The sequence below is a fragment of the Microvirga pudoricolor genome (assembly GCF_016892705.1).
Taxonomy (GTDB): domain Bacteria; phylum Pseudomonadota; class Alphaproteobacteria; order Rhizobiales; family Beijerinckiaceae; genus Microvirga; species Microvirga pudoricolor.
This window is the reverse complement of sequence record NZ_JAFEMB010000011.1, coordinates 1-57,671: the sequence shown is the minus strand read 5'-3', so window position 1 is coordinate 57,671 and position 57,671 is coordinate 1. Positions and strand designations below refer to the sequence as shown.

Annotated in this window: 47 protein-coding genes, 1 tRNA gene and 1 other RNA gene (1 of these 49 running past the window's edge); 32 read left to right on the top strand and 17 right to left on the bottom strand. The window is 65.4% G+C overall.

Features of this window, described 5'->3' with window-relative positions:
* Window positions 1-2,169, bottom strand: partial view of a PAS domain-containing hybrid sensor histidine kinase/response regulator gene (locus tag ILT42_RS22350; RefSeq protein WP_204218225.1) — the 5' portion only. 1,341 nt of this gene lie to the left of the window's left edge; only the first 2,169 of its 3,510 coding nucleotides appear in the window; its start codon is at window positions 2,167-2,169; its stop codon lies beyond the left edge, outside the window.
* 70 nt (window positions 2,170-2,239) lie between these two features.
* Complete coding sequence (locus tag ILT42_RS22345) at window positions 2,240-3,157, bottom strand: LysR family transcriptional regulator (protein ID WP_204218224.1); 918 nt, start codon at window positions 3,155-3,157, stop codon at window positions 2,240-2,242.
* A gap of 104 nt (window positions 3,158-3,261) precedes the next feature.
* Between ILT42_RS22345 and ILT42_RS22340 the strand changes: the two genes are divergently transcribed.
* From ILT42_RS22340 to ILT42_RS22315, 6 genes are all read left to right on the top strand, one after another.
* Complete coding sequence (locus tag ILT42_RS22340) at window positions 3,262-3,693, top strand: DoxX family protein (RefSeq protein ID WP_204218223.1); 432 nt, start codon at window positions 3,262-3,264, stop codon at window positions 3,691-3,693.
* A 2-nt stretch (window positions 3,694-3,695) separates the two neighbouring features.
* Complete coding sequence (locus tag ILT42_RS22335; protein ID WP_204218222.1) at window positions 3,696-4,223, top strand: VOC family protein; 528 nt, start codon at window positions 3,696-3,698, stop codon at window positions 4,221-4,223.
* 145 nt (window positions 4,224-4,368) lie between these two features.
* A complete protein-coding gene (mscL, locus tag ILT42_RS22330) occupies window positions 4,369-4,797 on the top strand; it encodes a large conductance mechanosensitive channel protein MscL (protein WP_204218221.1) in 429 nt (142 codons plus the stop codon).
* 127 nt (window positions 4,798-4,924) lie between these two features.
* Window positions 4,925-6,130: a pyridoxal phosphate-dependent aminotransferase gene (locus tag ILT42_RS22325; RefSeq protein ID WP_204218220.1), complete on the top strand. Its 1,206-nt coding sequence runs from the start codon at window positions 4,925-4,927 to the stop codon at window positions 6,128-6,130.
* A gap of 81 nt (window positions 6,131-6,211) precedes the next feature.
* Window positions 6,212-7,276, top strand: coding sequence for an AbrB family transcriptional regulator (locus ILT42_RS22320; protein ID WP_204218219.1), 1,065 nt, complete (start codon window positions 6,212-6,214; stop codon window positions 7,274-7,276).
* A 127-nt stretch (window positions 7,277-7,403) separates the two neighbouring features.
* Window positions 7,404-8,117: a DUF2268 domain-containing putative Zn-dependent protease gene (locus ILT42_RS22315; protein ID WP_204218218.1), complete on the top strand. Its 714-nt coding sequence runs from the start codon at window positions 7,404-7,406 to the stop codon at window positions 8,115-8,117.
* Here ILT42_RS22315 and ILT42_RS22310 read toward each other — a convergent pair.
* The gene (locus ILT42_RS22310; protein WP_204218217.1) at window positions 8,114-8,989 is read right to left on the bottom strand and encodes a MurR/RpiR family transcriptional regulator; all 876 of its coding nucleotides are present in this window, start codon (window positions 8,987-8,989) and stop codon (window positions 8,114-8,116) included. The genes ILT42_RS22315 and ILT42_RS22310 overlap by 4 nt on opposite strands.
* Window positions 8,990-9,135: 146 nt before the next feature.
* Here ILT42_RS22310 and ILT42_RS22305 point away from each other — a divergent pair, with 146 nt between their 5' ends.
* From ILT42_RS22305 to ILT42_RS22285, 5 genes are all read left to right on the top strand, one after another.
* The gene (locus ILT42_RS22305; RefSeq protein WP_204218216.1) at window positions 9,136-9,912 is read left to right on the top strand and encodes an N-formylglutamate amidohydrolase; all 777 of its coding nucleotides are present in this window, start codon (window positions 9,136-9,138) and stop codon (window positions 9,910-9,912) included.
* A gap of 70 nt (window positions 9,913-9,982) precedes the next feature.
* A complete protein-coding gene (locus ILT42_RS22300) occupies window positions 9,983-11,515 on the top strand; it encodes an amino acid permease (protein ID WP_204218215.1) in 1,533 nt (510 codons plus the stop codon).
* A 59-nt stretch (window positions 11,516-11,574) separates the two neighbouring features.
* On the top strand, window positions 11,575-12,945 hold the full coding sequence (locus tag ILT42_RS22295; RefSeq protein WP_204218214.1) for a glutamine synthetase family protein: 1,371 nt from the start codon (window positions 11,575-11,577) through the stop codon (window positions 12,943-12,945).
* A gap of 10 nt (window positions 12,946-12,955) precedes the next feature.
* Window positions 12,956-14,350, top strand: coding sequence for an aldehyde dehydrogenase family protein (locus ILT42_RS22290; RefSeq protein ID WP_204218213.1), 1,395 nt, complete (start codon window positions 12,956-12,958; stop codon window positions 14,348-14,350).
* An 8-nt stretch (window positions 14,351-14,358) separates the two neighbouring features.
* Window positions 14,359-15,522 carry an iron-containing alcohol dehydrogenase gene (locus ILT42_RS22285; protein ID WP_204218212.1) on the top strand — a complete coding sequence of 388 codons (1,164 nt, stop codon included), beginning with the start codon at window positions 14,359-14,361 and terminating at the stop codon, window positions 15,520-15,522.
* Between the two features lie 118 nt (window positions 15,523-15,640).
* Here the strand turns inward: ILT42_RS22285 and ILT42_RS22280 are convergent, their stop codons facing one another.
* Both ILT42_RS22280 and ILT42_RS22275 read right to left on the bottom strand, forming a co-directional pair.
* Window positions 15,641-16,888 (bottom strand): MFS transporter, encoded by a 1,248-nt coding sequence (locus ILT42_RS22280; protein WP_204218211.1) that lies wholly within the window; start codon window positions 16,886-16,888, stop codon window positions 15,641-15,643.
* A gap of 18 nt (window positions 16,889-16,906) precedes the next feature.
* A complete protein-coding gene (locus tag ILT42_RS22275) occupies window positions 16,907-17,569 on the bottom strand; it encodes an HAD family hydrolase (protein ID WP_204218210.1) in 663 nt (220 codons plus the stop codon).
* Between the two features lie 162 nt (window positions 17,570-17,731).
* Between ILT42_RS22275 and ILT42_RS22270 the strand changes: the two genes are divergently transcribed.
* Window positions 17,732-18,517 carry a potassium channel family protein gene (locus tag ILT42_RS22270; RefSeq protein WP_204218209.1) on the top strand — a complete coding sequence of 262 codons (786 nt, stop codon included), beginning with the start codon at window positions 17,732-17,734 and terminating at the stop codon, window positions 18,515-18,517.
* A 42-nt stretch (window positions 18,518-18,559) separates the two neighbouring features.
* Here ILT42_RS22270 and ILT42_RS22265 read toward each other — a convergent pair whose 3' ends face one another.
* From ILT42_RS22265 to ILT42_RS22255, 3 genes are all read right to left on the bottom strand, one after another.
* Window positions 18,560-19,669 (bottom strand): ABC transporter ATP-binding protein, encoded by a 1,110-nt coding sequence (locus ILT42_RS22265; protein WP_204218208.1) that lies wholly within the window; start codon window positions 19,667-19,669, stop codon window positions 18,560-18,562.
* Between the two features lie 18 nt (window positions 19,670-19,687).
* The gene (locus ILT42_RS22260; RefSeq protein WP_204218207.1) at window positions 19,688-21,874 is read right to left on the bottom strand and encodes an ABC transporter permease; all 2,187 of its coding nucleotides are present in this window, start codon (window positions 21,872-21,874) and stop codon (window positions 19,688-19,690) included.
* Between the two features lie 118 nt (window positions 21,875-21,992).
* Complete coding sequence (locus ILT42_RS22255; protein WP_229428869.1) at window positions 21,993-23,039, bottom strand: ABC transporter substrate-binding protein; 1,047 nt, start codon at window positions 23,037-23,039, stop codon at window positions 21,993-21,995.
* Window positions 23,040-23,330: 291 nt separating this feature from the next.
* Here ILT42_RS22255 and ILT42_RS22250 point away from each other — a divergent pair, with 291 nt between their 5' ends.
* The 6 genes from ILT42_RS22250 to ILT42_RS22225 all read left to right on the top strand — a co-directional run bounded on the left by ILT42_RS22250 (window position 23,331) and on the right by ILT42_RS22225 (window position 30,354).
* Window positions 23,331-23,831: an NUDIX hydrolase gene (locus tag ILT42_RS22250; RefSeq protein ID WP_204218206.1), complete on the top strand. Its 501-nt coding sequence runs from the start codon at window positions 23,331-23,333 to the stop codon at window positions 23,829-23,831.
* Between the two features lie 98 nt (window positions 23,832-23,929).
* Window positions 23,930-25,876 (top strand): calcium-binding protein, encoded by a 1,947-nt coding sequence (locus ILT42_RS23135; protein WP_204218205.1) that lies wholly within the window; start codon window positions 23,930-23,932, stop codon window positions 25,874-25,876.
* A gap of 159 nt (window positions 25,877-26,035) precedes the next feature.
* On the top strand, window positions 26,036-27,208 hold the full coding sequence (locus tag ILT42_RS22240; protein ID WP_204218204.1) for a zinc-dependent alcohol dehydrogenase: 1,173 nt from the start codon (window positions 26,036-26,038) through the stop codon (window positions 27,206-27,208).
* An 8-nt stretch (window positions 27,209-27,216) separates the two neighbouring features.
* Window positions 27,217-27,798 (top strand): hypothetical protein, encoded by a 582-nt coding sequence (locus tag ILT42_RS22235; protein ID WP_204218203.1) that lies wholly within the window; start codon window positions 27,217-27,219, stop codon window positions 27,796-27,798.
* The gene (locus ILT42_RS22230; RefSeq protein ID WP_204218202.1) at window positions 27,798-28,247 is read left to right on the top strand and encodes a DUF488 domain-containing protein; all 450 of its coding nucleotides are present in this window, start codon (window positions 27,798-27,800) and stop codon (window positions 28,245-28,247) included. The genes ILT42_RS22235 and ILT42_RS22230 overlap by 1 nt, the downstream gene beginning before the upstream one ends.
* Window positions 28,248-28,533: 286 nt before the next feature.
* Window positions 28,534-30,354: an ABC transporter ATP-binding protein gene (locus ILT42_RS22225; protein WP_229428873.1), complete on the top strand. Its 1,821-nt coding sequence runs from the start codon at window positions 28,534-28,536 to the stop codon at window positions 30,352-30,354.
* Here ILT42_RS22225 and ILT42_RS22220 read toward each other — a convergent pair.
* The gene (locus ILT42_RS22220) at window positions 30,351-31,706 is read right to left on the bottom strand and encodes a peptidoglycan-binding protein (RefSeq protein ID WP_204218200.1); all 1,356 of its coding nucleotides are present in this window, start codon (window positions 31,704-31,706) and stop codon (window positions 30,351-30,353) included. The genes ILT42_RS22225 and ILT42_RS22220 overlap by 4 nt on opposite strands.
* A 212-nt stretch (window positions 31,707-31,918) precedes the next feature.
* Here ILT42_RS22220 and ILT42_RS22215 point away from each other — a divergent pair, with 212 nt between their 5' ends.
* The 6 genes from ILT42_RS22215 to ILT42_RS22190 all read left to right on the top strand — a co-directional run bounded on the left by ILT42_RS22215 (window position 31,919) and on the right by ILT42_RS22190 (window position 44,215).
* Window positions 31,919-37,156: an alpha-2-macroglobulin family protein gene (locus tag ILT42_RS22215; RefSeq protein WP_204218199.1), complete on the top strand. Its 5,238-nt coding sequence runs from the start codon at window positions 31,919-31,921 to the stop codon at window positions 37,154-37,156.
* Window positions 37,153-39,258: a penicillin-binding protein 1C gene (gene pbpC, locus ILT42_RS22210; protein WP_204218198.1), complete on the top strand. Its 2,106-nt coding sequence runs from the start codon at window positions 37,153-37,155 to the stop codon at window positions 39,256-39,258. Before ILT42_RS22215 ends, pbpC begins: the two co-directional genes overlap by 4 nt.
* Before the next feature lie 43 nt (window positions 39,259-39,301).
* Window positions 39,302-39,790, top strand: a complete 489-nt coding sequence (locus ILT42_RS22205) for a GAF domain-containing protein (protein ID WP_204218197.1) — start codon at window positions 39,302-39,304, stop codon at window positions 39,788-39,790.
* A gap of 28 nt (window positions 39,791-39,818) precedes the next feature.
* Entirely contained in the window at window positions 39,819-40,595 is a 777-nt protein-coding gene (locus ILT42_RS22200; RefSeq protein ID WP_204218196.1) for an SDR family oxidoreductase, read from the top strand.
* A 174-nt stretch (window positions 40,596-40,769) separates the two neighbouring features.
* Window positions 40,770-42,908, top strand: a complete 2,139-nt coding sequence (locus ILT42_RS22195; protein WP_204218195.1) for an adenylate/guanylate cyclase domain-containing protein — start codon at window positions 40,770-40,772, stop codon at window positions 42,906-42,908.
* Between the two features lie 8 nt (window positions 42,909-42,916).
* A complete protein-coding gene (locus ILT42_RS22190) occupies window positions 42,917-44,215 on the top strand; it encodes an NAD(P)/FAD-dependent oxidoreductase (protein WP_204218194.1) in 1,299 nt (432 codons plus the stop codon).
* Between the two features lie 83 nt (window positions 44,216-44,298).
* Here the strand turns inward: ILT42_RS22190 and ILT42_RS22185 are convergent, their stop codons facing one another.
* The gene (locus ILT42_RS22185) at window positions 44,299-44,589 is read right to left on the bottom strand and encodes a hypothetical protein (RefSeq protein WP_204218193.1); all 291 of its coding nucleotides are present in this window, start codon (window positions 44,587-44,589) and stop codon (window positions 44,299-44,301) included.
* Between the two features lie 248 nt (window positions 44,590-44,837).
* On the opposite strand from ILT42_RS22185, the gene ILT42_RS22180 reads away from it, so the two are divergent.
* The 3 genes from ILT42_RS22180 to ILT42_RS22170 all read left to right on the top strand — a co-directional run bounded on the left by ILT42_RS22180 (window position 44,838) and on the right by ILT42_RS22170 (window position 47,348).
* The gene (locus ILT42_RS22180) at window positions 44,838-45,683 is read left to right on the top strand and encodes an aldo/keto reductase (protein ID WP_407664652.1); all 846 of its coding nucleotides are present in this window, start codon (window positions 44,838-44,840) and stop codon (window positions 45,681-45,683) included.
* 758 nt (window positions 45,684-46,441) lie between these two features.
* Window positions 46,442-46,763, top strand: a transfer-messenger RNA (tmRNA) gene (gene ssrA / locus ILT42_RS22175).
* A 144-nt stretch (window positions 46,764-46,907) separates the two neighbouring features.
* On the top strand, window positions 46,908-47,348 hold the full coding sequence (locus tag ILT42_RS22170; RefSeq protein ID WP_204218191.1) for a hypothetical protein: 441 nt from the start codon (window positions 46,908-46,910) through the stop codon (window positions 47,346-47,348).
* 121 nt (window positions 47,349-47,469) lie between these two features.
* On the opposite strand, the gene ILT42_RS22165 is transcribed toward ILT42_RS22170, so the two are convergent.
* Window positions 47,470-47,544, bottom strand: a tRNA-Thr gene (locus ILT42_RS22165).
* A 66-nt stretch (window positions 47,545-47,610) separates the two neighbouring features.
* The gene (hemA, locus tag ILT42_RS22160; RefSeq protein ID WP_229428868.1) at window positions 47,611-48,837 is read right to left on the bottom strand and encodes a 5-aminolevulinate synthase; all 1,227 of its coding nucleotides are present in this window, start codon (window positions 48,835-48,837) and stop codon (window positions 47,611-47,613) included.
* A gap of 365 nt (window positions 48,838-49,202) precedes the next feature.
* On the opposite strand from hemA, the gene murA reads away from it, so the two are divergent.
* Window positions 49,203-50,492, top strand: a complete 1,290-nt coding sequence (gene murA, locus ILT42_RS22155) for a UDP-N-acetylglucosamine 1-carboxyvinyltransferase (RefSeq protein ID WP_204218189.1) — start codon at window positions 49,203-49,205, stop codon at window positions 50,490-50,492.
* Window positions 50,493-50,566: 74 nt separating this feature from the next.
* Here murA and ILT42_RS22150 read toward each other — a convergent pair whose 3' ends face one another.
* Window positions 50,567-51,562, bottom strand: a complete 996-nt coding sequence (locus ILT42_RS22150; protein WP_204218188.1) for a calcium-binding protein — start codon at window positions 51,560-51,562, stop codon at window positions 50,567-50,569.
* Window positions 51,563-52,032: 470 nt separating this feature from the next.
* Window positions 52,033-52,410: a hypothetical protein gene (locus ILT42_RS22145; RefSeq protein WP_204218187.1), complete on the bottom strand. Its 378-nt coding sequence runs from the start codon at window positions 52,408-52,410 to the stop codon at window positions 52,033-52,035.
* Window positions 52,411-52,562: 152 nt separating this feature from the next.
* On the opposite strand from ILT42_RS22145, the gene ILT42_RS22140 reads away from it, so the two are divergent.
* Genes ILT42_RS22140 through ILT42_RS22125 form a run of 4 tightly spaced genes read left to right on the top strand, consistent with a single transcriptional unit; the run spans window position 52,563 to window position 55,303 of the window.
* Window positions 52,563-53,006 (top strand): DUF2948 family protein, encoded by a 444-nt coding sequence (locus ILT42_RS22140; RefSeq protein WP_204218186.1) that lies wholly within the window; start codon window positions 52,563-52,565, stop codon window positions 53,004-53,006.
* Window positions 53,006-54,298: a histidinol dehydrogenase gene (hisD, locus tag ILT42_RS22135; RefSeq protein WP_204218185.1), complete on the top strand. Its 1,293-nt coding sequence runs from the start codon at window positions 53,006-53,008 to the stop codon at window positions 54,296-54,298. The genes ILT42_RS22140 and hisD overlap by 1 nt, the downstream gene beginning before the upstream one ends.
* A gap of 15 nt (window positions 54,299-54,313) precedes the next feature.
* A complete protein-coding gene (locus tag ILT42_RS22130; RefSeq protein WP_204218184.1) occupies window positions 54,314-54,799 on the top strand; it encodes a UPF0262 family protein in 486 nt (161 codons plus the stop codon).
* Between the two features lie 3 nt (window positions 54,800-54,802).
* Window positions 54,803-55,303, top strand: coding sequence for an arsenate-mycothiol transferase ArsC (locus ILT42_RS22125; protein WP_204218183.1), 501 nt, complete (start codon window positions 54,803-54,805; stop codon window positions 55,301-55,303).
* Here the strand turns inward: ILT42_RS22125 and ILT42_RS22120 are convergent.
* From ILT42_RS22120 to ILT42_RS22110, 3 genes are all read right to left on the bottom strand, one after another.
* A complete protein-coding gene (locus tag ILT42_RS22120) occupies window positions 55,253-55,579 on the bottom strand; it encodes an AzlD family protein (RefSeq protein WP_204218182.1) in 327 nt (108 codons plus the stop codon). The genes ILT42_RS22125 and ILT42_RS22120 overlap by 51 nt on opposite strands.
* Complete coding sequence (locus ILT42_RS22115) at window positions 55,572-56,276, bottom strand: AzlC family ABC transporter permease (protein WP_204218181.1); 705 nt, start codon at window positions 56,274-56,276, stop codon at window positions 55,572-55,574. The genes ILT42_RS22120 and ILT42_RS22115 overlap by 8 nt, the downstream gene beginning before the upstream one ends.
* A gap of 157 nt (window positions 56,277-56,433) precedes the next feature.
* A complete protein-coding gene (locus ILT42_RS22110) occupies window positions 56,434-57,174 on the bottom strand; it encodes a TerC family protein (RefSeq protein ID WP_204218180.1) in 741 nt (246 codons plus the stop codon).
* Window positions 57,175-57,671: the final 497 nt, after the last annotated feature.

Below are 57,671 nucleotides of genomic sequence, written 5' to 3'. Positions count from 1 at the left end.
CATGTCGTGCAGGAAGGAGTGGATGCGGGCCGAGACGTGGTGATCGAAGGAGCCGGGCCCGTAGGATCCACGCTCCGCGTTGAAGCGGATGATCGCGTCCATGCCGACCCCGACCCGCACGAGGTTCGGGGGCAGCTCGTAGAGGTCCACGAAGGCTTGGTTCCAGGCCAGCAGCCGCAGGTCCCGGTCGAGGACCGTGATGCCCTGCCGGGCGTAGTTGATGGCGTGCTGGAGCAGGTCGCGGCTCTGCTGGATCGCCGCCGAGGCGTCGTCCAGGAGCTTCAGGGCATCCTTGGTCGACACGGTGCGACGGCGCAGGAGCAGCGAGAGCGCCAGCCGTGACGACGATGTGCCGATGGCCGAGGCGAGCAGGTGCTCCGCGTAGCGAAGGGTATGGATGTCCGCCTCGGATTTGCCCTCCAGGGCCTGCCCCCGGCTATGGGCAAAGCCCTCGAAGGAGCGAGCCGTGCGCTCCTCGCCGAGATAGCGCATGACCGTGGCGCGAAGCTCATCCACCGTGACGCTTGCCCGGAACAGGCGGAAGCTCGGTGCCGCGCTGACGTCGGGCTCGCTCACGAAGACGGTCGCCTGCATCCGCTCCATGGCGGTGACGGGCCGCCACAGGGACAGTCCGATATAAGTGAGAATGTTGAGGGTGAGGCTCCAGACCACGCCATGCGTCAGTTGCGGGAGATCGACGCCGAACAGGGCGGTGGGCTTCAAGACCGCGAGCCCGAACGGGCCCGTCACCACCACGTCCGACCAGAACATGCCGTCCCACACGAGGCTCGGCAGCAGGAGCGTGTAGGCCCAGGTCACGAAGCCGACGATGAGGCCCGCGCAGGCTCCGAGCGCGGTTCCGCGCGACCAGATCAGGCCGCCGAGAAAAGCCGGGGCGATCTGCGCGATGGCCGCGAAGGACAGGAGGCCGATGGAGGCGAGGGCCGCGTGGCCCGAGCCCCTGTAATACACGTAGGCCAGCAGGATCACGGCCACGATGGAGATGCGGCGCACCACCAGCACGAAGTTGCCGAGATCGTCGTTGGCGGTATCCCGGCGGCGCAGCACCACCGGCATGACGAGATGGTTCGAGATCATCACCGCGACGGCGACGGAATCCACGATCACCATGGCGGTCGCGGCCGAGAAGCCGCCCAGGAACGCGATGAGCGCCATGGTGCCGGCATCGTTGGAGAGGGGAAGCGCCAGCACGGTCATGTCGCGGTCGACGGCGCCTGCCGGAAACGCCGCCATGCCGCCGAGCGCGATGGGAATGACGAAGATGTTGATCAGGACGAGATAGAGCGGGAACAGCCAGGCGGAGCGCTTGATGTCCCCGATGTCGCGGTTCTCCACCACGGTCATGTGAAACTGCCGCGGCAGGAGGAGCGATGCGCAGCAGGCGAGCAGGATCAGCGTGATGTAGCTGCCGAATCCCGACGTGCGGTCGATGATCGCCGGACCGATGCCGCCGATGGCGGGGCTCGACAGGATCGCGTCGATGCCGCCGAACATGAAGTAGGTCACGTAGATCCCGACCACCAGGAACGCCACGAGCTTGACGAGCGACTCCATGGAGATCGCCATCATCAAGCCGTCCTGATGCTCGGTCGCGTCCGTGTGACGGGTGCCGAAGGCCACGGCGAAGAAGGCGAGCACGAGAGCCACCACCAGGGCCAGATCCCCCAGCACCGGGACCGTGAGCGACGCCGTGCCGGTGGCGGCGGTCAGGAAGACGTCGAGGGAGTTGGAGACGGCCTTGAGCTGCAGGGCGATGTAGGGCACGGAGCCGACGAGGGCGATGATCGTGACGAGAGCCGCCACCCGCTCGCTCTTGCCGTAGCGAGCCGCCACGAAATCGGCGATCGACGAGATATTCTGGGTTTTGGCCACCCGCACCACGCGGGCCACCAGGGCGTGGCCGAAGCCGATCACCAGGATCGGCCCGATATAGATCGCCAGGAAGTCGAGCCCGGACTGGGTGGCGAGGCCGACCGAGCCGTAGAACGTCCACGAGGTGCAATAGACCCCCAGCGACAGGGCCGCGATGGTGGCGCGAGCACTGCCCCGCATGATGCGCCGGCCCGCGTAATCGCCCCAGTGGGCGACCGCGAAGAGCAGGCAGAGGTAGACGAAGGCCGTGAGGACGACCGCCCAGCCGGCGACCATGGCAAGATCCTTGAACGAAACGCTGACGGGACGTTAGCGGCTCGACGCCGCGAACGCCACCGTTGCGGCGCTAGGCGAGGCCCTCGTCCCAGGCTGGCACGGGGGTGAACCGGCGGTGCAGGAAATCCATGAAGGCCCGCACCTTGGCGGGGGCTTGCCGCCCCGAGGGTAGGACCGCGTGGATGCCGAGCTCATAGGTGGGCTGCCGCGCCAGAACCCTGATCAGCGCGCCGCCCCGCAGGGCGTCCCCCACTAAAAAGGTGGGCTGGTAGATCAGTCCCTGCCCAGCGATCGCGGCGCTGAGAAGCGCGTCGCCGTTGTTGGCCCTCAGATTGCCCGAGACCCTGACCATGGTCTCGCCGTCCCGCCCGAAGCCCCAATGGTCGGCCCCGATGGTCGTCCCGAGGGTGTAGCCCAGGCAATTGTGACGTTCCAGATCCTCCAGCTTGCGAGGAATGCCACGCTCCTTCAGATAGTCCCGAGAGGCGCACACGACGGTGCGGCAAGGGGCGATCCGCCGGGCCACGAGGCTCGAGTCCTTGAGCTTGGCGATGCGGATCGCAAGGTCCCAGCCTTCCTCCATCAGGTCCACGATGCGGTCGTTCAGCCCAAGCTCCACCGAGACGGCCGGATAAAGGCGGCTGAACTCCGCGAGCGCGGGAGCGATTTCCCGGAACCCGAAGGTGAGGGGCACGTTCAGGCGCAGGCGGCCGCGCGGCTCGACCCGGTCGAGACCGGCGGAGGCCTCGGCCTCCTCGATCTCGGCCAGGATGCGCTCGCAAGCCTGGAGATAGGTCCGACCCGCCTCGGTGAGGGTGAGCCTGCGGGTCGAGCGGTGCAGCAGCTTGACCCCGAGGCGCTCCTCCAGCGCCCCGATATGCTTCGTCACCATGGTCTGCGACATGTGCAGGGCCCGTCCGGCAGCCGAGAGGGATCCCAACCCGGCGGCGCGGCTGAAGACCTGCATACCCGTCACGCGATCCAACATCGGCTCATCTCCCTCCACGGGTGTGAAGTGATATTCCCACCACGCGCATTATCGCAACAAGAGTTTGAGGTCATAGTGCGGCCACCTCATCTTGGAGTTTCATCATGATCGACCACCGTACGGCCCCTTACGCCGCGTTCATCCTGCGCGTCACCCTCGGCATCCTGTTCCTGGCCCATGCGGGCTTGAAGGTCTTCGTCTTCACGCCTGCCGGCGCCGCGGGCTTCTTCGGCAGCCTCGGCCTGCCTCCCGCCCTGGCCTACCTCGTCATTCTGGCCGAAACCGTCGGCGGGCTGGCTCTCATCGCTGGTTTCCACACCCGGTGGGTCGCCCTGGCGCTGATCCCGATCCTGTTGGGCGCCATCGTGACCGTCCACGGGCCGGCCGGCTTCTTCTTCAACAACCCAAAGGGTGGTTGGGAATATCTCGCCTTCTGGATCGTCGCCCTGGTTGCCCAGGCGCTGCTCGGCAACGGCGCCTTCGCCATCCAGCCGGCCGCTCCCGCCGGAGCCCCCCTGTCGGTTCGCAGGGCCTGATCATGAGCGCACCCGTCCAGAACCAAGCCGCCGGGGTTTCCCCGGCGCGCCCGATCCATCCCGGCGTCCGGATCGGCCATGTCCATCTCAAGGTGGCCGATATCGACCGGTCGCTCGGCTTCTATTGCGGTGTGCTGGGCTTCGAACTCCAGCAGATGTATGGCAACCAGGCGGCCTTCATCTCGGCGGGTGGCTACCACCACCATATCGGTCTCAACACCTGGGAGAGCCAGGGCGGGTCGCCGCCCCCGCCCGGCACCACCGGCCTCTATCATCTGGCGATCCTCTACCCAACCCGGGCGGAGCTGGCCGATGCCTTGGTGCGCGTCACGCAAGCCGGCATTCCGCTCCAGGGCGCCAGCGACCATGGCGTGAGCGAGGCCCTCTATCTGAGCGACCCCGACGGCAACGGCGTCGAACTTTATTGGGACCGCCCCGAGGACCAGTGGCCCCGTACGCCGGAGGGCGGGATCCAAATGGTCACCCGGCGGCTCGACCTTCAGAACCTGCTGGACAGCCGGGAAGCTTGACGTTTGGGCTGACCTGCACAAGTCTTTCGTAGCCGCGCCCGCCGGGCGCGGCTCTGAAACTTTCCGTGCGCCGTGTTTCCCAAGGTGGACAGGGACGACATCACCGGGAGATCCCTCAGGCGTCGGGTCGGGGAAGGGGTCATCCATGCTCGAAGAATTCAAGAAATTCGCCCTGCGCGGCAACGTGGTCGATCTGGCGATCGGCGTCATCATCGGCGCGGCCTTCGGCAAGATCGTCGACTCGATCGTGGGCGACATCTTCATGCCGATCATCGGGGCCATCACCGGCGGGCTCGATTTTTCGAACTACTTCCTTCCCCTGTCGGAGAATGTGAACGCCACCGCTCTGGACCAGGCCAAGGCGCAAGGGGCCGTCATCGCCTGGGGCAGCTTCGTGACGGTGACGATCAACTTCATCATCATCGCCTGGATCCTGTTCCTCGTCGTGAAGGGCATGAACCGGATGCGCCGCAAGGAGGACGCCAAGGCGGGCGCCGACAAGCCCGTCGAGCAGCCGGCCGACGTGAAGCTGCTCGCCGAGATCCGGGACATCCTCAAGCAACGCCCGGTCTGACTCATCACCAAAGCCGATGGGACCGACGGCTTCTTGTCATGTATCGGCGAACAGGGTTGCTTTGAGCGGGCGAACGGGCCATGCCTTCCGCCTGTTCCGACCCCATTCTGACAAGGCTCCGGCTCCCATGAACGCCTCCGTGTCGCTCCCGTCCGTCCTGAACATCCGCCCGGAGGCCGAACGCGCGCCGACGAGCGGCATTGTCGACGTGTTCAACTACGGCCGGAACAAGCCCGGCCTGATCCCGCTTTGGGTCGGGGAGGGGGACCTGCCGACGCCGTCCTTCATCACGGATGCGGCGGCACGCTCCCTGGCGGCGGGCGAGACCTTCTACACCTACCAGCGTGGCATTCCCGAGCTGCGCCAAGCCATTGCGGGCTATCTCGAGCGCCTCTACGGCAACCCGGTCGACCCCGAGCGAATCTTCGTCACCTCGGGCGGGATGCCCGCCATGCAGATCGTCATGCGAATGGTCGCCGGCAACGGGGACGATGTGCTCGTCCCGACGCCGGCCTGGCCGAACTTCATGGGCGCCCTCGTGACGGCCGGTGCCCAGCCGGTCGGCGTTCCCATGAACATCGGCGAGACGGGCTGGACCCTGGATTTCGACCGTCTGGAGAAGGCGGTGACGCCCAAGACCCGGGCCATCGTGCTCAACTCGCCGTCCAACCCCACGGGTTGGACCGCCACCCACGACGACCTGCGTCAAGTCCTGCACCTGGCCCGCAAGCACGGGCTCTGGATCGTGGCGGATGAGATCTACGGCCGCTTTATCTATGAGCCGAGCCTCGCCGTCGGTGCCCGCACCCCATCCTTCCGGGACGTGATGGAGCCCGCCGACAGGGTCATCTTCCTTCAGACCTTTTCCAAGAACTGGGCCATGACCGGTTGGCGGCTGGGCTGGATCGAGGCGCCTCCGGCTCTCGGGCAGGTCATCGAGAACCTTGTCCAGTACCAGACGTCCGGGACCCCCGTCTTCGTCCAGCGAGGAGGGGTCGCGGCCATCGAGGGCGGGGAGGAGTTCGTCGCCCACCAGATCGACCGGGCCCGGAGGGGCCGGGAGATCGTCGGGCGCCTTCGGGACACCGGGCTCGTCGAGATGCCCATGCCGCCCGGCGCGTTCTACGCGTTCTTCAAGGTGAAGGGCGGCAAGACCTCCGCGGAGATCGCAGTCCGTCTCGTGGACGAGGCCGCTGTCGGCCTCGCGCCCGGCTCGGCCTTCAGCCAGCCGAGCGAGGGCTACCTGCGCCTATGCTACGCCCGCAAGCCGGAGGACCTGGAAGAGGCGGTGCACCGCATCAACGCGGCGCTGCCGGCCATCGTCGCAGGGTGACCTGCGCCCCGGGGATTGCATGGCATCCCTGCGCATGAGTCATTTGACCCCTTCCGCCGGGCCGTTCATGAGCGGGGCGCCATGCCACTCGTGACGACCATTCCGGCCCACCTCATCAAGCTCGCCGTCGCGGCCCTGGGCGGGCTCGCGTTCTTCTGGCTCGGGGTCCCCGGCGGGTGGCTGTCGGGCGCCGCCATCGCGACCATCCTGTGGGGGCTGACGCGCCTCAGTCCGACGATGCCGCGCCATCTCGCGGATCTTGCGATGCTCACGTCGGGCGCCACCATGGGGGCGGCAGTCACGCCTGAGGCCATCGCGGCCATGGGGCGCTATCCCCTGAGCCTTCTCGTCCTGGTGATCGGCGTGGCGGGAATCTCGATGGCCTCGTCACTTTGGCTCGTCTTCGTATCCCGCTGGCGCCGGGACGATGCGGTGCTGGCGTCCGTGCCGGGCGCCCTCTCCACGGTCATGGCGGTCGCCATCGACCGGAACGCCTCAGTGGCGCCCATCGCGATCGTGCAGAACCTCCGCCTCATCGTGCTGATAGCCCTTCTGCCGAGCGTGGTGGTGCTGACCGGCGGCGGCACCGTGTCGGGCACTCTCCTGGGCCAGGGACGGGCGACGCTCACGCCGGGCGACATGGCCTTGGTGCTGGGCGGCGGCTATGCGGTCGGACTGGTTCTCGCGCGCCTCGGGATGGCGGCCCCGATCCTTCTCGGCGCGACCCTCGTCAGCACCCTGGGCCATGCCACGGGGTGGATGACCGGCGTCATGCCGCCCATCCTGGCCACGGCGGGGCTGATCCTCATCGGCGTCTTCATCGGCGACCGTTTCCGGGGGCTCGACTACGCGACCCTGCCACGCACGATCCTGGCCGGGCTCGGCTCCTTCACCATGGGCATGGGGGCGGCCGTGGCCTTCGCGGGCGTGGCCGCCTGGGTCGCGGAGGTCAGCTTCGCCAACGCCCTCGTGGCCTTCGCGCCGGGCGGGCTGGAGGCCATGACGATCCTGGCCCTGATCCTGGGCCTCGACCCGATCTATGTGGGCATCCACCACTTCGTCCGCTTCATTGGAATCGGCGTGACGGTCCCGTTCATCGTGGCCTGGCTGCAACGGAACGATCCGCCGAAATCGGAGTCGGTCTGACGACGTCGACCGACTGATCGAACCCTCTCGAGTCTCAATATTGGACTTGCGACCGACGGCTGTTCATCACTACGATATACCGTTCAAAAAACTTTTTTCTCAACCGCCAGCGAAGGTGAAGTCCCCTATGAATTGGACACTGCATTTCTTCGAAGCCGAGGGCAGCCTTGCGGCGTGGCGCGATCGTCTCATTGACGAGGCCCACGAGACGTTTTGGCGAATCGAGCGTTGCCTCGGACACGATATTGAAATGCCACCAGTGGACATCGTCGTGCAACGGATGCACGGACCCGTCATTCCTGAGCTAGGGATCGTGGGCATGACGCTTCGTCGAAGGTGCCTGGCGATCACCCTCGACCCAAACAATCCGAACTTCGAGGCGAGCATGAATGCGGACGCGTTCTCCAGAACGCTCACCCACGAGTTTCACCATTGCCTTAGACACCACGGCGTAGGGTATGGGATGACGCTTCCCGAAGCCATGGTGAGCGAAGGACTTGCCGACCAGTTCGACCGGGAGGTGAACGGCGGCAATGGCCAGATCTGGAATCACGCGCTGTCGAGCGAGCAATGGCCGTCCATGTTACGGAGAGCCCAAGACGCACTCCAGACGAAGCACTACGATCATCGCCTATGGTTTTTCGGAGGGCAAGGCTTCGGGAATGCTGAGCCCATTCCGCGATGGACAGGCTATACGATCGGGTACCATATGGTTGCCGCATATCTGGAAGCTGTGCCGGAAGCGAAGCCGTCCCGTATGGCGGATACGCCAGCGGACGAGGTGATCTCAAAGGCTTGGCGGCTGCTCTGTGAGAAGATGAGCGGTTCCAGAACGTCCTAGTTTCGCTCGCTGTCTCGCAGCCGCTCCACCGCTTCCATCCTGGGCCTCGCCGTCTCCCACAGCCGCTTGGTGGTTGCCGCCACGAGCGCTTCCGTCAAGAGCAGGAGGCCTGCGGACGAATCCCAGTTCGACGGCGCGGCGACATGCGCGGGCAGGACATGCTTGGCCACCCGGGCGATGGGGGAGAGCCAGGGATCGGTGAGCAGGACCACCGTTGCGCCCTGGGCAGCGGCTGTCTCGCTCAGGGCGATCACGTCCTCCTGATAGCGGCGGATGTCGAAGGCCACGACCACGTCGCGGCGCCCGATCTCGATCATGCGGTCGCGCCAGAGCGCCGGCTGGCTTTCCATGAGCGAGACCCCGCCCCGAACGATCCGGAAGTGGCTCTCGGCGTAGCGCGCCACCGCGCCCGTGAACCGGCCGCCCGTGAAGTGGACCGGGCGGCGCAGATCGGACAGGAGCGCCACCACCGCCTCGAACTCGGCGGGCGCGATGTTCTCGACCGTGGCCTGGATGTTGGCGATCACCGCCTCCGCGAAGGAGCGCAGGGCTGGGGCGCCGGAGCCCCTCTCGATAGGATCGGACTTGGCAAGGGGAGAGAGAAGCTGGGCCTCCAGCTCCTCCCGCAGGTGCTTCTGGAAGTCGGGAAAGCCCGCAAAGCCCATCCGGGTCACGAAGCGGAGGACGGATGGAGCCGAGATCCCCGCGCGGGCGGCGAATTCGGCGACGGTGTCCAGTCCGGCGAAAGGGTAGTGGCTCAGAAGGACATGGGCGGCCCGCTTCTCGCTTAGCGTGAAATGAGCCATCTCGTGGCGGATGCGCTCCGCCAGGCTTGGCGGCTCTGGGGCCGCCGTCGGGCTTGAATCGAGCATTCCGTCCCTCGTCGGGCGCCTCTATCCACAGGACGCCTTGACGCAACAATAAAGCTGTACCAAAAATTTCAAAGCGGGAAAAACGACGAGAGACGTATCAAGCGTTCAAAATCCGGGGATCGGGCCTTGGGCCCATTGGAGGACGTATGGCGCAATCGAGCCGGCCCAAGTCCGGTATGGGATCCCAGAGCGGGATCACGCATCCCGTTGCCTGCGTCGAGAACCCGGAGGGGCGCTCGCCGGTCCTGCTCATTTGCGAACATGCATCGAATCATCTGCCGCCCCGTTACGGGACCTTGGGCCTCGGTCCCGCGGAGCTCGAAAGCCACATCGCCTGGGATCCCGGCGCCCTGGAGGTGGCACGGCACCTGTCGCGGCTCCTCGGCGCCCCGCTGATCCATGCGACGGTCTCGCGTCTCGTGCTGGACCTGAACCGGGAGCCGACCGCGCCGGACTCGATCTGGACCCTGAGCGAGAAGACCGCGATTCCCGCCAACGAGAACCTCGATCCGCAGGAGCGGGCCTTTCGGGTGCGGGAGGTCTACGACGCCTTTCACGGCGCCGTGGACGCCTTCGTCGAGGCGCGCATGGCGCGGGGGCTCCTCGCGTCGGTCGTGTCGGTCCACTCGTTCACACCGGTCTATCGCGACGTGCCGCGCCCCTGGCAGATCGGCCTCATCTTCGACGCGGACGCGAGCTTCGCCCAGCGGGTCGAGGCGGGGCTTGCCCGCGACCCCGCGCTCGTGATCGGCATGAACCAGCCCTATTCGCCGGCCGACCGGGTGTTCCACACCCTGGAACGCCACGCCGTTAGGCGCGGCCTAGTGCCTTTAATGATCGAAATCCGCAACGACCTGATCCGCACGGAAGACGGGCAGGCGTCGTGGGCGAACCGTCTCGCACCCTTATTGAGGGAGGGGTAGGCCGCGAGCGGACCCATGGAGCCCGGTTTCCATGGCCATTGATGACGAAGTGACTTCGTGGAGGGATATTATGTCAGTTGGACAAGGCAGCGCGGGCTCGCAGGCCCCCGTCGGAGCCCAGGGCTCCGCCGGCGTCACCTATAACAAAGTCGACGACGCCTATTTCGAGGCACGGCGCCTCAAGCGCTACGCCCGCGTGTGGTCGCTCTGGGCGCTCGGCGTCGGCGCGGTGATCTCGGGCCATTACTCAGGCTGGAATCTCGGACTCAGCAACGGCTTCGGGTCGATGTTCTTCGCCGCGATCATCATCGCGATCATGTATCTGGGCCTCACCTTCTCGTTGGCCGAGATGTCGCCCGCCCTGCCGCATACCGGCGGCGCCTATTCGTTCGCGCGAACCTCCATGGGCCCCTGGGCGGGTTATGTCACCGGCATCGCCGAGAACATCGAGTTCGTGCTGACCCCGGCCGTGATCGTGTTCTTCATCGGCTCGTACCTGTCGGCGATCTTCGGGACGTCCCCCGATTTCCAGCCGGTCTACTGGATTGCGTGCTACATCATCTTCGTGGGGCTCAACGTCATCGGCGTGGAGCTCTCCTTCCGGGTCACCGTGACGGTCACGCTGCTCGCGCTCGCGGTCCTGGTGGCGTTCTACGTTTCCGTGATCTTCTCCGGCCAGTTCGACTTCAACCGCTGGGCGCTCAACATCGGGCCCGACGGCGCGGAGCTTCCCAACGGCGGCGGCGCGTTCCTGCCCATGGGCGTGGCCGGCATCTTCGCCTCGATGCCCTTCGCGGTCTGGCTCTTTCTCGCCATCGAGCAGCTTCCGCTCGCGGCCGAGGAATCCCACGATCCGCAGAAGGACATGCCCAAGGGCATCATCGCGGGCATCCTGACGCTGATCGTCTCGGCCTTCCTGATCCTGTTCCTGAACTCCGGCATCGCGCCCGGCGCGTTCGCCGTGGCGAAATCGGGCGAGCCCCTGCTGGACGGCTTCCGCACTCTCTTCGGCACGGACATCGCCAAGATCCTCGCGGCCCTGGCGCTGGTGGGGCTCATCGCCTCGTTCCACACCATCATCTTCGCGTTCGGGCGGCAGATCTACTCGCTGTCGCGGGCGGGTTATTTTCCGGGCTTCCTGTCGGTCACGCACGGCACCCGCAAATCGCCCCATGTGGCGCTGATCGCGGGCGCGGTCATCGGCCTCGCTGTCATGATGGTGATCTGGTTCGCACGGGGCGCCGAGGCGGGTGCGACGGTGATCGGCGGCACGCTGCTCAACATGGCGGTGGCGGGCGCGATGCTCGCCTACTTCATGCAGGGCATGTCCTACATCGTGCTCAAGACCAAGTTCGCCCATCTGCCGCGGCCCTACAAGAGCCCGTTCGGCATCGCGGGCGCGGTCGTGTGCATGGCGATCGCGGCCGTGACGCTCTACTTCCAGCTCACCGATCCGGTCTTCCGGACCGCGGTCTTCGGCGTCGCCGTGTACTACGTGATCATGATGGCTTACTTCCTCGTCATCGGCCGTCACAAGCTCATCCTCTCCCCCGAGGAAGAGTTCGCGGTGTCGAAGGGCGAGACCGAGTATAAAACCCACTAGTCCGCCGTCCGGGAGCGCGCGTCCCGCGCGCTCCCCACATCTTCTGTTAGGTTCCCCGCATGGACGCTCCAAGGATCAAGACCGCCGCCGACGCGGCGGCTTACGTGAAAAGCCGCGATCTGCCTTTCGTGAAGGTGGGAATCGTCGATGTCGACGGTGTCATGCGCGGCAAGTACATGGCCCGCGACAAGTTCGAATCCGCCCTCGAGAAGGGCTTCGGCATGTGCGACGTGGTGCTGGGCTGGGATTCGAACGACCAGCTCTACGACAACACCACGCTCACGGGCTGGCACACCGCCTACCCGGATGCGCCGGTGCGGGTGATCCCGGAATCCATGCGGCTCATCCCGTTCGAGAACGACATCCCGTTCTTCCTCGCGGAGTTCGACGGATACGCGGAAGGAGCCTGTCCGCGCGGCGTGCTGCGCCGGGTCTTGAAGAAGGCCGAGGACATGGGATTCGCGGTGTCGGCCGCGGCCGAGTTCGAATTCTTCGTGTTCGAGGAAACGCCGCATTCCGTCCGGGAGAAAAACTACCGAGATCTCAAGAACATCACGCCGGGCTTCTACGGCTATTCCATGCTGCGCTCGGGCGTTCACTCGGATTTCTACCATGAGCTTCTCGATCTCGCTTTGAAGATGGATTTCGAGATCGAGGGCCTGCACACCGAGACGGGCCCCGGCGTCCTCGAAGCCGCGATCCGCGTGGACGATGCCCTCAAGGCCGCCGACAAGGCCGCGCTCTTCAAGACCTTCACCAAGATCCTGGCCCAGAAGCGGGGCTGGATGGCGACCTTCATGGCGAAATGGTCGAAGGATTGGCCCGGACAGTCGGGCCATCTCCACACATCCCTGCGAGACGTCAAGTCCGGCAAGGGCGCGTTCTTTGACGCCGGGAAACCGCACCAGATGTCGGATACCATGCGCTGGTTCGTGGGCGGCCAGCAGCAGCTCATGCCCGAGACGCTTGCCATGGTGGCCTGCACGGTCAACAGCTACACCCGGCTGATCCCAGGCTTCTGGGCCCCGACCGATTCCGCCTGGGGCGTGGAGAACCGCACGACGGCCTTGCGCGTGATCCCGGGCTCCGAGAAGTCCCAGCGGGTCGAGTACCGGGTCGCGGCGGCCGACATCAACCCATATATCGCTCTCGCGGCCGCCATCGGCACGGGGCTTTGGGGCATCGAGAACCGGATCGAGCCCGGCGATCCCATCCAGGGCAACGCCTATGCGGTGGAACACCCGAGGGAGCGGGCCCTGCCGCGTTCGTTGGGCGAGGCTGCGGAACGGCTCAAAGCCTCGGAAGCGGCGCGCGCGCTTTTCGGCGACACCTTCGTTGACCATTACGCGGCCACGCGCGAATGGGAAGAACGCGAGGCCCGAAAGGCCATCACCGACTGGCAACTCGCCCGTTATTTCGAGATCATCTAAAAGAACCGCCATGGCCGAGACCGATATCGTTTGCATTTCCCCCATCGACGGACGCGAGCTCGTCCGCCGTCCCATCATGTCCGAGGCCGCCATCGACGCGGCCCTGGCGGCTGCGCGCGAGGCGCAGAAATCCTGGCGCCACGTCCCTGTTTCCGAACGTCTCGCGAGGCTCGACGCCTTCCTGAACGCGCTGCTTGCCATGAATCAGGAGGTCGTGCCGGAGATCGCCCAGCAGATGGGCCGTCCGGTGCGCTACGGCGGCGAGTTCCGGGGCGTCGAGGAGCGGGCCCGCTACATGATGGGCATCGCCGAAAAAAGCCTGACGCCCATCCCGGCGGATGACGAGAAACCGGGCTTCCGCCGCATGATCAAGCGTGAGCCGGTGGGCCTCGTGCTGGTGATCGCCCCGTGGAACTATCCGTATCTCACGGCCATCAACGCCATCGTGCCGGCGCTGGCGGCCGGAAACGCGGTGCTGCTCAAGCACGCTTCGCAAACCGTGCTGGCGGGCGAGCGCTTCCAGGCCGCCATGGACAAGGCCGGGGTGCCCAAGGGCCTGTTCACCAACCTGCATTTGAGCCACGACCAAACGGGCCGAATTCTGGGGAGCGGTCTCGTCGACCACTGCAATTTCACGGGTTCGGTCTCGGGCGGGCGTTCCATCGAGCGGGCCGCGGCGGGCTCCTTTACTTCGCTGGGCCTGGAACTCGGAGGCAAGGACCCGGCCTATGTGCGGGCCGATGCGGATATCGATCACGCCATCGAGAACCTTGTCGACGGCGCGTTCTTCAATTCGGGCCAATGCTGCTGCGGCATCGAACGCATCTACGTGCACGAGACCCATTACGACCGGTTCGTCGAAGGCGCGGTCGATCTCGTGAAGGGGTACGTTCTCGGAAATCCCCTGGACGAGGCCACGACGCTCGGCCCCATGGCGCACAAGCGCTTCGCCGATCTGGTGCGCGGGCAAAACGCGGAAGCCGTCGCCAAGGGAGCTCGGGCTCACATCGACGCGAAAAAGTTCGCGGCTGATACCGGCGGCACGGCCTATCTGGCCCCGCAGGTGCTCACGAACGTGGACCATTCCATGAGCGTGATGCGCGACGAAAGTTTCGGGCCGACTGTCGGCATCATGAAGGTCTCGGGCGACGAGGAGGCGATCCGCCTCATGAACGACTCCCCCTACGGTCTCTCGGCCGCTATCTGGACCTCCGACGTGGATGCGGCGGAGGCCATCGGCGACAAGCTCGAGACCGGCACCGTCTTCATGAACCGCTGCGACTACCTGGACCCGGCCCTGGCCTGGACCGGCGTCAAGGATACGGGCCGGGGCGCGAGTCTGTCGCGCCTGGCCTACGAGTCGCTGACCCGCCCCAAATCCTACCACCTGCGCCACACGCTTTGAGTTCGACCATGACCGCATCTCCCCGCTCCAACTGGAATTACCCCACCCCCATCCGCTTCGGCGCGGGACGCATCTCGGAACTGGCCGAAGCCTGCCGTTCCGTGGGCATGGCGGCTCCTCTGATCGTCACGGACCCGTTCCTCGCGACGCAGGCCATGACGAAGGCTGCTCTCGATCAGCTCACGGGCGCGGGCCTCAAGGCCGGGATCTTCTCGGACATCAAGCCGAACCCCGTGGAGACCAACGTCTACAAGGGCCTCGAGGCCCTGAAGGCAGGCGGCCATGACGGCGTCGTTGCCTTCGGCGGCGGCTCGGCGCTCGATGCCGGCAAGGTTATCGCCTTCATGGCGGGCCAGACGCGGCCGATGTGGGACTTCGAGGATATCGGCGACTGGTGGACCCGCGCCGACCCCAAGGGCATCCTGCCCATCATCGCCGTGCCCACCACGGCCGGCACCGGGTCCGAGGTGGGACGCGCGGGCGTCATCACCCAGGAGGCCACCCACACCAAGAAGGTGATCTTCCATCCGCTGATGATGCCCAAGATCGTGATCTGCGATCCGGAGCTGACGGTGGGCATGCCGCCGCACATCACGGCCGGAACGGGCCTCGATGCGTTGGCTCACTGCCTGGAGGCTTACTGCGCGCCGGGCTACCATCCGATGGCGGACGGCATGGCCGTGGAGGGGATCCGCCTCGTCAAGGACTTCCTGCCGCGCGCGCACAAGGACGGCAAGGATCTCGAGGCCCGCGCGAACCTGATGTCCGCTGCCGCCATGGGCGCGACGGCGTTCCAGAAGGGGCTCGGGGCCATCCACGCGCTGTCGCATCCCGCGGGCGCGCTCTACGACACCCATCACGGCCTCACCAATGCGGTCTTCATGCCCTACGTGCTGGTCTACAACCGCGCCGCCATCGAAGAGAAGATCGCCCGCCTTTCCGCTTATCTCGGCCTAGAGCGCAGCTTCGACGCCTTCCTGGCCTGGGTTCTGCAGCTCCGCAAGGATCTCGGGGTCCCGCACACGCTGGAAGGCCTCAAGATCGACGCGGCTCGCTTCGACGAGATGTCCGACATGGCTCCCAATGATCCGACAGCCGGCGGGAATCCCGTGCCGATCACGAAAGAGAGCGCGCGCAAGCTCTACGAGGACGCTCTGGCCGGGCGTGTTTGAAACGGCTTCCTGAAGCGCCATCCCGGGGCCGCGTCAGCGGAGCCCGGGATCGTCTTCCGCTTTGGCTTTGGAAGTCCGGCGCTGCACCCGCTGCGCGGAAGCGAGGCTGCAAACGCCCCTATGCTTTGCCGAGCCTTCTACTTGTCAGCGTCAAGTAGACCGCGACGGCTAGGCTCAGGGCAAGCATGGACAGCACAAACTCGGCGACGGACACCCATCCGCCTCCCGCCCAGAACCACCCTCCCAGGGACCCCATGAGGCTCGATCCAAGGTAATAGGCCAGGAGGTAGAGGGAGGCCGCATGGGCCTTGTCCCGCGCGGCCATGCGGCCGACCCATCCGCTGGCGACCCCGTGGGCGGTAAAGAACCCGAAGGTCAGGCAGGCGATGCCCGCTATGACCACCTTGAGCGGCGCCAGGAGGGTCAGGCCGACCCCCAGAACGAACAACAGGACCCCCGCGATGAGCACGGGGCCACGGCCCACCCGGTCGGCCAGGGCCCCCGCCAGCGAGGAGGCGAGGGTGCCCAGCATGTAGGAGGTGAAGATCAGCCCGATCTGCGACTGGCTCAGCAGGTAGGGTGGGGCCAGCAGCCGAAAGCCGGAATAATTGTACACGGTCACGAAGCTCCCCATCAGCAGGAAGCTGATCAGGAAGAGCCAGGGCAGCCCCTTATGGCGCAGGTGCGACCCCCACGCCTCGAACTGGCGCCGGACATCGAGGCCCTGGCCGTGGCTGAAGTTGCGCGAGGCCGGCAGCAGAGCGAAGAACAGGATGGCCGCCGCGAGGCCCAAGGCCCCGATGGCACCCAAGGCGACGTGCCAGGAGGTCTCCTCCGCCACGAAGCCGGTGATCACCCGCCCCAGCATTCCGCCGAAGGCCGTGCCGCCCACATAGAGGCCCATGGCAAACCCGAGGCCGCGCGGATGGATCTCCTCGGCAAGGTAAGCCATGGCGATCGCCGGGACGCCCCCCAGCATCACGCCCTCGACGGCTCGCAGGGCGAGCAGCACGTGCCAATTCGGCGCGAAGGCCGCCGCGAGGTTCAGGAGGGATGCGGCGCACAGGGAGAGGAACATCAGGTTCTTGCGGCTGATGCTCTCCGACAGGCCGCCCGCCAGCAGGATGGACGGGGCGAGCAGCCCCGTGGACAGGGACAGGGCCAGGGAACTGGCGGCCGGGCTCACCCGATAGGTCTCGGCGAAGAGCGGCAGCAGCGGCTGCACGCAATAGAGCAGGGAGAACGTCGAGAAGCCCGCCAGGAACAGCGCAAGGCTGATCCTGCGGTAGGCTGGGGTGCCGCGCTCAGTCCATTGCGGTTCCGGTGCCGCCTTCGCAGGGGAATGACGGCCTGACGGATCCGGCATGGAACGCCTTTCGAGGGCCTACGCTGCCTTGAGCCGCGCGTTGAGGATGTCCCAGAGCGCCGGATCGTGAAAGTCCGGAATGGCTCGGTCCGCCCCGACCTCCCGCATTTCCTCGGCGGAAAGGCCGGTGAGGATGCCGAAGCCGAAGATGCCGGCGGCCTTTGCGGCTCGCATGCCGGAGGGCGAGTCCTCGAACACCAGGGCCTCGTCGGCCGAAACTCCGAGCCTTTGGAGAGCCGTCAGGTAGGGCAGCGGATCGGGCTTGCCCCGGGCCACGTCCTCGATGGTGATCTTCACCACGAAACGGTCCGAAATCCCAAGGGCGTCGAGCATGTGCTCGGCGTTGAGGCGTGGCGCATTGGTCACGAGCGCGAGCTTCAGGCCTTGCGCGTCGGCCCAATCGAACAGCTCGCCCAGCCCGTCCAGGGGCTTCAGGTCGGAAGCCATTTCCCGGAAGGCCGCCTCCTTGCGGTCGGCGAAGTCCTCGTGCTCCTCCACGGTCTTGTGCGGCAGCAGGCTCGCGAAGATCGCATCGTTGGTGCGGCCGATGATGGTGGAGCGGTAGATCGTCTCGTCGATGGTCACGCCCTCGGGCGCCAGGATCCTGGCGAAGGCTTGGAGATGCACGGGGTCGCTGTGGGTGAGCGTGCCGTCCATGTCGAAGATCAGGGCTTTGAGCATCGAAAATCTCTCATCGTACCGATTGCGGCCCTCCGGGATCTTGAGGCCGCGTCCCTGGAATATAGATGCTATCGTGTCCGTCAAATCGAACCTGTCGATGCGCCCGCATTCCTGCCCTGCATTTCCACCCCGAAAGTCTGCATCCGGCCCAGGACGGCAGCCGTGAAGGGCCTTATCGGGACCCTCCGGCATCTCTATGAGGGGGACAGCCCCGAGGCTCATCGGTTCCGTTACGGCATCGTGGTCTTCGACATCGTCACGGTTCTGTTCATCATCGTGACGTCGTTCCTGCCCCGATCGACCGAACGCATGAACGCCGTCGAGTGGCTCGATATTGGGCTCGGCCTGATCGTGCTGGCGGATTTCTCGGCCCGGATCCTCATCAGCCGAAACCGGTGGCGAGACTTTCTCCACCCCGTCACCTGGGCCGACATGGCCGCGATCGCATCCTTCCTGGTTCCGCTGGCCGGCGAGGGCGTGGCCTTCTTGCGGATCCTGAGAACGGTGCGCCTCCTGCGGTCCTACGAACTCCTGGCCCGACTGCGCCGGGACAGCCGGTTCTTCTGCCGCAACGAGGAGGTGATCCTGGCGGCGACGAACCTCCTGGTGTTCATCTTCGTGATGACGGGGCTCGTCTACGAGACCCAGCACTGGACCAACCCGCATATCGGGAATTATGCGGACGCCCTGTATTTCACGGTCACGGCCCTGACCACGACGGGGTTCGGCGACATCACCCTGCCGGGCACCCTGGGCCGGATGATTTCCGTCATCGTCATGATCTGCGGCGTGACGCTCTTCCTCCGCCTGGCCCAGGTCCTCTTTCGTCCCAACAAGGTGCGGTTTTCCTGCCCGAGCTGCGGCCTCCAGCGGCACGAGCCCGATGCGGTGCACTGCAAGGCCTGCGGCACGATCCTGAACATTCCCGATGACGGGGACGGCTTCTGAAGGGCGCCAACCGAGCCCGATCTGGCCGGGCCGGTACCGGCCTCAAGCGCCCGGAATGATCGCCACGCCCCGTTGGGGCGCGAAGGTGATGGAGACGGGCGTGCCAGGCTGGATCATGTCGCGGCTGCCGTACTGGACCACGAACAGCTCACCGATCGGAGTGTCGACCTCGTACTCGACCTGCGTGCCCAGATAGGACGCTTTCTTGACCGAGCCGGCGAGGCCCTCGCCCGCAGGGCCCTCGTTGAGGAAGATCGCGTCCGGCCGCACGGCGAGCTTGACGGCGCCCTGGCCGACGCCGCGGTGGGGGAGATCGACGAACAAGCTATCGATCTTGACCCGTCCGCGGGCGCCGTCGGTCTCCACGAGCTGGCCGCCCAGGATATTGGCGTCGCCGATGAAGTCGGCCACGAAGAGATCGGCCGGCTCTTCGTAGAGCTCGCGCGGCGTGCCCGTCTGGGCGATCCTGGCATTGGACATGACGATGATCTTGTCCGAGACCGCCAGGGCCTCCTCCTGGTCGTGGGTCACGTACGCGACGGTGAGATTGAGGCTCTGCTGCAGTTCCCGAATATCCTCGCGAACCCGGCGACGGAGCTTCGCGTCGAGGTTCGAAAGAGGCTCGTCGAAGAGGAGCACCTGAGGCTCCAGCACCAGGGCCCGCGCGACGGCCACGCGCTGCTGCTGGCCGCCCGAGAGTTCGGAGGGCGCCCGCTTCTCAAGACCCGACAGGCCCACGAGGCCGAGCTTTTCCACCGCCATGGCCTCCGCGTCCTTCTTGGACGCGCCTTGGACGGAGGGTCCGTAGGCGACGTTTTCCAGCACGGACATATGGGGAAAGAGCGCGTAGGACTGGAACACCATGCTGACGTCCCGGTCGGCGGCCGACAGGCGGGTCACGTCCCGCCCGCCGATGAAGATCTGGCCCTCGCTCGCCATTTCGAGGCCCGCGATCATGCGCAGGGTCGTGGTCTTGCCGCAGCCGGAGGGGCCGAGCAGGGTCACGAGGGTGCCGGGCTCGATGTTGAACGACACCGTGTCGACCGCCTTCACGTCGCCGTAGCGCTTCGTGACGTTGCGGAACTCGACCGAGGCGGCCTGCTTCTTGGAGGTGCCCCGACTGATCGTGGCGGCGGAGGTCATCTGGTTCATGGGTCGGGTCATGGTCATTTACGGAGCCGCCTGAACGGCCATGGGAGTTGCGTTCGCGGTGGCGCTGCGCCGCCCGAGGCGGCGTTCGCCCACCGCGAACTGGATGGCCACGATGGCAAGCAGCATCACGACGATAAGGGCGGTCGAGTACGCGATGGCGAGGCCGAACTCGCCTGCCTCCACGCGGCCGACGATATAGGTCGTGGCCATGTTGTATTCGGCCGTCACCAGGAAGATGACCGCGCTCACCGCCGTCATGGCGCGCACGAAGGAATAGACGAGCGAGGCCACGATGGCGGGCCGCAGGAGCGGCAGCACGACCCGGCGCATGGTGGTGGCCGAACCGGCCCCTAGCGTCAGAGAGGCCTCGTCCAGGCTCTTGTCGATCTGGCTCAACGTGGCGATACCGGAGCGCACCCCCACGGGCATGTTGCGGAACACGAAGCACATGACCAGGATGAACCCCGTGCCGGTGATCTCGATGGGCGGCACGTTGAAGGCCAGGATGTAGGACACGCCCACGACCGTGCCGGGGATCGCGAAGCTCAGGAGGGTGCCGAACTCGAACGCGCGCTGCCCCGAGAAGCGCTGGCGCGTCAGCAGGTAGGCCGTCAGGAGCCCGATGGCGGCGGTGAGCGGGGCCGAGAGCGCCGCCACCTTCACGGTGGCCCAGAACGAATTCCAGGCCGAGCCGGAGAAGTAGAGGCCGAAATCCGTCCGCTCGATCCGGAACGCGGTGAGGAAGTGCTCAAGGGTCGGCGTGTAGTCGCGGCCCATGGACTTCACGAAGGCGCCGACCACGATCATGATGTAGATCACGAGGGTGAAAACCGCCCACGGAATGGCCGTGAGGTAGGACGCCATCGCCACCCGGCGGGGCAGCGGCAGCGGGATGCCGGCATCGCCCTTGCCCGTCACGGTGGTGTAGACCTTCTTGCCGAGCCAGGCGTGCTGGAGCCAGAAGGCCCCGAGGGTGAAGGCGAGGAGCACCAGCGACAGGACCGCCGCTCGTCCCTGGTCCTGCTGGGCGCCCACGACGGCGAAGAAGATCTTGGTGGACAGGACCTCGTAATTGCCGCCGAGCACCAGGGGATTGCCGAAATCCGCGAGGCTTTCCACGAAGCCCAGCAGGAAGGCGTTGGCGAGGCCGGGACGCATCAGCGGCAGGGTCACGGTCCAGAACGTGACCCAGCTCTTGGCCCGAAGGGTCTGCGAGGCCTCCTCGAGGGTCGGGCTGATGCCCTGCACGACGCCGATGAGCACGAGGAAGGCGATGGGCGTGAAGGCGAGGAGCTGGGCGATGAAGATGCCGGGAAATCCATAGATCCAGCGGGAGCGCGGCACGCCGAACCACTCCCACAGAACGTTGGAGACCGCGCCAGAGCGGCCGAACATCAAGATGAGCGCGAGACCGATCACGAAGGGCGGCGTGATGATGGGCAGGACGCTCATCAGCCGCAGCACCTTCTTGAAACGGAAGCTCGTGCGGGTAGCGATGAGCGCGAAGGCGAGGCCGAGCGCGGTGGTGCCGACGCCCACCGCGAGGCCGAGAAACAGGGTGTTCCACGCCACACCGCAGCGCAGATCGCTGTAGACGCAGTCCAGGCCCCAGATCGAGCGGTCGAGGAACTTCGCAACGAACTCGCCCGGCGCGAAATTGCCCGCATTGTCCGCGAATGCGCTCGCCAGGATGGTGCTGACCGGAAAGAAGACAAAGACGGCGATCAGCGCGATGACGACGCCGATGGACGAGGTCACGAAGGCGTCGCCCCGGCACCAGCCATGGGCCGCTAGGCCGTGGCATAGAATGATCAGGAAGGCCGTTGCCGTCAGCGCGGCCCCGAAGCCCATACCGGCCTGTTTCGGGCCGGGATCGCTGAACGCCTTGAGCCCGTCCATGGTCCAGCCGTTCAAGCCGATGGTGAAGCCCTGGAGCGTGATGAGCGCAAGGCCCACGATGCCGGCTGCGACGAGCCACAGCGCCATCGAATCGCGTGGTGCGCCGATGGCGGGGCGAAGGGCCAAGAGGAGCGGGATGAGGATCGGAAGGAGCCACCACGCGCCGCGTAGACCCTCGACCAGGCCCGAACCCGTGAAGAAATAATCCCCGATCGTGGGCGAGGCGGCGCTATCGAAGCCGTACCAGGGCAGGAGCACGAAGCCGATCCACCCCAAGACGATCCAACCGAGTGTCGCTCGTGACATATCCGTTCCTATGGCCCCGGTCCGGCGGAGCTGCGTGAAGAGCTTCGCGGCGGAGCGATCAGACGTTCCGCCGCGAAGGGGTTGAGGGGAGGCGAGCCGCTCTGCGGCGGCGCTCCGGCTACTTGGGCAGGTTCTTGACCTCGGCGTCCCACTTGGAGAGAAGGCGCTTGCGCTCGGCCGAGGAGCCGTACTTGCCGAAGTCGAAGTTGATCAGCTTGATCTCCGACATCTTCGGAGCCTCCGGCGGGATCGGCGTCGCCTTGTTGGACGGCACCTGATAGGACTTCGCCTCCGCGCCGAGCTTCTGGGCGGCCGGGGTCAGGGCCCAATCGTAGAACTTCTTGGCGTTGTCGAGATTCTTGGCGCCCTTGATGAGCGACATGGAGCCGATCTCGTAGCCTGTGCCCTCGCAGGGCGCCACGACCTTGATCGGAGCCTTGTCGACCACCATCGTGACGATGTCGTGCATGAAGGCGATGCCCACCGTGGTCTCGCCCAGCGCCATGGCCTTGGCCGGAGCCGCGCCCGACTTGGTGTACTGGTTCACGTTCTTGTGCAGGGCCTTCAGATAGTCGAAGCCCTTGTCCTCGCCCATTATCTGCACGATGGAAGCCAGGAGCGTATAGGCGGTGCCCGACGAGTTCGGATCGGCCACCTGGACCTCGTCCTTCAGCTTGACGTCCAGAAGGTCAGCCCAGCACTTGGGCTCCTTGATGCCCTTCGATTTCACGAGGTCGGTGTTGTAGCCGAAGCCCAGGGCGCCGGAGTAGATGCCCACCGTGCGGCCCTTCGACTGCTCCCACTGGCGCACGGCCCAATCCTGCAGCTCGGCCATCTTGGGCGACTTGTACTCCTCCGTCAGGCCCTCCTCGGCGGCCTGCATGTGGGGATCGCCCGTGCCGCCCCACCAGATGTCCGCCCGGGGGTTGGCGGCCTCGGCCTTCACCTGGGCGAAGACCTCGCCGGCGCTTTTGCGGGTCATGGAGACCTTGATGCCGGTCTCGCGCTCGAACGCGTTCACCATCGCGCGGCACCATTCTTCCTGGACGCCGCAATACATGACCAGCGCGCCCTGAGCCTGGGCGGCGCCGGCGGACATGAACGAAAGGGCCGTGACGGCCCCGGCCAGCATGGTGGCGGCAACGAGATTCTTCCGCAATTTCATAAGCATCCTCCCTGAGTGCAAATCCGGCTGTTGTTGGTCGGCTAAGTTCCATTCTATGCCCTAGTGGGGTCGGGCTGGGAAAGTAACCTTTAGGATGAGGGGCGGAACGAACTGGAACGGCCGGGCCCCAACGCCTCAAACCCTTGGCACTAAAGGACTTGAGCCGTCACACGACTGTCGCGTCGCTGTTTTATTACATTGGGCTTTGCAAACGCGGCCGACTCTGCTTTGATAAGCCGGCTACACGTCTGGATCGCGTCCAGGCCCATGGAGATCCCGATTCTTCGAAGAATGACCAAGCACATCAAGCCCAAGCTTCTGAAAGCGAAGCTGCTCAAGCCCAAATTCCTGAAAGCTGACAAGCTCCGTTTGAACCAAGTCGGTGCGCTCCCTTTCCGTGTCGTGGACGGGGAGATCGAGGTGCTGCTCGTGACCTCGCGGGAGACCAGGCGCTGGCTGATCCCCAAGGGCTGGCCCATGAAAGGCAAGAAGCCCCACAAGGCGGCCGCCCAGGAGGCGCAGGAGGAAGCGGGCGTGAAGGGCAAGATCGCCGACAAGCCTCTGGGCCATTACGATTACTGGAAGCGCCGCCTCGTCCATTTCGACCTCTGCCGCGTCGACGTCTACCCACTCGAGGTCTCCAAGCAGCTCAAGCGATGGAAAGAGAAGGGGCAGCGAGAGGCGCGCTGGTTCAAGGCGCAGGAGGCCGCCGATCAGGTGCTGGAGCCGGCCTTGGCGGGGCTGATCCGGCAGTTGCCAGGAAAAGTAGCTGACCCTGCGGTAAGTGTTTGAAAAGACGTATGGAATGTATGGTTCAGGCGAAGTGATGCTTGATTAAAACAATATAACATTTTATTTACATCAAGGATCAGGAACCTTGCAGAGCTATCATGACCATTTTCGTAATCGACAAAAACAATCCTGTGCCACCGACAACGGATTGGGGTCACGATGCATTCTGGACCGATGAGCCGGGTGACACGGTTATTCTGAAGGCGGGTGCAGAAATTAAAACCTCTGGCGGCGCTGCATTTGGCATCTTCGCTTATGATGAGAGCCACATCTACATCGAAGGTAGTGTGATTTCTGAGAAGAGTGACGGGATCTATATGGGTGGCGAGGCAATTATCGCCACCACCGGCTCGATCTATGGGGAAATTGGAGTCTATTTCCATGGTGGAGACGGCTATGTAAATAACGCGGGGCAGATAGTCGGAGAATCTCAAGGTATAGACATCAAAGATGTTCTCCATGCGGAAGTGGTTAACTCGGGAATCATTGCTTCAAATAGTAAATCGGGCAATGCTATTATTGCCGGATTGTGGAGTGAAGAGCAGACTTTTAGGCTGGACAATAGCGGCACGATCAACGGTCGTGTTTTTGCCGCGTTGCTTGGAACGAACCACATCGTCAACAAGGGTACTATCAACGGCGAGCTTTGGCTGAGCTACGGCGATGATCAATATTATGGTAGTGATGGTGTCGTTACAGGCATGATCCTTCTGGACTCGGGCGACGATTTAGCGATTGGCGGCAAGCACTCAGAGATTTTCAGTGTCGGCGTCAATGATGGCGATGAATATTGCGGTGGAAGCAAGTTTATCGATGGCGGCGGCGGCATTGATACGATCTGGCTGACCGCATCAGAAAATTCCATTGACCTACGCAACACCGCCAAGCAAAGGACGGGTAAGGACACCTGGGTCGAGCAGCGCAACATCGAGAACGTCAATGGGGCTGATGGGCAGGATTGTTTCACTGGAAACAAGGCCGCAAATTTGCTCGCGGGTTATGGCGGTGCAGATGCCCTGATAGGCATGGAAGGCGACGACACCCTTATTGGTGGCGCAGGTGATGACAATCTCAATGGAGGTGAGGGTCGGGACACAGCTGTTTTCGATGGAGATATGGCTCAGTTCATCATCATGGAATATGGCGACGGCATTGTTTCTGTGCAGGACAGGAGAGCTGATAAGGAAGGCCTTGATTACCTCTCCAATATCGAAGTTTTGAAGTTTGGCGACGGCACCTTCGAACTAGGGTCTCATGAGGCAACGAACGACGCCCCTTCATCCCTCGAACTATCGAGCAAGCTCGTCGAGCGTGGGGCGACGGTCGGCGCAGTCGTGGGCATTCTCACGGGCGTCGACCCGGAGGGGCAAAAGCTCTCCTACGCGTTGCTCGACAATGCGGGGGGCACTTTCGCCATCGATGGCGATAGACTGATCCTTGCCAAGAGCGTCGACGGCTCGTCCAAGAGCCTGTCCGTCACCGTCCGGGTCACCGACAGCGAAGGCGCTCACCTGAGCCGGTCCTTCACGATCGGCATCAGTGATACTGACTCCAGGGACGGGGAGGTCAACACGCCTCGCCAGGTGGAAAGCGTCGCATCGGTTGCCGATGACAGCACCCCATCCCTTCGCCTGAATGGGGGCCGCAAGGCTGACAAGCTGACGGGCGGCAAGGGCGACGACGTGCTGAACGGCGGGCTTGGTCGAGATACGCTTAAGGGCAATGCAGGGGACGACACCTTTGTGTTCGATACGAAGCTGGGAGCGGGCAATATCGACCGGATCGTCGACTTCGTCTCCGGCCAAGACCGCATTCATCTCTCGAAGAAAGTATTCAAGGACCTCTCAGCGAAAGGAAATCTGTCAAGCAAGGAATTTCATCTGGGGCTGAAGGCTAAGGCCAAGGACGACCGGATCATCTACAACAAGAAGTCTGGGGCCTTGTCCTACGATGCCGATGGCGCCGGTACAGATCATTCCGCCATCAAATTCGCTCAGATCAAGCAAGGATCGAAGCTCCATATGTCCGACTTCTTCATCGTCTAAAGAACGTTGCCGGACAAGGCCCAACTCATCGAGTTGCATATGGCCTGGGCCATTTTTTCCTCTCGTAGGGGAACATGCGGACTCGTCAAAAGTCTACCTGGGACAACGGGGGCCAGCGCATAAGCGCGGCCATTGGAACCCAATCCGCAGGAGGTCTTCATGAGAGCGCTTGTCTGGCACGGCACCCAGGATATTCGGTGCGACAACGTTCCAGATCCCGAGATCGAGCACGGTCGGGATGCCATCATCAAGGTGACGAGCTGCGCCATATGCGGTTCGGATCTACACCTCTACGATCATTTCATGCCTGGCATGAAGAGCGGCGACATCATGGGTCACGAGACCATGGGCGAGGTGGTCGAGGTCGGCCGGGACAACAAGAAGCTCAAGGTCGGGGACCGGGTCGTGATCCCGTTCACGATCATCTGCGGCGAGTGCGAGCAGTGCAAGCGCGGCAATTTTTCGGTCTGCGAGCGCACCAACCGCAACAAGGAGGTGGCCGCCAAGGCGTTCGGCCATACCACGGCGGGCCTGTTCGGCTACACCCATCTGACGGGGGGGTATCCTGGCGGGCAGGCCGAGTACCTGCGCGTTCCCTATGCGGACACCACACACATCAAGGTTCCCGACGGCATCCCGGACGAGAAACTGCTGTTCCTGAGCGACATTTTCCCGACCGGATGGCAGGCGGCCGTGCAATGCGACATCCAGCCGACCGACACGGTTGCGATCTGGGGCGCCGGTCCGGTCGGCCAGATGGCGATCCGCAGCGCCGTCCTGCTGGGTGCCAAGCAGGTGGTCGTCATCGACAATGTGCCTGAGCGCCTGGACATGGCGAAGGCTGGCGGCGCCATCACCATCAATTTCGATGAGGAAAGCGTCGTCGAGCGCCTCAACGAGCTCACCCGGGGCCGGGGACCCGAGAAGTGTATTGACGCTGTCGGCATGGAGGCCCACGCGACGGCCACGCTCGATTCCATCGTGGATCGGGCCAAGCAGGCCACGATGCTGGGCACAGACCGGCCCCATGTGCTGCGCGAAATGATGTATGTCTGCCAACCGGCGGGCGTGCTGTCCGTTCCGGGCGTGTATGGCGGCTTCCTCGACAAGATCCCGTTCGGCGCCGTCATGAACAAGGGCCTGACCATCCGGACTGGACAGACCCACGTCAACCGTTGGTCGGACGATCTCCTGCGGCGGATCGAGGAGGGGCAGATCGACCCGTCCTTCGTCATCACCCATACGGTCGACCTCGCCGAAGGGCCCGAGATGTACAAGACGTTCCGCGACAAGCAGGACGGCTGCATCAAGGTCGTTCTCAAGCCCAATTGAGGTTCACCATGGCTCATTCGCGAAACCCTTCACGTCATGCCCGGTCCGAGAGCGCTCACGCTCTCGCACAAGGCTTGGGAGTCTTCAGTCTCGCTCTCGGGGCGCTGGAATTGTTCGCCGCCAAGCCATTGGCCCGCTGGCTCGGAATGGAAAAGCACGAGACGCTCCTTCGGGCCTATGGGGCGCGGGAGATCGCCACCGGCATCGGCATCCTCACGGCGAAGGATCCGACGCCCTGGATCTACGCACGCGTGGGCGGGGACGCCCTCGACATCGCGACCTTGGGTGCCGGATTGGCCGACGACAGCACGGAGCAGGATCGGGTCGGGCTCGCCCTGGGAGCTGTTGCCGGTGTCACGGTCCTGGATGTGCTTTGCGCCAAGGCGCTCACCGACGAGACGCAGCAACACCGCATGCTTTCGGCGCGGCCCAGCCGCGATTACAGCCGACGCAGCGGCTACCCCCAGGGCGCAAACCGGGCCCACGGGGCCGCGAGGGATTTCGAGGTTCCTCGCGACTTCCGCATCCCGGAGCCGCTTCGCCCCTACAACACGTCCGCGACCGTGCCGACGCCAGTCAGACAGGTGTGATGACGAAGCCGACTCTGTACACCATCGGTTACGAGGGAGCGGACCCGGACCGCTTCCTCACGACCCTGAAGGACGCCGGCGTGGAGATTCTTGCGGATGTTCGCGCCGTCGCTCTTTCGCGCAAGCGCGGCTATTCCAAGACGGCGCTTCGTAACTCCCTTGAGAACGGTGGGATCGGCTATCGCCATTTTGTTCAGCTCGGGACGCCGAAATCCGGACGCGAGGCCGCCCGCGCCGGAAACGGCAACCTCATGCGGCGGATCTATTGTGACGAGGTGCTGGCCACCGAGCCGGCCCATGAAGCCCTGGAGGAGCTTGCCGCCCTTGCGGAAACGAGGCCGATCTGCCTCCTCTGTTTCGAACGCGAACCCGAGAACTGCCATCGCCGGATCCTGGCCGAGATGCTGGAACGGCGTGGATGGACCACGGTCGACCTGACGGTTCTCTGACGCCCGCCCGCTCGACGCGACCCCATTGCCAAATTGTCGCTTATACAGTATCGCTGGGGTCCGTTAGCCGAACCAGGGAGGGCTGCATGACAGATCTACGCTTGCCGACTCCCCTCGGCATGCCGAAGCGCTAGGCGCGACCGGCGGGCCCGTACGGCCCCTATTTCCGATTATCCCGGATACATTTTCCAACTGAGGCGACGCGTATCGGTGCCCCTGCGGCAGCCATTCCGTGTGCGCCATCGTTACGAGGACGGCTGGCGCCCTGCGCTGCCGCATCGACACCATGACCGCCAGAACCACCAAGCGCGGAGATTCCACCCGCGACGTCCTTCGATTCACCTTCCGGCATTGGGCCAAGGAGCCCCGTTGGCTGGGTTGGGTCATCGTGACCATGATGGCCTCGACGCTCGCTGACGTTTTCATGCCCCTCTACGCGGGACGGCTCGTCGACGCGATCACTCAATTCGGCGCGGATCGCGAGGCCGCTCGCGGCGCCGTGATCAACGCATTCCTGGTGATGACGGGGCTCGGCCTCGCGCTCGTGGTGTTGCGGCACATCGCCTTCTACGGAATCGTCGAGCTCAGCCTGCGCGTGATGGTGAAGGTGGGGCAGGATGCCTTCGCGCGGGTGCAGCGCTTCTCGTCGGACTGGCATGCCAACAGCTTCGCGGGTTCCACGGTGCGCAAAGTCACCCGCGGCATGTGGGCGCTCGATCTCCTGCACGACACGGTGCTGCTGGCGCTGCTGCCCTCCGTGGTCGTCCTGATCGGGTCGATGATCCTCCTCGGCCTCAACTGGCCCGTGATGGGCGTCGTGATCGCCGTCGGGACGGTCGTCTATATCGGCATGACCGTGTTCCTGAACATCGTCTACGTGGCACCCTCGGCCCGTCTCGCCAATGCCTGGGATACCAAGATGGGCGGGACACTTGCCGATGCCCTGAGCTGCAACGCGGTCGTCAAGGCGTTCGGGGCCGAAGCCCGGGAGGATGCGCGCTTGGCCGGCGTCCTGGCCAAGTGGCGCAGCCGCACGGCGCGCGTATGGATGCGCGCCACGAACAGCGGCACGATCCAGCTCGTCGCGCTCCTGGGGATCCGCGCCGCCATCATCGGTACGGCTCTGTGGCTGTGGTGGAACGGGCGCGCGACGGCCGGCGACGTCGCCTACGTGCTCACGACGTACTTCGTGATTCACGGCTACCTTCGCGACATGGGCATGCACATCAACAACATGCGCCGGTCCGTCAACGACATGGAAGAACTCGTCGCCTTCTACGATGAGCCCTTCGGCGTCGAGGATCGTGCCGGTGCCGGCGCGATGCGGATCGGCCGCGGCGAAATCGTGTTCGATCGCGTTCGGTTTCACTACGCCGGCCATGAGACCGCGCTCTACCAGGATCTGTCCCTCACGATCCGGGCGGGCGAGCGCGTCGGCCTCGTCGGGCCTTCGGGATCGGGCAAGACGACGCTCGTCAAGCTCATCCAGCGGCTCTACGACGTCACGGGGGGCCGTGTGCTCATCGACGGACAGGATATCGCGGGGGTCAGGCAAGCCTCCTTGCGCTCGCAGATCGCCATTGTGCAGCAGGAACCGGTCCTGTTCCATCGCACTCTTGCGGAGAACATCGCCTATGGACGCCCCGGCGCCAAGCGGGAGGAGATCGAGCGGGCCGCGAAGCTCGCCAATGCGCACGAGTTCATCATGGATCTTCCGCGAGGATACGAGACCCTGGTGGGCGAACGGGGCGTCAAGCTGTCCGGGGGCGAGCGCCAGCGCGTGGCCATCGCCCGCGCGTTCCTGGCCGATGCTCCGATCCTGATCCTCGACGAGGCCACGTCGGCCCTCGACTCGGAGTCCGAGGTGCTGATCCAAGAAGCGATGGAGCGGCTGATGGAAGGCCGGACGTCCATTGTCATCGCGCATCGTCTCTCGACGGTTCGCGCGCTGGACCGGATCATCGTGTTCCAAAAGGGCCGGATCGTGGAGGAAGGCAACCACGCCGAGCTCTACCGCCAGGGCGGGCTCTACCGCCGGCTCTGCGACCACCAGGGCATGGAGTTCACCGAACAGCCTGTGGGTCGAACGGCCGTCACGACGGCCTAGTTGCACAGGATCGGCACCAGGGCGCCACGAAGACCGTCGACCATGTCGGCGGTGCTTCGCTTGTCCTGGGGCGGCGTGCCCGCGCCGGTCGCGCCGGGAACGGGGACGATCCCATAGCTGGCGACAGGCACGACTCCGGCGATCCTTCGTGGATCGCCGGAGAGGGGAGCCACGAGCCCGATCAGGCGGCCTGCCGCGTCGAGAACCGGTGCGCCGGAGGCTCCCGGCTGCAGCGGCGCGCTGAACCGGCGCTCACCCAAGGCTGTGCCGCGAGCCACCGTCAGCCTGGGCGCGCCATCTGCCTGCGTGAAGGCTAGGATCAGCACGTCGGCGCCGTCCGTCATCGTCCCCTCGGAGAGCGGTCGCGGCTGTGCCTTGAGATCCGTCGCGAACTCCATCACGACCGCATCTTGGCCGCTGACGCGTGAGGGCTTGAGGCCTCCGGCCAGGAGATTGGCGCATCCCTGAAGGGGCGCGGTGGTGGTGAGCTGTCGAGGCCCGGTCGCGAGCCCTGTCCCGAGCAGCCGTGGGCCTGCTGTTGGCGGCGCGGCGGGGGCCGGTGCCGGGGAGGGTTGGGCGACGATCGCCGGACCGGATGACACGGCGGGCGGGAAAGGCACGAAGCTGTTGGCGACAGCCACCACGATCCGGTCGATGCTAGGGGCGAGCGCCTTGTCGTAGCCGATGGAGAACGCCCGAAGGCCGGAGGCTCCGGATGCATAGCGGGTGTAGAACTTGCCCGTGGCGGTCTCGCCGGCGATGACAAAGAAATCCGGCCGGATGATCTTGTAGGAGACGACCCGCCCCGGCGCCTGGATGGCGATGTTTCGGTCGAAGATCGCCTGCAGCGTCGCGTCGGGCGGAGCGACACGGGTGTCGAGGGTCACCTTGCCGTCGGCGCTCTGCCAACGGCTGCCTCCGCTCTGGTTGGCCTCCTGCTTCGGGAGAATCTTCGTCGGGATCCCGATGCGCGCCCCGCTTTTCGGGTCGTCCAGCACGGTGAACCCGGCCGCCGCCTTCGCCTGCTGGGCGGCGCTGAGCAGCGCGGCCCTGGACGATGAGCTGAGAATCCCGGTAGCGGGCTGACGGTTGCGCTGCTGGAAGCTGCCGATGGCCTCGAAGGTCTGGCGCCCGAAGGACCCGTCAGCCATGCCGCTGTAGTCGCCGGTCCAGATGAGGGCCTCCTGAACCGCCTTCCTGTCGGGATCCGCGAGGGCCTCGAACCCGCCGCGCGCCGCGTCCAGGGGTGAATTGGTCGCCGGCGCGGCCGGAAGGCCTTGGGCGAGGCCTAGGGTCGGAAGCATCAGCGCCAGCATGAGGGTGATGTGGGGCGAGAGGAGAGAACGACTCATGAAACCCCTTACGACGGCATAGTGTAACAAGCCTAGCGCATCGGAGGAAAAAAGGGACCCGGTTTCGTCGATGCCGGAGTCCGCGCCTCTGGCCCGATGGGGCTGTTCGAGGGCGGGCGCAAATCGGCAAGCTTTGCGCTAAGGTCCCCTGGTCATTCGGCCAGCCGATGATAGGCTGTTACCGAGACCGTCGTACCCGCCGGGAGAGGCCCATGATCCGTCAAATGCTGCAGGCGACGCTGCTGACCTTAGGCTTGGTCGCGGGCTCCGCCCAAGCCCAGGCCCCGAAAGCCTTCGTCATCGACGACCTGGCAAGTCGCGGCGTGCGTCTGGAGCAGACCTTCAAGTCCGAGGGGAGCGCGAATATCGGCGGACGCAGCGCGGCGCAACTGCGGCGGGATGCCGAGATGTTCCTGTCTCGGGGCCTGGCCCAGAACGCCATGAGCTCGTTCACGGCCGCGATCGCGGCGGAACCCGGCAACCCGACCAACTGGACAGGCTATGTCCGCGCCAATCTGGCCTACGATCCCGGAAACGATTGGGGGGTGCGCTACATCCTTCAAAATCAGAGGGTGACGGCCGCCTATGTGGCGTACCAAAAAGCCACGAACCCGGCCGACGAGGCCGCCGCGCTGGCTCTCCTGGGACAGGTCTACGCGGCCCAGAAGTCCTGGCGTCCTTCGCTGAATGCCTACGCGGCCAGTCTGAAGGTGCAGGCCAACCCGAATATTCGCGCCACTTATGAGGCGCTGAGAGCCGAGCACGGTTTTCGCATCACGGACTTCAAGGTCGATTCGGACGCCGCATCCCCTCGTGTCTGCTTCCAGTTCTCCGATCCGCTCGCCGCGAAAGTGGACTTCACGCCCTTTGTCGCCGTCTCCGGCGCCGCCAATGCGGCCGTGACCGCTGAAGGGTCGCAGCTTTGCGTCGATGGGCTGAAGCACAGCGAGCGCTACGCCTTCGTGCTGCGCCAGGGCCTGCCGTCGAACGTCGACGAGAGCCTTCTCAAGTCGGCGGATTACGAGGTCTATGTGCGGGACCGGGCGCCGCAGGTGCGCTTCACGGGCCGCAATTACGTGTTGCCGAGCACAGGCCAGGAGGGAATCCCGGTCGTGTCGGTCAACACCGCCAAGGTGGACGTGGAAATCTACCGCATCGGCGACCGCAGTCTCGGCCCCACCGTGCGGGGCTACGATTTTCTGGGCCAGATCGGGCGCTACACGGCGGCAGAGATCGGCCGGGAGAAAGGTTTCAAGGTTTGGAACGGCACCCTCGACACCGCCTCCACGGTCAACCAGGATATCGTCACGGCCTTTCCGGTCACCGAGGCCGTCGGCCGTATGGAGCCGGGTGTCTATGTGATGACCGCCAAGGCCCATGACGGCTCGCCCATCGATAACGAGAACGACAGCGACGATGGCGGCAACATCGCCACGCAGTGGTTCGTGGTGTCCGACCTCGGGCTGACGGCGTTCACGGGCAAGACCGGTGTCCAGGTCTTCGTGCGCTCCCTCGCCAGCGCGGCGCCGGTGCCCGGCGTCGAGGTGCGGCTCGTGGCACGCAACAACGAGGTTCTGGCCACCAAGACATCCGACGCGCTGGGCGTCGTATCGTTCGATCCCGGCCTCGCGCGGGGCGAAGGCGGTCTCGCCCCCGGCCTTGCGGTCGCGACGGTCGGTCAGGATTACGGTTTCCTCAATCTCGAATCCGCCGCCTTCGACCTTTCGGATCGCGGCGTGAAGGGGCGTAGCCTCGAAACGAACGTCGACGCCTTCCTCTACACGGAACGCGGCGTCTACCGCACGGGCGAGACCGTCCAGCTTTCCGCCCTCCTGCGCGACGCTCGCGGCATCGCCCTGCCGAATCTTCCGCTGACGCTGGTGGTGCGCCGGCCCGACGGCGTCGAGTACCGCCGGGCTCTGGTCGAAGATCAGGGGCTTGGCGGCCGGGCGTTCTCCCTGCCGATCCTCCCCGGTTCCCTGCGCGGTACCTGGCGGATCGCCGCCTATACGGATCCGAAGGGCGCCCCGGTCGGCCAGACGACCTTCCTGGTGGAAGACTACGTGCCCGAGCGGCTGGAACTGACCCTGACCCCGCAGGCCCAAGCCCTTCAGCCCGAGCAGCCCGCCATGATCGACGTCAGCGCGCGCTACCTCTACGGCGCCCCGGGTTCCGGGCTGGATGTCTCCGGCGAGGTCACGGTCGCGGAAGCCAAGGGCAACGGCGTGAAGGGGCTCGAGACCTACGAGGTCGGGCTGGCGGACGAATCCGTAGAGGCTTCCACGGCGGAAATCGAGGAGACATCGGTCACCGACGACGCCGGCCGGGTCTCCATGGAAGTTCCCGTCCAGGACGTGGCCGCGCCGCGCCCAACGGAAGCGCGCATTACGCTTCGCGTGGCGGAGCCCGGCGGCCGGGCGGTGGAGCGCAGCGTGACGCTCCCGATCCTGCCGAAGGGACCGGTCGTCGGCGTTCGGAAGCTATTCGGCGAGGATATCGCGGAGGGTGCCAATGCGGCTTTCGACGTGGTGCTGGCCCGGCCTGACGGAACGAGGCTCGCCGCGCAAAACGTGACATGGACCTTGTCCAAGGTCGAGCGGCGCTACCAATGGTACAATTCCGGCGGATCGTGGAGCTACGAACCTGTCCGGAATACACGCCGGATCGCGGATGGTACGCTTCCCGTCACGGCGAACGCGCCCGCACGCATCACCTCGCCCGTCGAATGGGGGACCTACAGGCTCGACGTCTCCGCACCCGATCTCGGCGAGACGGCGCAGACCAGTGTGTCCTTCACGGTCGGCTGGTCCGGCGATCAGACGGCGGAGACGCCCGACCTCCTCGAGATGAACCTCGACAAGGCCAGCTATGAGGCCGGCGAGACCATGCGGGTGCGCCTCAACCCGCGCTTTGCCGGCAAGGCCACCCTGGCGGTGGTGAGCGACCGGATCCAGGATATCCGCGTGGTGGACGTCGCCGCATCGGGGTCCGAGGTCACGATTCCCGTCAAGGCCGAGTGGGGTCCGGGCGCTTACGTGGTCGGCTTGGCGCATCGACCCCTGGACCGCGCCGCCAAGCGCATGCCGGGCCGCGCTCTCGGCACAGCCTGGTTCGGCATCGATCAGGGCGCGCGCACGCTTGAGGTGAGCCTCAACGCACCCGACAAGATCAAGCCGCGCTCGACCCTGACGCTGCCGATCAAGGTGGCGGGCCTGCAGCCTGGCGAGGAGGCCCGCATCACGGTGGCGGCGGTCGACGTCGGCATCCTCAATCTCACGCGCTACGAGGCCCCGAAACCCTCCGATTACTTCTTCGGACAGAAGAGCCTTCCGGCGGACATCCGCGATCTCTACGGATACCTGATCGACGGCATGCAGGGCAGCCGCGGCGCCATCCGGTCCGGCGGCGACGGCGGCGCTCCGGCCTTGAGCGACATTCCTCCAACCCAGGAACCGTTCGCCCGCTTTTCGGGCGTGGTGAAGGTCGAGGCGGACGGTTCGGCCAACGTGACGTTCGAGGTACCCGCTTTCAACGGCACGGTACGCGTCATGGCCGTCGCATGGTCGAAGGACCGGGTCGGCAGCGCCACCGCGGACGTGATCATCCGCGACCCGGTGGTGCTGGCGGGCACGCTGCCGCGCTTCCTGTCCATCGGCGATCGGTCCCGTTTATACATCCAACTGGACAACGTGGAGGCGCCCCCGGGAGAGTATACGGTGGACCTCGATCCGCGCGGCCCGATCGTGGTCGATGCCGACGCGCTTCGCACGAAGGTGCGGCTCGACGCGAAGGCGAAGGGCGGCGTGGCCGTTCCGGTCACGGCGGCCGGTATCGGGATCGCCACCATCGACGTGACGCTGGGCGGTCCCAATGTCGAGCCCATGACCCAGCGCTTCACGGTGGCGGTGCAGCCCGGTACCTCGTCCCTCGTGCGGCGGACGGTCCGTCCTCTTCCGGCGGGCGGAGCCGTCACCCTCTCCAACGATCTCGTGGCGGACATCCTGAGCGGAACCGGCGCGGTGTCCGTCTCGGTTTCGCCCCTGTCGTCCCTCGACGTTCCAGGCCTCCTCAAGGCCCTGGACCGGTATCCCTATGGCTGCACGGAACAGACCGTGAGCCGCGCCCTGCCGCTGCTCTATGTCAACCGCATCGCCCAGGAGGAGAAGCTGTCTCTCGACGAGAAGGCGGATGAGCGCGTGCGGGGCGCCATCGAGCGTGTCCTGGCGCGCCAGGACTCCAACGGCTCGTTCGGCCTGTGGGGCGTCGGGGGCGACGACATCTGGCTCGATGCCTACACGACCGACTTCCTGACCCGGGCCCGGGAGCGCGGCTTCGCGGTGCCGCAATCGGCGTTCAACATCGCCTTGGACCGGCTGCGGAACTTCGTGGCCAACACGACGGAGGTGGAGGATAACTCCGCCAACATCGCCTATGCGAGCTATGTGCTGGCCCGCAACGGCCGTCCGGTCATGGGCGACCTGCGCTATCTGGCCGATACCAAGATGAACGCCTTCACGTCGCCCCTGGCGCGGGGCCAGATCGCGGCGGCGCTCGCTCTGCTGGGCGACCGGGCCCGGGCCCAGGCGGCTTTCGCGAGCGCCGTCCAGAGCCTGCAGGGCGAGCGCGACAACGGGCAGTATCGGCCCGATTACGGCTCGCGACTGCGGGACGGTGCAGGGTTGTTGGCCCTGGCGTCCGAGACGGACAACGTGGCCAATGTCCTGCGCCCCATATCCGCCGTGATCGACCAGGAGCGCGGCACGCGGCGCACGAGCACGCAGGAGGAGGCTTGGCTCGTTCTCGCCGCTCAGGCGGTGGCGCGCAACGCCGAGGCCATGCGTCTCACGGTCGACGGAACTGAGCACAAGGGTGCCTTCTACGGGACGTATCGTGACACCGACATGGCCCGTGGATCCGTCACCTTCGCCAATGCGGGCCGCGACCCTGTGCAGGCCGTGATCACCGTCACCGGCCATCCCATCGAGCCGGAACCCGCTATCTCCAGCGGCTACGGCGTCGAGCGAAGCTACTACACCCTGGACGGTGCCCAAATTCAGCCTGACCGGGTGCGCCAGAACGACCGCCTCGTGACGGTGATCAAGGTGACCGAGACTGAGGCCAAGCAAGCCCGCGTTCTTCTGGTCGATCGTCTTCCAGCCGGGTTCGAAATCGACAATCCGAGCCTTGTCGACAGCGACACGGTGTCGGGTCTGTCCTGGCTCACGAAGGACGTCGAACCCGCTCACACGGAGTATCGCGACGACCGTCTCGTGGCGGCCTTCGACAGGGGACCGGGCCAGCCCGCCTCGTTCAGCATTGCCTACACGGTGCGGGCGGTTTCTCCCGGCCGCTACGTGCATCCGCCCTCGCAGATCGAGGACATGTATCGTCCCGAACGCTTCGGCCGCACCGGCTACGGCTCGGTCGAGGTCACGGCGGCACGGCCGTGACGGAGGACGGGCGCAGGGGCACGCGCGGGCGGCGATGGATCGCGGGCACGCTTCTCCTCGCCTGCCTCGTCACAGTGCCGAGACTTGCCCTGCAGCAATACGTCGAGACGCTCGGGCCACTCGATCTGGCCATGGCCGAGCGCCGCTCCACCGTCGTGCTCGATCGGGACGGTCGACTGCTCAGGCCGTTCGCGACGCCGGAAGGACGTTGGCGCCTGCCCATCGAGACGAATGACGTCGATCCGCGCTATCTCGCCATGCTGACAACCTACGAGGACGCCCGCTTCGAGACGCATGCGGGCATCGATCCCCTCGCGACCTTGCGGGCCGCGTGGCAATTCGTCCGCAGCGGCCACGTCGTTTCCGGCGGGTCGACCCTGACCATGCAGGTGGCCCGCCTGCTCGAGCCGCGCGAGGAGCGCAGCTTCGGGGCGAAGCTGCGTCAGGTGATCCGCGCGGTGCAGATCGAACGCCGGTTCTCGAAACCCGAGATCCTCCGCCTCTACCTCACGCTTGCGCCATTCGGCGGCAACCTGGAGGGCGTTCGGGCCGCCAGCCTGTCCTATTTCGGGCGCGAGCCGAAGCGGCTGTCGTTCTCCGAGGCGGCCCTTCTCGTCGCGCTCCCGCAATCCCCCGAAACCCGACGCCCCGACCGGTTCGCTGCCGCCGCCCGGCGGGCCCGCGACCGGGTGCTGGACCGCGCGGTGCAGGGCGGCGTCCTGACGCGAGCGGAGGCCGACGCCGCCAAAACAGAACGTATCCCGGGGGGGCGCAATCCCTTCCCGATGCTGGCGCCTCACGCGGCCGAAGCCGCCGTGGCCCAGCGGCCGGCGGAGCCCATCCACCGCCTGGCGATCGATGGCCGTCTCCAGGCCAACCTCGAAGCCCTCGCGGTGGAGCGCGTGGCCCAGATCGACGCCCGGCTCTCCGCCGCGATCCTGGTGATCGACAACGCCACGGGCGAAGTCCGCGCCCATGTGGGAAGCCCGGCCTATCTGGGCCGCGAGCGGGCCGGGGCCATCGACATGACGGGGGCCATTCGTTCGCCCGGCTCGGCCCTGAAGCCCTTCATCTACGCGCTCGCCTTCGAGAACGGCTTGGCTCACCCGGAGACCCTCCTCGACGACAGGCCCTCCCGCTACGGGGCCTACCAGCCGGAGAACTTCGATCTCGCCTTCCAGGGCACCATCACGGCCCGCAAGGCGCTCCAGCTCTCCCTGAACCTGCCGGCCGTGGAACTCCTCAACGAGCTGGGTCCTCCGAGGTTGCTGGCGCGGCTGAAGCAGGCCGAGATTCCCTTCGCGATGCCCAAGGAGGCAGCCCCGGGCCTCGCGATCGGGCTGGGCGGCCTCGGCATCACGCTCAAGGACCTGACCCGGCTCTATCTCGGCCTCGCGCGGGGCGGCGGCATCCCGCCCCTCGTGACACGGATCGGGGAGGCGGGCGCCGGGAATCAGGAGACCCGGATCGCCGATCCGGTCGCGGCCTGGTACGTGTTCGACATCCTGCGCGGGGCTCCGCCCCCCGACAACGCCCTGGCCGGGCGCATCGCCTTCAAAACCGGCACGTCCTATGGTTACCGCGACGCCTGGGCGGTCGGCTACGACCGGCGCTACACGGTTGGGGTCTGGATCGGCCGACCGGACGGCACGGCGGTCCCCGGCCTCGTCGGCCGGACCGTGGCCGCGCCGGTGCTGTTCGATGCCTTCGGACGTCTCGGAGGCGAGCCCGAAGCGCTGCCGATGCCGCCTTTCACCCTCCAGGCCACCACCGCCACCCTTCCTCCGCCGCTTCGCCATGTGCGCCAGGACGTGCCCAAGACGATCCTGTCCACAATTCAGGCCCCGCTGAGGATCGCGTTTCCGTTGGATGGCTCCAGACTCGATTTGGGGTTCTCCCAGGCCGCGCAGGATCGTTCGGCCCTGCGCCTGAAAGCCTCGGGTGGGGTGCCGCCCCTGACCTGGATGGTGGACGGCGCGCCCGTCGAGGCGGGATCGCTCCGGCGGGAGGCGTCGTGGACGCCGGACGGGGCCGGATTCGTGCGCCTCTCGGTCATGGACGCGCGGGGCACCACGGACAGCGTTGTGGTGCGGGTGGAGTAGGTGCGCCCTGGACGGGACGGTGCTGCTCCCGTAAGGAAAGCCCATGTTCGAAATCGCCAAGATCGCGACCGGCAACAAGCCGGAACTCTACCGCTCCCTCGCCCAACAGCTCGAAGGCCTGCTCAACGGCGAGCGCGATGGCATCGCCAACACGGCCAACATGGCGGCTCTGATCTTCAACACGCTGCCGGATCTCAACTGGTCGGGTTTCTACCTGCTCAAAGGGGGCGAACTCGTGCTCGGTCCCTTTCAAGGCAAACCGGCCTGTGTGCGCATTCCCCTGGGGCGGGGCGTCTGCGGCACGGCGGCGGAGCGCCGGCAATCCGTCGTGGTGCCCGATGTCGACGCCTTTCCGGGACACATCGCCTGCGACAGTGCCTCGCGCTCGGAGCTGGTGGTGCCGCTGATGAGCGGGGGACAGATTTGGGGCGTCCTCGACCTCGACAGCCCGATTCCGAACCGGTTCGACGAGGAGGATCGGGAGGGCTGCGAGACGCTCGTGCGGATCCTGCTCGCCGGGACGGACCTATAATGCTTGCGAACCTGAAGGAGTTGATCGCATGAAGTTGGGATTGGAGGGCAAGCGCGCCCTAGTGCTCGGTGCCAGCAAGGGCATCGGCCGTGGAATCGCCCAGGGCCTGGCCGATGAGGGCGTGCGCGTCGCCATCGCGAGCCGCAACCTGAACGCCACGAAGGCCGCCGCCGGGGAGATCGGGTCAGGCACCCTCGCGTTTCCCTGCGACAGCGCCCATGCGGACCAGATCGATGCGCTGGCGTCGGACGTCCAGGCCCAGCTCGGCGGCGTCGACATCCTGGTGCTCAACAGCGGCGGTCCCCCGCCCGGCAAGGCTCAGGGCGTCTCGTCCGACCAGTGGCGGGCCTCCTTCGACGCCATGTTCGTCAACCTCGTCCGGCTGGCAGATCACCTGCTTCCGGGCATGATCGAGTGGAAATTCGGCCGGATCATCTCGGTGATCTCGTCGGGCGTCATCCAGCCGATCCCGAACCTGGCCATTTCCAACGCCATCCGGCCCGCTCTCGTGGGCTGGGGCAAGACCCTGGCGGCGGAAGTGGCCTCCCACGGCGTCACCGTCAACGCCATCGCGCCGGGCCGGATCTCCACGGATCGTCTCAAGCAGTTGGACACCGCCAATGCCCAGCGCACGGGCCGTTCCATGGACGAGGTCGAGGCCTCCGCCAAGGCCGGGATCCCGGCTGGTCGCTACGGAAATGTCGAGGAATTCGCCGCCATGGCGGTCTTCCTGGCCAGCGAGCGGGCTTCCTTCACCACGGGTTCGATCCTGCGGGTCGACGGCGGACAGATCTCGTCCCATTGATCTTGAGGCGCCCATGTCCGGGGTCTTTTGACCCTTGCCGCGTCGTGTTAACCCTGGGTCGAGACCGATCTCACCGCATCGACCCAGGGAACAGGACCGTGCCGACCGCGCTTCCTCCACGCCACACGACGGGTGCCGCTCGGGCGGCTCTCGGCGAAACCTGCTCGTAAGATCATGAAGAAGGGCGGCGCCACACCTTTCCTGTGGAGCCTTCAGGGCGTCGTGGCCCTCGTTTTCACGCTGATCGTCCTGGCGATTTCCGGCAGTCTCATCGGATTCAACCACAGCCAGCTCAAGGATCTGACGATCCAGGACGCCGAGGACGATTTCCGGCGCATCACCATCAACGTCCGCGGCGAGGTGGCCGGCGGCCTGAGGCTCGTGGGCTCGGTCCTCGATACGATGTCCCTGACGGTGGATCCGGACCTCCCGCTGGAGCGGCTCGCCGGGATCCTGACCTCGATCCTGAAGGACGTCGACCGGACGCTCCCGGCCGTGATGGGCGTCTTCGTGGGACGTGGGGACGGCTCACACGTGGTCGTCCAGAGCCTGAAGGACAGCAAGCCTCCCGAAATCGGAGGCGTGCCGGAGGGCGCCGTCTACGCCTTCATGCTGGTCGAGCCCAGCCCCAGTGGCCAGATGGCCACCTGGATCTATGCGGACGCCGACGGCCGCGAAATGAAGCGCATGCCGCCCCAACCGACCGACTTCGATCCACGGCGGCGCCCCTGGTATTATCCGAGCCTGAACAGCGATGCGCCGTACATGACCGCGCCCTATCGCTTCGCCAACGTGCCGGAGGCCGGCATTACGCTCGCCCGCCGGGCACGCCAGCAGACGGACGCGGTCTTCGGCATCGACATGACGCTGGCGACCATCGACCTTTATCTCGACCGGCTGCGCTTCCCGCCCGAGCTGGAACTCGTGATCTTCGACAAGGACGGAACCTTGATCGCCCATCCGCGCGGGGATGCCTATCGGTCGATTCAATTGGCCAACCAGGAGAACCGGCTCCTGAAGGTTACCGATCTCGACGATACCGTCCTGAGCCGGATGTACGCTGCCTTCCAGCGCTTGAGCGGCGACAAGACGCAGAGCACGTCCTTCGACGTTCACGACGAGCAGTATTTCGGACGGACCGAGCAGGTCGGGGAGGGGGTCAACGACTTCTACATCAGCCTTGCCATCCCCTACGAAGCCATGATGGGGCCCGCAAACCAGATCCAGTTCAGCCTGCTCGTCATCAGTACCGCCTCAGTCCTGGTCGCCCTCGTCATCGTCTGGCTCGCGTCACGCTACCTGGCCGCGCCCCTGCGCGTCGCGGCCGAGGACATCCGGCGCGTGATGCGGTTCGAGTTCGGGCACGCTCAGAGGCCCCAATCGCGGATCGTCGAGATTCGAGAACTCGCCCGCGCCCTCGACACGCTCGAACTCGCGCTGAGCAACTTCATGCGCTATGTGCCGATCGATCTGGTGCGCGGCATCATCGGCCGTCGCTTCTCGTCTGAGCTGGGCGGCGTGCGCCAGCCCATCACCGTGCTGTTCACGGATGTCGCCGGCTTCACCCCCATTGCAGAGGCGCTCGAACCCGAAGCCGTGATGGCCAAGACGTCCCGCTATTTCAGTGAAATCGGCCAGGAACTCGTCCGATCCGGCGCAACCATCGACAAGTATATCGGCGATAGCATCATGGCTTTCTGGAACGCGCCCGAGCCCCGCGAGGATCACGTCGCGCTGGCCTGCCTCGGGGCGCTGCGCGCCACGCGCCGGCTTGAGCGCCTCAACGCGGAGTTCATCGCGGAAGGCGGGCTGCCCATGCATACGCGGTTCGGCGTTCACACGGGCGAGGCCGTGGTGGGCAATGTCGGTTCCGTCGACCGGATGAACTACACCGCCCTCGGCCACACGGTGAACCTGGCGTCGCGCATCGAGAAGCTCAGCAAGCGCTACGGCACGACACTCCTCGTGAGCGAGGCCGTGAAGAATGCTGCCGGCGACGGCTTCATTCTCCGCTTCATCGACCGCGTGGTGCCTGAAGGCGCTCATGAGTCGATCGGCATCTACGAACTTCTCGGCACGACCGTCGGAGACGAGCCGGAACTGCGTCCGCATCCGGACCGACTTGACACACTCGAGGACTGGAAGGCCGCCCTCGAGGCCTATGAGGGGGGCGACTGGCGCGGTGCGGCCGATCGGCTGCGCGATCTCGTCGAAGCGGCCCCCGATGATCGGTTGTTCCGCATCTACCTGGGACGATCTGAGGCTGCCCAGCAGTCGGACGAGGCCCCGGCGGGCGATCTCCGTTCGTCCTGATGTCGCCGATGCCTCTCGCTTATTCGGACACATTTTACAGCCGCACGGCGACGGGAGACGGCCGAGCGCCGCTGAACGCTCGGCTGGACGTGGAGGTCTGCATTATCGGCGGCGGGCTCGCGGGGCTGACGACCGCGCTGGAACTCGTTCGCGCCGGCCGATCCGTGGCCCTGCTGGAGGCTCAGCGCTTCGCCTGGGGCGCGTCCGGACGGAATGGAGGCTTCGTTTCCGCCGGGTATGCCACGTCCCTCGCATCCATCGCGCGGCGCGTGGGCCTCGATCAGGCCAAAGAGCTTTTTCGACTGTCCCTGGAGGGCGTCGACATCGTTCGCCGCAATATCGCGGATCTCGGAATCGACGATGCCTCCCCGGTGGATGGCATCTACAAAGCCGTCCGCTACGATTCACGGGGCTCGCTGAGCCGCAGCGCCGAGGAGATGCGGCGCGATTTCGGTCTGGATCTGACACATGTGCCAGGGGAAGATCTGAGACATGTTCTCCTGACGTCGAAATACCGCGAAGCGGTGCTCGATCGGGATGCCTTTCATTTCCATCCCATGAACTATGCCAGGGCGCTGGCGTCGGAAGCCGAGCGCCTGGGCGCGAGGCTGTTCGAGGGCTCACCGGTCACATCCGTGGATCTCGGTGCCGCCCAGAAACGGGTCCGTACCGAAACCGGCGAGATCGTCGCCGGTGACGTCGTCTTCGCGACGGGCGGATACACGGGTGCTCTCCTGCCTGCTCTCCATCGGGCATTCCTGCCGATAGCGACCTATGTCCTGCTCACTGAGGCAAAGCCATCCCTCGTCGAGAGCGCGATCCAAACGCGCGCGGCGGTTCTCGACGACCGGCGGGCGGGCGACTACTACCGGATCGTCGATGACGGCGCGCGCATCCTGTGGGGCGGACGGATCACGACCCGCACGAGCGACCCGCGCGATCTGGCGGAGCGCCTGAGGCGCGAGATGGTCGCAACCTATCCGCAACTGAGAGGCCTTGGGGTCGAGGTGGCCTGGTCGGGTCTCATGTCCTATGCCCGCCATCTCATGCCGCAAATCGGGCGCCATGCGCCGGGCGTCTGGTATGGGACCGCCTTTGGCGGTCATGGCATGAACACCACCGCGCTGGCCGGTCGTCTTCTGGCCGAAGCCATTGCGGGTCGCGGCGACCGGTACCGTTTGTTCGAACCCTTTGGCCTCGCATGGAATGGTGGCCCGTTGGGCCGGGTCGCCGCTCAGCTGACGTACTGGGGCTACCAGGTATCCGACTCCCTGCGGGAACGGCGCACGAAGCCCTTGCGGGTCTGAGGCGCCCCACCTGTCAAGTTTTCCGAGCCCCATAGCAAGAAAGCCACCGTGGAGGTGGCCTTCTTAAATCGCTAGATATGCGCTCAGCGGCGACAGCGGACTTCGCGACGGGTGTCGGTATTCCCGAACTCGTCACGCTCGCGCACGACGACCTCGCGGCAATCGCGGCGGCCGATCGTGCCCGTGGTGTCACGGTCATAGGTCCGATAGGCGCGGTCGCGTGCGCGCTGCTCGCGCCACTCGTCGCGCTGACGTTGCTCCTGGCTGCGGAAATCGACGCTCGGTCCGTTCGGGCCAAGCTGAATCGACTGGCTCGAAGCAGCCGTCGCACCGAGCAGGGTGGCAGCCGCCAAGGTAACAGCAAGTAATTTCATCATTCGCTCCTGCGGTTTGGAACTCAAACGCATCGCTTCAAGCCAGGTTCCAGTTTTTCCCACACTCTCTCTTCAAGATTGGTCGGAAAAACCAAGTGCATGTCATTACGAAGCGCACCGATGAGAATAAAAACTCTGTCAGATTGCGGCATGAACGCTGAGTCGCGCGCGAAGACTGAACTTGATAAAGTCCAAGCTGGGACCAGATCAGGATTTGCTGCATCTATTCGACGAGAAGACTGCCCATGGTGTCCCAAATCATCAGAGACATTGAACTCCCGGACGGAAGGCGGGTTCCAGTCCTCGGCCAGGGGACGTGGTTCATGGGTGAAAAGGCCTCTCGGCGGAGTGACGAGGTGAAGGCGCTCAGACACGGTCTCGCCCTCGGCATGACCTTGATCGACACGGCGGAGATGTATGCCGACGGGGGTGCCGAGGAGATCGTGGGCGAGGCGATCCGCGGGCAGCGCGACACTGCTTTTCTGGTCGGTAAGGTCCTCCCCTCCAATGCATCCCGGACCGGGGTCGTCCGGGCCTGCGAGGGCAGCCTCAGGCGGTTGGGTACGGATCGGATCGACCTCTACTTGCTCCACTGGCGCGGTGGGGTGCCGTTCGAGGACACGCTCGAAGGTTTCGAACGGTTGAGGCGAGCCGGCAAGATCCGGGCTTTCGGGGTGAGCAATCTCGACGTGGACGATCTGGAGGAATGGGTCTCTCGGCCGGGCGGGTCCGATCTGGCGACAAATCAGGTGCTCTACAATCTCAGCCGCCGGGGCATCGAGTTCGATCTGCTTCCCTGGTGCCGGAAGCGCCGTCTCCCTGTCATGGCCTATTCGCCCATCGAACAGGGGAGGATCCTCGATGACGGGACCCTCGGGCTTGTGGCAAGGCGTCATGGCGTCAGTCCCGCCCAGGTCGCGCTGGCTTGGGTGCTCCGTCAACCGGGTGTGATCGCGATTCCGAAGGCCGTTGGGCTCGATCACGTGAGCCAGAACCGTGACGCCGCGAGCCTGGACCTGACCGAAGACGATCTCTCCGATCTGGACCGAGCCTTTCCGCCGCCGGGGCGCCGCGTCCGGCTCGAGATGCTCTAGCGCTTGGGGGAACTTCCGGGGTGCCGGCCATGGCCAGGATCTCCCTGGCGGCTTATGTAGGCGATTCCCGCCGAGACCCTGGAGTGACAGAGGGTGTACGAGACCTACAGGATCGAAACTATCGGACCCGAAACGGAGGGGGGCGGCCTCGTGCGGCGCACCTTGATCCGGGCCGATTCCGTGGACGCCGCGAAGGATCGGGCCTTGAGGGTGTTCGCCAAAGCGCGCCGGCCCCAATCGACGGGACCGCGGGTGGAAACGGTTCGCTTGCTCAATGGAGCCGGCTACGAGCTATTTTCCGTGAGCACCAGAGATTGAGCGCCGGAACCCCTTGGCGGGGTTCGAAGACCGATCCACACTCCTGAACGCCGGAAGCTCCGTTTTGGGACGTCTGCCATGAGATTCTCTTCCACCATGGTCCTGTGCGCCGCGTGTTTGCTTTCGGAGCCGGCCGCCGCGTCGCCGCTGGACGCTCCATCGAAGTCCCAGGCCTCGATGGCATCATGCCCGCCCGGTTTCGCCGTCCTATCGGGCACGCGCACCTGCGTGAAGGTCTCGGGGCGGGTTCGGTCGGAGTTCGTGACATCGAGGGCCCGTGGCGGCCAACGCTCCGAGGGCCGGGTCGGTCTCGACGCTCGTACGATGACCGGATACGGACCCCTACGGACGGTCATTCGTGTCGAAGGCCGCACGAAGTGAGCCTGAGACCATGGCCCGTCCGGCCCCAACGCGCCATTTCCCGATCCGTCTCTCAGGCCACGCTAGCAATTTGCCGAAAGCCATCCTATATCAGGCCTGTCAGGGAAACCTGACTATGATCGTAGAGGCAGAGTGGAATAGGCGTTTAGGACGCGGGTTCAATTCCCGCCGCCTCCACCATGAGCGCATCGACAGATGCGTTTTTGATGGGGGCGTCCTGGGTTCGACTGGGCGCAATAAAGGCTAGGCTGCGATTGGGCTGAGCTACGGCCCTGATAGTGCAAATTCACAAATGCCAACGACAACGTTGACATGGGTGCGGTTCGCCTCGCGGCGTAACCATCCGGGGCTCGGGAAAGCCTAGCAACAGAAACGGCACCTCCGGGTGCCGTTCCCTTTTTCAGCTTCTTCCTGGTCGAGGATTTCTCCAACTGAACTGGAGGACCGGGCTCCGTGTAGCTCTGGGTTGAAACATTGCGCCAGATTGCGCCCTTACAGGCAGGACAATCGAAGAGATCGCGAAACTTGCGCCTGATCATCGTAGTAATAAGCGCGTCTAAGATAATAATCTTTTCGTCACACCTTCGTCGTAGGCCGATCACTGCAATTCGATGTTTTAAGCAAAACTGCAAAAATCATTTTCATCTGAAAATTCTGCCTTCAAACGGCCACGCTCTCGGCTATTCTTCGGCTCGTCACGAATTTCAACAGGAACGTGATGTTCGATCCATGGCTGGTGGGGGCCCGTTGATGACTGATGATGAGGTTGAGGCCGTCGCCTCAGCGTTTTTCCGAGCCGAGTACGACGATGGGCTCTGGGAGGAGGCATCCGAACAGTTGAAGGATGTTTTCCGTATGGAAGCCCGTCTGGCGATCGCCTGCCTGGACAAGGATTATGCGGGCATGGAATCAGCCTATATGGCCGGGACCGTTCTCTCGCACCAGGAAACAGCATTTCTGCATTGAATTCTCCCGAGTATCGTCAGCCCGCCGGTTCAGCCGTGCGGGCTTTCTTGCGTTGAGAAGTGTGGGCAGGGGCGGCGCCGGGCCCTTAGCGCATTCGACACCGATGTCCCAAGAAGGGGAATGGTGCTGCCAGAGAGGATTGAACTCTCGACCTCTCCCTTACCAAGGGAGTGCTCTACCACTGAGCTACGGCAGCGCGCTTTCAGGAAGCGGCCGGTTACTGCCACAGGGCGGCCCCGGGCGCAAGGTTCGAAGTGCAAATTTATTCTGCGGCCTGTGTGCTTTGGTGGAGCGTGAGGCCCAGCGCAGCCCAGACTTCCAGGAGGGCGTGCGCCAGTGCGTCGACATGTGCGTTGGTGTGAGACGGCCCGGGCGTGATGCGCAGCCGCTCGGTGCCCCGCGGGACGGTGGGGTAGTTGATCGGCTGGATGTAGATCCCATGCCGCTCCAGAAGCCGGTCGGAGGCCGCCTTGCAGGCCTGCGCATCCCCCACCATCACCGGCACGATGTGCGTGGGCGTGTCCACCACCGGAAGCCCGGCCCCGCTCAAGACCGACTTGGTGCGCGCGACCTGCCGCTGCTGCTGCTCCCGCTCGGCGGCCGATGTCTTGAGGTGGCGAACCGAGGCCGTCGCGGCCGCCGCCACGGCAGGCGGCAAAGCGGTGGTGAAGATGAACCCAGGCGCATAGCTGCGCACCGCGTCGACCAATGTCTGAGAGCCGGTGATGTAGCCGCCCATGACCCCATAGGCCTTGCCGAGGGTGCCCTCGATCACGTCGAGCCGGTGCATGACGCCCTCACGCTCGGCGACGCCTCCGCCTCGGGGGCCGTACATGCCCACCGCGTGGACCTCGTCGACATAGGTCATGGCCCCGTAGCGCTCCGCCAGGTCGCAGATCGCCGCGATGGGGGCCACGTCCCCGTCCATGGAATAGATGCTCTCGAAGACGATGAGCTTGGGCCGCTCACCAGCCTCTTGCAGGAGCTGCTCGAGATGGGCGAGGTCGTTATGCCGGAAGATCGCCTTCTGGCAGCCCGACTGACGCACGCCCTCGATCATGGAATTGTGGTTGAAGGCATCCGACAGGATGAGGCACTCGGGAATGAGCTTGGCGATGGTGGCGATGCCGGTCTGGTTGGAGACGTAGCCGGACGTAAAGACGAGGGCGGCCTCCTTGCCGTGCAGGTCGGCCAGTTCCGCCTCAAGCTCGACCACCGGATGGCTTGTGCCCGATATGTTGCGGGTCCCGCCAGCACCGGTGCCGATGCGCCAGGCAGCCTCGACCATGGCGCGGGTGACGTCCCGATTCTGGCCCATGCCGAGATAGTCGTTGGAGCACCATACCGTGATCGGTTGCGGCCCCGCAGGGCTGTGCCATACGGCGCTCGGATAGCGGCCCGCAACACGCTCGATATCCGCAAAAACCCGGTAACGCTGCTCATCCTTGAGCTGCGACAGGGCCGACGTAAAAAAGGCTTGGTAATCCATCATCTCACCGGGTACGGCAACGCGACAGGCATCACCTTAGCACAGGAACCGGGCAGAGCATTGATCTGGGTCAATCGCCCTGGCCTTTCTTATTCCGGTTGAGGGTCGGATGCGAAGTCTTTATCTCGTGAAGGCGACGATGGGTCGCGTGAACCATGGCTGATTCCAATTCGCAAGCCAAAGCCGATCGGTTAAAGGCGGCTTTGAAAGAGAATCTTAAACGCCGCAAGGCTCAAGCTCGGGGGCGGCAGGCGGGGAATCCCGACCGGGCATCCGATTCGGTGGAACCGGGTAGGCCCGAGAAGACTTCCGATTAGACGGCCAAGCTTGTCAGGCGGCCACCCAACCAGACCAAAGGGATTTCGATGGATCGCATTCGCATCCGGGGCGGCCAGCCCCTCAACGGCACGATTCCGATTTCGGGCGCCAAGAACGCGGCCCTGCCCCTCATGATCGCGAGCCTGCTGACCGAGGAGACGCTGGAGCTGTCGAACGTGCCACGTCTGGCCGATATTGCGTCCCTGCTGCGGATCCTGAGCAATTTCGGCGTCGACCATATGATCGCGGGCCGACGTCCCGGAGAGACCCAGGAGACCGGACAGACGATTCGCCTGACCGCCGGAAGCGTTGTCGACACCTTCGCGCCTTATGAGCTCGTTTCGACCATGCGGGCGAGCTTCTGGGTGATCGCGCCCCTCGTCGCCCGCTTCGGCGAGGCGCGGGTCTCCATGCCCGGCGGCTGCGCTATCGGGACCCGGCCCGTGGACCTTTTGATCATGGCCCTGGAAAAGCTCGGCGCCACCATCGAGATCGACGGTGGATATGTGGTGGCCCGGGCTCCCGACGGCCTGAAGGGCGGCGAGATCGACTTTCCCAAGGTCACGGTCGGCGGCACCCACGTGGCCCTCATGGCCGCGGCCCTTGCCGACGGCACGACGGTCATCCGAAACGCCGCCCGGGAGCCGGAAGTGACGGACCTGGCCGAGTGCCTCGTCAAGATGGGCGCCCGGATCGAGGGCGCCGGTACATCCGAAATCACGGTTCATGGGGTGCCCAAGCTGAACGGTACGTCCCATGATGTGCTGCCGGACCGGATCGAGACCGGAACCTACGCCATGGCGGTGGCCATGACGGGCGGCAACGTCCTGCTGGAGAACACGAAGCCTGAATTGCTGCAATTCGCCCTCGACGTGCTGGAACAGGCGGGCGCCAAGATCACCCGCGAGGGCAACGGCATCCGGGTTTACCGCAACGGCAACGGGATCCAGCCCGTGGACGTCACGACGGACCCGTTCCCGGGCTTCCCAACCGATCTCCAGGCGCAGTTCATGGCCCTCATGACGCGGGCGGGCGGCACCTCTCGGATCCGCGAGACCATCTTCGAGAATCGCTTCATGCACGTGCAGGAGCTGGCGCGCCTGGGGGCTCGCATCCGCCTCGACGGGGACGGCGCCTTCGTGGACGGCGTGGACGGTCTCAAGGGCGCGCCCGTGATGGCCACCGACCTGCGGGCCTCGGCCTGCCTCGTGATCGCGGGCTTGGCCGCCGAGGGCGAGACCACCATCAACCGGGTCTATCACCTGGATCGGGGCTTCGAGGCCCTGGAGACCAAGCTCAGCCGCTGCGGGGCCGACATCGAGCGCGTGAAAGGCTGATGCTCTCATGATGAACGAAAAGGCCCCGGTCGCAGGACCGGGGCCTTTTCGTTCGTGGAACTTCCAAGAGGGCCTTAGACCACGAAGAAGTCCTTGAAGGTCAGGGCCGTGTTGGCCTTCACCTTGGCGACCTCCACCTGCGCGGCGGCGCCCGTGCCGTCGGCGTCGTAGTAGATCGTGCCGGTCTTCTTGTCGTAGATCACCCGGTCATTGGCGTCGTGCGCGGATTCGCCGGTCCAGAAGGCCGCCTTCTTGAGGGCCTTCGGCATATCCTCGGTCCCGGCGCGGCCCAGGGCCTTGTAGAACCGGTTGTCGAGCCAGATCGCGTCGTCCACCGGCTTGAAGTCCTTGATGGTGTCGACATTGGCCGCGCCCGGCTTCGTGTTGAACACGAACGCGTCCTTGCCCATGCCGCCGTAGAGATTGTCCTTGCCCTGCTGGCCATAGAGCCGGTCGTCGCCCGGTCCGCCATAGAGCCGGTCGTTGCCCGCGCCGCCATAGAGCCGGTCGTTGCCGCCGGCGCCCGCGAGCCAGTCGTTGCCGCCGAGGCCCTTGATCACATCGTCACCGGCGCCGAGATGCGCGTTGGTGCCGACGCCAAGGCGGATCGTATCGGCCTTGCCCGTGCCCACGAGGCTGATTCCCGCCACGCCGCTTCCGCCGCCGCCGCCGCCGGATCCGACGACGCCGCCGGTATTGCCGCCGGTGCTGCCCCCAGGAATGCCGCCTGTCCCGCCGCCGCTGGTGCCGCCGGGCACGCCGCCGACGGTGTCGGAGACCCAGACGACGGCATTGTCCTGCCCGCCGCCGCTGTCACCGAAGTAGAGCCAGTTCCCATTGGAGGGAGTGTAGTCGCGGAGTTCGAAGGTCACATAGCCGGATTCACCGAGCGACAAACGGGCGCCATCCGCCTTGTACAGAGTCGACAGATCGCGTGCATAAACGTTGTTGATTGTGCCGTTCAGGACGGTTGCGCCATCATCGGACGGTTGTAGGTAGCCCGGGCTGAAGAAGACGCCAGTATTGAAATTGAAAGGGCTAACGGCGGGAAATACGCCGGCGTCTGCCATAGGGGAAGCTCCTTGCTCAGGGGCAGCCCTAATGTTGATGAAATCGATATCGAAGCCGGAGGAGGCTCCGGCCTTGCCCGAGATTACATTGTCGTCCTGGATAGTCAGGGATTTGATCGAAGTAAGGCCGCTGCTCGCGAGGTCGATGCCCCAGACTCCTGTTCCCGTCACCGGGTCGCGTGCGATGAATTGTGGAGTTAGTCGTGCAATTGCCATGGATGTTCGCCTCAAGAAGGTAACTCGTGGTCGATCCTATGGCGATTTGCAGCAAATCAGGACGGCAATTTGGTGTTACCGGAATATGCATCTGACTAACGAATTACCACTTGCCTTTTAGGCAGTCTAATCCAACGCCATTTTACGTATTCGTCGATCTGAGCTCAGAAAATATCATTTGATTATTTTGGATGTGCTTTGCCGAGCTGGCGGGCGGCGGCTTGCCGACGAGGTCGCCGCCGCCCGCAGAAGGGTCAGTACCCGATCGCGCCGCGCTTCGGGCCGAAACCGGGAATGTCGCAGCTGCAGGGCGTGTTGCGCGGGAAGGACTGCCCGTACTGGCAATTGCCGCGCGACGTTACGCAGACGCTGCCGTACTGGACCCGCTGGGCCGGCCTGCGCCAGCGCGGATCCGGGGGAGGGCCGTATCCAGGTGGACCGTAGCCCGGAGGACCGTAGCCGGGAGACCCATAGGCCGGCGGGCCGTAGTCGTAGCGCTGTCCCCATCCCGGTTGCGGGGGAGGCGGTTCACCCCAACCGGGGGGCGGGTAGGGGCGCTCGTAATAAAACTGAGCCGAGGCCGGCATGCCCATGGCGGCCAGGGCGAAGGCGGCGAAAACCAAACGTCTCATAGGGCTCCTCTGGGCTCCTCGATCCGGACACCCGGCCATTCTGCCGAAGGCGCGGCCGGTCTCAAGGGGAATACCGGGCGTTCGGGAAAGGTTGCGCTTGGGGGGCAGGCTCTCTACCTACCAACCAAGCTCTTACAACAGGTTGCGTTTCCATGGATCTCCTGAAACTCGTCGCCCTCGATCCGGACGATCTCGCCGTCATCTCGGCCCATCTGCAGGATGCGGTGATCCGTGTCGGCGACATCGCCTACCTGCCGGGAGAGCGCCGGTTCGCGCTGGCGGCGCGGCGATACGACTGGGAAGCCGAGCAGCCCCAGCGTCGCCTTGCGGGCCTTCATTTCGAGCATGTGACGAACGTCCGGGTGCGCGGGATCGATCAGGGCGACAAGGAGGCCGTGCTCAATCTTCTGGCGGTCGCCTTCGAGCCGGGCGAGGCGCCGTCGGGCACGGCCACCTTGATCTTCGCCGAGGGTGGGGCGATCCAGATCGACGTGGAGTGCATCGAAATGCAGATGAAGGACCTGGGGCCGGTGTGGGCCGCCGAAAGTCGCCCGGCCCATGAGGATCTCGAGGCCATCCAGTCGGGACGTCGCTGATGGTTCAGAGACTGGATGCGCGGGAATCCTCGTTCCCGCAGAGCTTTCGCGCGCTCCTGTCGGCGAAGCGGGAGGTCTCGGAGGACGTCGATCAGGCCGTGCGCACGATCATTGAAGATGTGATCGCGCGGGGCGACGAGGCCGTGATCGAGTACACCGGCCGTTTCGACGGGCTGGACCTGACGCCCGATACCCTGCGCGTCTCGGATGCGGAGATCGAGGCGGCCCGGGCGCAATGCCCCCCCGAGGCCCTGGAGGCCCTGCATCTCGCCAGGGACCGGATCGAAGCCTATCACCGGGCGCAACGTCCACAGGACCACCTCGCCACCGACGAGGCCGGCGTAACCCTCGGATGGCGCTGGACCGCACTCGAATCAGTGGGCCTGTATGTTCCGGGAGGGCGGGCGAGCTATCCGTCCTCCGTGCTCATGAACGCGATCCCGGCCAAGGTCGCCGGCGTGCCCCGGATCACCATGATGGTGCCGACGCCTCGGGGCGACACCAATCCCCTGGTCCTGGCGGCGGCGCGCCTGGCGGGGGTCGACGAGGTGTTCCGCGTCGGGGGTGCCCAGGCGGTCGCGGCCCTGGCCTATGGGACCGCCAGCATCCAGCCCGTGGCGAAGATCGTCGGGCCCGGCAACGCCTATGTGGCGGCGGCCAAGCGGCGCGTTTTCGGGCAGGTCGGCATCGACATGATCGCGGGGCCGTCCGAGGTGCTGGTGCTGGCGGACGCTCACGCCAACCCGGACTGGATCGCGGCCGACCTCCTGGCGCAGGCGGAGCACGATCCGGTGGCTCAGGCGATCCTGATCACGGACAGCGCCGCCTTGGCGGATTCGGTCGAGGCGGCCGTCGAGCGCCAGCTGACCACTCTGCCGAAGGCCGAGATCGCGGGCGCGAGCTGGCGCGATTACGGGGCGATCATCCTCGTGAGCAAGCTTGAGGACGCAGTCCCCCTGGTGGACCGCCTCGCTCCGGAGCATCTTGAGATCGAGGCCGAGGATGCCGACGGGCTCTCGGCCCGGATCCGCAATGCGGGCGCCATCTTCCTGGGAAGCCATACGCCGGAGGCCATTGGCGATTACGTCGGCGGGCCGAACCATGTTCTGCCCACGGCCCGCTCTGCCCGGTTTTCCTCCGGGCTCGGCGTGCTTGACTTCATGAAGCGAACCTCGATCCTGAAATGCAGCCCCGACGCCCTGCGGGCCATCGGCCCGGCCGCCGTGGTGCTGGGGCGCTCGGAGGGCCTGGAAGGGCACGCCCGGTCGGTGGCGATCCGCCTGAACATGTAAGGGGTTGGAGGCGATATGGGAGGCGAGACGAACGAGCGCTGCCGCCTCGTCGCCGTGACGCTGGACGAGGCATCGATCGGGCGCGGCAATCCCGACCAGGAGCATGAGCGCGCCATTGCGATCTACGACATCGTCGAGGCCAACCGCTTCGCCCTGCCCGGGTACGACGGCGGCCCCTACCTGCTCCACTTGTCCCTGGTGGAACGGAAGCTCTGCTTCAAGATCCATGCCCAAGACGGCGCTCTTCTCGTGACCCATCACCTCTCGCTGACGCCTTTCCGCAGCGTGATCCGGGACTACGAGATGATCTGCGACAGCTATTACAGGGCTATCCGCTCGGCCTCTCCGGCCCAGATCGAAGCCATCGACATGGGACGGCGGGGCCTGCACAACGAGGCCGCGGACCTTCTGGTGGAGCGTCTCGACGGCAAGGTGGAGGTGGATTTCGATACCGCGCGGCGGATCTTCACGCTGATCTTCGCGCTGCATTGGAAAGGTTGACCCTTGGATACGGGCCAGGGTCCCAAGCGCATCCAATCCGTCCTCTTCGTTTGCGCCATGAACAGCGTCCGCTCACCCATGGCGGAGGCGATCGCGCGGCATTATTTCGGCAAGACGACCTACGTGCAGTCGGCGGGCGTCCGCAAGGGCGAGCCCGACGGCTTCATGGTGGCGGTACTGGACGAGATCGGCATCGACCTGACCAAGCACAAGCCTCGCACCCTCGACGAGCTCGAAGAGTGGGAGGGGCTCAACTTCGACCTCATCATCTCGCTGGCGCCTCAGGCCCACCACGCCGCCCTGGAATTGACCCGCACCATCGCGGCGGACGTGGAATATTGGCCCACCCCCGATCCGACCCTGGTGCAGGGCTCCCGGGAACAGCGCCTCGACGCCTATCGCGACGTCCGCGACGGGCTCATCTACCGGATCAGGACCCGGCTCAAGGGCGCGTCAAAAGCCGAGGGCCCGGATCAGGGACAGGGTTCCGAGCCCGGCCGCTAGGCCGATCAGTTCCTTGCGGGTGAGCGCCATGACGATGACGGTCACGGCCAGGCTGACGAAGGCCGTTAGGCCGGTATCCACGGTCACCGGCGCGATGGTGGCGACGATGATGGAGCCGGGCAGGGCCCGCAGGCCGCGCTCCGCACGGGGCGTGAGCCGGATATGGCTCATCAGCACGACGCCACCGATCCGGCACAGATAGGTGATGATCCCCATGATCAGGATGGTGATGGCGGCCCCCCAGGGACCGGCCGCGAGGCTGTGGACGTCACTCATCGAGGATCATGCCGGTGACCACGCCTGCGAGAGCACCCGCGATGATGAAGGCATAGCCTGGCACCAGGACGTGCGTCAGATAGGAGGCCACGCCCGCCGCCAGCCAGGGCAGGGCCCGGCGCGGCCCCTTCCAGAGCGGGACCAGAAGGCAGCAGAAGAAGACCGGCATGACGAAGTCGAGCCCGAAACGGCGCGGCTCCGGCACGAGGGCGCCTGCGAAATAGCCCATGAACGTGGAAAGGAACCAGATGAGCCAGAGGGTGAGGCCCGATCCGATGAACACCCCGAGATCGCGTCCCCCCTCCTGGTAGTACCGGGTCCCATAGAGCCAGTTCGCCTCGACCAAGAAGAAGAGCATGACGGCCGAAAGCGGTTTGGGCTCCCGTGCAAGCCAGGGCTGGACCGTGACGCCCAGGAGGATGAGGCGGGCATTGATGACGGCCGTGACCGTCGCGATGGTCAGGATCGTGGATGGGGACCAGACCTGTTGCCAGATCTCCAACCCCACCATCTGCGAAGCGCCCGCGTAAACGAAGCCGCTCAGCCCCAGCACCTGTCCCAGCGTCAGGCCCTTCTGGGAGGCTGCCGCCCCGAAGGCCATCGAGAACACGATGAAGCCCGGAAACGCCGCCAGGGACATGCGCGCGCCCCGGCGGCAGCCGTCGAGGGTCAGGGGATGGTGGGACAGAAAGCGCATGGAAGCCGACGTGGTGCCGAGGCTCTGTGCCCGCGATCCCACCCCGCGTCAATCGATCTGCCGCGAGGGTTGGAATGCGGCAGATTCAGGTGTCGCCGGGACGAGGCCGTGAGGGAGCCCGGACGAGACGGGCTCCGGCGGATCAGATCTTGTCGGCTTAGGTCTTGGCCGCGCCTCGTCCGGCCCTCTGGGCCAGGATGTACCCCGCCACGACCACGAAGAGGGCGCCGATGGCGGCCGCGCCATACAGCATCGTGGGCGACGGCTTGAGACCGAGCGGCAGATGCTCCGGATCGGGCAGGACCCAGGCGGTTCCGTTGAGCCAGTTCAGGACGACCGGATCGGTCACGATCATCTCGGCCGCGATGTAGCCCAGGAGGGCCGCACCGGCCCAGACGAAGATCGGGAAGCGGCTGATGAGGCTCGTGATGAGCGTGGCCCCGACCATGATGAGCGGGATCGACAGGAGGAGACCGAAAACGAACAGTTCCGGGTGGCCGCGGGACGCCGCCGCGATGGCCACCACGTTGTCCAGGCTCATGACCGCATCCGCGATCGCGATGGTGCGGACCGCCTTCCAGAGGCTGGTGCTGGCCTCGACGCTGTGGCCCCCCTCGTCCTCGCCCTGGATGAGCTTGAGGGCGATCCACAGCAGCAGCACGCCGCCGATGATGCGCAGGTAGGGCACGCCGAGGAGATAGGAAATCGCGAAGGCGAAGAGGATGCGCAGGGCCACGGCCGTTCCGGCGCCCAGGAGGATGCCGAGCTTGCGCTGGTGGGCGGGCAGGGATCGGCAGGCCATCGCAATGACCACGGCGTTGTCGCCTGACAGGAGAAGGTCGATCCAGATCACCTGAAGCAGGGACAACAGGAACGTCGTGGAGAGAAAATAGTCCATGGAGGGCCTTGGCGTTGTCTCAGGACGAGGAAAAGCGCGGCTCAGGCAGGCTCCGGATGCGGAGGGGCCGGCCGCGCCCGCCGAAATTGTCCGAAATGCGAAATGTCGGGTATCACGCGGCCGTCCATTCGCCAACATGCTTTTATCGGTCGGGAGGAATCGGATCGGCGAGCGCGTCCATTCGGGCGCGCGGGCGTTCGGTCCAGGGCCGCTTCGGCTCCGTCTTGACCGATAGTCTAGTCGCAATTCCGAACCGTTGAGCTTGAAAACTCCTCTGGCGCAGTTGATCCCGGCGTCAGGCTTGGGCATGACTTGGGCTGAACAAGGGACAGGCGCTCAAAGCGCCGAAAGGGAGGCTTTCCATGTCCAACCCTCACGAGGGCTCCGGCGCCGCGAAGCCGTCTGGGTTCCTGCGGTCACCTCAAAGTATTGCGGGTGGTTTTTTGTTGTTGGGCTTGTCGGGTCTTGCGCTGTATCTGACGCGGGACCTGTCGCAG

Bases quoted from the DNA above. Each gene is read 5' to 3' on its own strand.
- ILT42_RS22185 (WP_204218193.1), bottom strand. From the start codon at position 44,589: ATGAAATTACTTGCTGTTACCTTGGCGGCTGCCACCCTGCTCGGTGCG.
- ILT42_RS22130 (WP_204218184.1), top strand. From the start codon at position 54,314: ATGGGAGGCGAGACGAACGAGCGCTGCCGCCTCGTCGCCGTGACGCTG.
- ILT42_RS22120 (WP_204218182.1), bottom strand. From the start codon at position 55,579: ATGAGTGACGTCCACAGCCTCGCGGCCGGTCCCTGGGGGGCCGCCATC.
- ILT42_RS22145 (WP_204218187.1), bottom strand. From the start codon at position 52,410: ATGAGACGTTTGGTTTTCGCCGCCTTCGCCCTGGCCGCCATGGGCATG.
- ILT42_RS22200 (WP_204218196.1), top strand. From the start codon at position 39,819: ATGAAGTTGGGATTGGAGGGCAAGCGCGCCCTAGTGCTCGGTGCCAGC.
- ILT42_RS22190 (WP_204218194.1), top strand. From the start codon at position 42,917: ATGCCTCTCGCTTATTCGGACACATTTTACAGCCGCACGGCGACGGGA.
- hisD (WP_204218185.1), top strand. From the start codon at position 53,006: ATGGTTCAGAGACTGGATGCGCGGGAATCCTCGTTCCCGCAGAGCTTT.
- ILT42_RS23135 (WP_204218205.1), top strand. From the start codon at position 23,930: ATGACCATTTTCGTAATCGACAAAAACAATCCTGTGCCACCGACAACG.
- ILT42_RS22315 (WP_204218218.1), top strand. From the start codon at position 7,404: ATGAATTGGACACTGCATTTCTTCGAAGCCGAGGGCAGCCTTGCGGCG.
- ILT42_RS22275 (WP_204218210.1), bottom strand. From the start codon at position 17,569: ATGCTCAAAGCCCTGATCTTCGACATGGACGGCACGCTCACCCACAGC.
- ILT42_RS22345 (WP_204218224.1), bottom strand. From the start codon at position 3,157: ATGTTGGATCGCGTGACGGGTATGCAGGTCTTCAGCCGCGCCGCCGGG.
- ILT42_RS22250 (WP_204218206.1), top strand. From the start codon at position 23,331: ATGACCAAGCACATCAAGCCCAAGCTTCTGAAAGCGAAGCTGCTCAAG.
- ILT42_RS22340 (WP_204218223.1), top strand. From the start codon at position 3,262: ATGATCGACCACCGTACGGCCCCTTACGCCGCGTTCATCCTGCGCGTC.
- ILT42_RS22305 (WP_204218216.1), top strand. From the start codon at position 9,136: ATGGCGCAATCGAGCCGGCCCAAGTCCGGTATGGGATCCCAGAGCGGG.
- ILT42_RS22215 (WP_204218199.1), top strand. From the start codon at position 31,919: ATGATCCGTCAAATGCTGCAGGCGACGCTGCTGACCTTAGGCTTGGTC.
- ILT42_RS22235 (WP_204218203.1), top strand. From the start codon at position 27,217: ATGGCTCATTCGCGAAACCCTTCACGTCATGCCCGGTCCGAGAGCGCT.
- murA (WP_204218189.1), top strand. From the start codon at position 49,203: ATGGATCGCATTCGCATCCGGGGCGGCCAGCCCCTCAACGGCACGATT.
- ILT42_RS22115 (WP_204218181.1), bottom strand. From the start codon at position 56,276: ATGCGCTTTCTGTCCCACCATCCCCTGACCCTCGACGGCTGCCGCCGG.
- ILT42_RS22320 (WP_204218219.1), top strand. From the start codon at position 6,212: ATGCCACTCGTGACGACCATTCCGGCCCACCTCATCAAGCTCGCCGTC.
- ILT42_RS22195 (WP_204218195.1), top strand. From the start codon at position 40,770: ATGAAGAAGGGCGGCGCCACACCTTTCCTGTGGAGCCTTCAGGGCGTC.
- ILT42_RS22280 (WP_204218211.1), bottom strand. From the start codon at position 16,888: ATGCCGGATCCGTCAGGCCGTCATTCCCCTGCGAAGGCGGCACCGGAA.
- ILT42_RS22310 (WP_204218217.1), bottom strand. From the start codon at position 8,989: ATGCTCGATTCAAGCCCGACGGCGGCCCCAGAGCCGCCAAGCCTGGCG.
- ILT42_RS22205 (WP_204218197.1), top strand. From the start codon at position 39,302: ATGTTCGAAATCGCCAAGATCGCGACCGGCAACAAGCCGGAACTCTAC.
- ILT42_RS22225 (WP_229428873.1), top strand. From the start codon at position 28,534: ATGACCGCCAGAACCACCAAGCGCGGAGATTCCACCCGCGACGTCCTT.
- ILT42_RS22300 (WP_204218215.1), top strand. From the start codon at position 9,983: ATGTCAGTTGGACAAGGCAGCGCGGGCTCGCAGGCCCCCGTCGGAGCC.
- ILT42_RS22110 (WP_204218180.1), bottom strand. From the start codon at position 57,174: ATGGACTATTTTCTCTCCACGACGTTCCTGTTGTCCCTGCTTCAGGTG.
- ILT42_RS22265 (WP_204218208.1), bottom strand. From the start codon at position 19,669: ATGAACCAGATGACCTCCGCCGCCACGATCAGTCGGGGCACCTCCAAG.
- ILT42_RS22220 (WP_204218200.1), bottom strand. From the start codon at position 31,706: ATGAGTCGTTCTCTCCTCTCGCCCCACATCACCCTCATGCTGGCGCTG.
- ILT42_RS22150 (WP_204218188.1), bottom strand. From the start codon at position 51,562: ATGGCAGACGCCGGCGTATTTCCCGCCGTTAGCCCTTTCAATTTCAAT.
- ILT42_RS22240 (WP_204218204.1), top strand. From the start codon at position 26,036: ATGAGAGCGCTTGTCTGGCACGGCACCCAGGATATTCGGTGCGACAAC.
- ILT42_RS22230 (WP_204218202.1), top strand. From the start codon at position 27,798: ATGACGAAGCCGACTCTGTACACCATCGGTTACGAGGGAGCGGACCCG.
- ILT42_RS22260 (WP_204218207.1), bottom strand. From the start codon at position 21,874: ATGTCACGAGCGACACTCGGTTGGATCGTCTTGGGGTGGATCGGCTTC.
- ILT42_RS22290 (WP_204218213.1), top strand. From the start codon at position 12,956: ATGGCCGAGACCGATATCGTTTGCATTTCCCCCATCGACGGACGCGAG.
- hemA (WP_229428868.1), bottom strand. From the start codon at position 48,837: ATGGATTACCAAGCCTTTTTTACGTCGGCCCTGTCGCAGCTCAAGGAT.
- ILT42_RS22295 (WP_204218214.1), top strand. From the start codon at position 11,575: ATGGACGCTCCAAGGATCAAGACCGCCGCCGACGCGGCGGCTTACGTG.
- ILT42_RS22325 (WP_204218220.1), top strand. From the start codon at position 4,925: ATGAACGCCTCCGTGTCGCTCCCGTCCGTCCTGAACATCCGCCCGGAG.
- ILT42_RS22255 (WP_229428869.1), bottom strand. From the start codon at position 23,039: ATGAAATTGCGGAAGAATCTCGTTGCCGCCACCATGCTGGCCGGGGCC.
- mscL (WP_204218221.1), top strand. From the start codon at position 4,369: ATGCTCGAAGAATTCAAGAAATTCGCCCTGCGCGGCAACGTGGTCGAT.
- ILT42_RS22285 (WP_204218212.1), top strand. From the start codon at position 14,359: ATGACCGCATCTCCCCGCTCCAACTGGAATTACCCCACCCCCATCCGC.
- ILT42_RS22140 (WP_204218186.1), top strand. From the start codon at position 52,563: ATGGATCTCCTGAAACTCGTCGCCCTCGATCCGGACGATCTCGCCGTC.
- ILT42_RS22335 (WP_204218222.1), top strand. From the start codon at position 3,696: ATGAGCGCACCCGTCCAGAACCAAGCCGCCGGGGTTTCCCCGGCGCGC.